Raw genomic sequence first — 57504 nt, 5'->3', positions numbered from 1 at the left:
GACGAACAGCACGACGAAGTAGGTCGCGAGCACGCTGTTGATTTCGAACTGGCTGAGTCCGCGCGAATGCAGGAATATCGGATAGACCCCGAACAGGAATCCGCCGGCGAATGAGTACATCCCCCACACCGTGTAATAGCGGCGGATGACGTCGTTGATTGTCGGTACCTTGATTGCGTCCACTGCGTACATTTCCACACCATCTGCCACGCCAGAAAAGGAAAAGGCCCCGGGGCTCTGCAGCACCCGAGGCCTTTTGAGCCAAGTATCGATGTCCGTCTCAATTCAGGAGGACAACCACCACAGTTGAATTGGGGACAAGACGCACCTCGGTACCTGACATAGCGAGCAGAATAGACGCAGATCGCGATGTCAGTCAACAGCGAATAAGGCCGCCGAATCGACTTCGCCGCGCAGCGGCTGTTCTGCCGGGCGCGCATCGCGTAGGATTCAGATTCCGCATCGCGTAAGATCAATCAAATCCGGCGCCGCGTGCCGCGCTAACGACTGCGATTAGATGCCCACTTCGAAGCCCGACAATTATCTCGACTTCCCTGCCGATATCACTGGCCCCGGCCTGCTGACCCGCGCGTGGCGGTTCGGGAATGTCGTCTGGCTCGCCGCGCGCGTTTACCTCGGCTACAAGAGCGTGCAGCTCTGGACGCGATTCATCAGCGACCGCAACAAGGCCGAACTTTATCGACGCCAGGATCTGCGCGCCGCGCGCGCTCTCTATAGCACCGCGATTCAGCTGGAAGGCCTGCTGATCAAGGCGTCGCAGTTCATCGCGACTCGCGCCGACGTGCTGCCCGACGAATGGGTCTCGACGCTGTCCGGCCTGCACGATCGCGTTCCGCCGCGCCCGCTTGCGATGATCCACGATCAGATCGAGCGCGAGCTTGAACGTCCACTCGGCGACGTGTACGCCGAGTTCGACGCGGCGCCGATTGCCTCCGCCTCGCTCGCGCAGGTGCATCGCGCGCGCCTGCACGACGGCCGCGAATGCGCAGTCAAAGTCCAGTATCCCGGAATCGACGGAATCGTGCGCGCCGATCTCAAAAACATGACCACCGTGCTCCGCTGGCTCGCGATGCTCGAGCACGACTTCGACTACCGCATCCTGATGCGCGAGATGCTCAAGTACATCCCGATGGAACTCGACTTCGAGCATGAGGCCGACAATTCCCAGACGATGCGCCGCAACTTCGCGCACAACCCCGACGTCATCATCCCCGAGGTGTATCGCGAGTTCACCACCCGCCGCGTGCTGACGATGGAACTGGTGAGCGGCATCAAGGTGACCGACGTCGAAGGTCTCGAGCGCGCGGGAATCAACAAGCACGTCGTCGCGCAAAAGCTGGTCGAGAATTTTTGCGAGCAGGTGCTGCGCGACGGTTTCTTCCACGCCGACCCGCATCCGGGCAACATCCTGATTCAGCCGGGCCCGAAGATCGTGCTGCTGGATTTCGGCCTGGCGAAGGATTTCCCGCCATTATTTCGCGATGGAATCGTCCGCCTGACGTTTGCGATCCTCACTTCTGATCGCGCCGGGATTGTCCGCAGCTTCGGCGAGCTTGGCTTCCGCACGCGCAACGGCTCGCCCGACACCCTGCTCGCGCTATCGGATCTTTTTCTCGGCAACACAATCAAATCGAAGAAGGCATACGCCGACAAGGAACTCATCGAACAATTCTCCGAGGAGTTTCCGCGCACGCTCCGCGCCAATCCGGTCGTCGAAGTGCCCGCCGACGTATTGCTCGTCAGCCGCATGATGGGTCTGCTGAGCGGGCTTGGTAAATCACTCGATTCGCAAGTAGATCTGTTCACCACGATCATGCCGTATGCTCAGCGACTGATGATCCCGTTGATTCCGCAGCCCGCGCCGGCTGGCGAATAGGTGCGAATAGAATGTCCAGCCGACACGAACAATTGGTGGCGATAGCAGCCGAACTCGCGGCCGATTTCGCCTCGCGCGCCGCCGAGCATGATCGCGATAATTCGTTCCCGGCCGAGAATGTTCAAAAAATGAAGGACGCCGGCTACACCGCGCTCCTCATTCCCGAAAAGAACGGCGGCCTCGGCGGCGACCTCGAAGACTTCGCGCTTTGCCAGGAGCAACTCGCGCAGGGATGCGCCGCGACCACCATCGCAATCAACATGCATCTGTTCGGCCTCGGCAGCATGGTCGAACGCGCCACTGGGCGCCCCGAGGAATCGTTTTTCTTCGACGCTATCGGGCGCGCCAAACAAATTCTCGGCGGCGGCATCAGCGAACCCGAAACCGGCGGCGATTGGGGTCACTTCGCGACCCGCGCGCGGCGCGACGGCGCCACTTACATCCTGAACGGCCACAAGACCTTCACCAGCCTCTCGCCCGTCATCGATCTGTTCATGGTGATGGCGACGATCGAAGACAGTAATCCAATCTCGGCGGCGACATTTGTCGTCCCGCGCGGCACGCCCGGCCTCGAATTGATCGAGACCTGGGACGCGATGGGCATGCGCGCGACCGCCAGCCACGACCTCGTCATCAAAGATGTTCGCGTGCCCACGATCGCGATGGCCGAGCAACGGCCGGTCGGTCCCGTCAATGAGCACGCGATCTCGCTGTTCTCATGGTTCGGAATTTCCGTTGCCGCGACCTACACCGGTATCGCGATCGCGGCGCTGAAGTTCACCAAGGAATTTGCCGATCGATTGAAGCCGTTCGCGATGCCGCGCCCGATCAAATATCTACCCGGCGTCCAGTTCGCGATTGCCGAGGCTGAAGCTCTAATCGCGCAGTCGCGCGCGCTCTATCTGGGGGTCGCCCGCGACTACATCCACGATCGCGCGTCGTTCAAGGGCGAAGCCGGACTCGCGCGGGTCGTGATGCCGAAATACGTCGCCACGAACAATGCGATCCGCGCCGTCGATTACTGCATGGAAGTCGTCGGCGCGCACGGGATGCTCAAGAAATTTCCGATGGAGCGCTATTTCCGCGATGTCCGCGCCGGCGTGAATCATCCGCTCTCGAACGCCCGCGCCCGCGAACTGCTCGGCAAGGTCGCGATGGGAATCGGCCTCGCCGAATCCCCCCGCTGGTAGCCGCCACCAGCTATCCAATTGTTCGACTCCCTTCCGCATTCTGAGCGGAGGCTGCCTTCCGATACCTCGCCCGCTTCGTTGCGGAGGAGGTAGCCGAGGCGCGGAGCGACGAGGCTGGTGAGGGTGCCGAGACGCCTGACAGATCAACCAAGCGTTGCCGAATCCGTCAGCCACCGCGCTAGGCGGTGTCGTCGTCGGCGTCGGTCGAGCCGGACTTGCGATACGCGTTGCGCTCGTCGTCGAAGGCGCGCTGGGTTTTCGCCTCGCGTTCCTGATCCTGCTGGCAATCGCGGCAGAGCCGCGTGAACGGCATCGCACTCAAGCGCTCTTCCGCGATCTCAAGCCCGCACGATTCGCACACGCCGTACGAATTGTCGGCTATCCGCGCGAGCGCATCTTCGACCTGCTTCAGCTTCACGCGCTCGCGATCCGACAGGATAAAACTGATTTCGCGATCGCGCTCCTCCGACGCGAGGTCGTATGAATCGCGGCCTTCGTCCACGTTGCCTTCGCGTTCGGTGCGCAATACCGAATCGAATTCGTCGAGCAGCTTGTTCTTGGTTTCCAACAGACGCTCGCGCAGGTTGGCGAGGAATCTCTTTCGACGCGCGGCGGCCGCTTTCTTTGGCATCTCGGTCTGCTCCCTTTCCCGCCTATGCAGCCACGCCCACGATCGTGGCTTGCAAGTCATAGCTGAGCGCCTTGTCGATGCGCGCGCGGACAAACTCTCCCGGCTCGGCCTCGCCCGCGAGAAACACGCTGCCGTCGATTTCCGGCGCCTGCCCTCTGCTCCGGCCGCGCAAGCGCGTGCCGCGTCCGGGCATCGGTCCTTCGACCAGCACTTCGACTTCGCCGCCGACGAAGCTCCGATTTTTCGTGAGCGAAATCTCCGATTGGATCGCCATCAGTTCGGAGCGCCGCGCGCGCTTGACGCGCTCCGGCACCTGGTCCGGCAAATCGTATGCGGCGGTGTTTTCCTCGCGCGAGTAGGTGAACACGCCGACGCGATCGAAGGTTTCCTCGCGCACGAAGTCGACCAGCCGCGCGAATGCCGCGTCGGTCTCGCCGGGGAATCCCACGATAAACGACGTCCGGAGCACTACGCCGGGAATCCGCGCGCGAATACGGTCCAGCAGCTTGCGCAGCGCCGCGCCGGACCGCTCGCGGCGCATCGCACGCAGCATCGCGTCGTCGGCGTGCTGCAGCGGCATGTCGATATACTTGAGCACCTTCGGCAAGCTCGCGATCGCGTCGAGCAATTCGTCGGTAACGAAATTCGGATAACAGTAGAGCAGCCGAATCCAGCGCAAATCTTCGATTTCCGACAATTCCTCGAGCAGCGCAGCAAGACTCGACGCGGGCTGGAGGTCGCGTCCGTACGCGGTCAGATCCTGCGCGATCAGATTCAGTTCGCGGACGCCGCCACGCACCAGCATACGCGCTTCGGTGACGAGATCGGCGGCCGGCCGGCTCTCATGCAAGCCGCGAATTTTCGGGATGATGCAGAACGCGCACTTATGATTGCACCCTTCGGAAATCTTCAAGTAAGACGTGAAGAAATCTCCGGTCTTGATTCGCGCCACCTGCGCGCTCGGCAGCAGATGAGCCGCGCCGGCATACGGTATCGGCCGCATCTCGGGCGATTCGGTCCGTCGCAGCAACTCCGGCAGCTCGAGAAAATTGCCCGTGCCGACGAACACGTCCACCTCGGGCATCGAATCGGCAAGCTCGATTGCGTAGCGTTGCGACAGGCATCCCGCGACCACCAGCCGCTTGCCGGCTCCGCGATGCTTGACCTCCGCCGCTTCGAGAATCGCGTCGATCGACTCCTTCTTCGCCGCCTCGATAAACGCGCACGTGTTCACCACCAGCACCTGCGCCTCGTCCGGGTCGAGCGTGATCTCGAAACCCGCCGACGTCAGCGCGCCAAGCATCAGCTCGCTGTCGGCGAGATTCTTGGGACATCCAAGCGTCAGGAGATGAATTTTTTCCATGATGCGTCGAAAATTATGGGGCCACTAACGCTACCCGCATGTGCCGATCGAGGCAATCGCGCGAAGGAAAAATGAACTAGTCGTCGTTATCCGGGGCATCCGGCGCAGTTGACGAAGGCGCCGTCACGATATCCGCGCCGGCCGGCGCCTTGAACGCAAACTGATCCTCGGAGATTCGCACGTTGCTGCGGATATCGCTGAACCTGACTGCGGTCACGTCGCCGAGTTGATCGGTGAGAGTCAGCGTCACCAGATCGTAGCTCTTGGGATCGAGTCCGATTTCGATTCGGTATCCGCCCGCCTTCGCGTTGAGCTTCAGATGAATCAAATCGCCGGGCTTCGGCGGCGACGCAAACTCCGCGCTGAAATCGTGATCGATATTGCCCATCCCCAGCAGGAACGAGGTCGCGCTGCTCGATTTGAGCGCGCTCTTGAGCGGCGTCTGCACCACCTGGTTCAGGTCCGGGTCGTAGCTGAACAGCATCTCGCCATCGCTCACGATCGTTTGCTTCTCGGGCTCGATGAAATCCCAGCGCATCCGGCCCGGCTTGCGAAACGACACGGCGCCGGCGCGGTTGCGCTTCGGCGCGCCGACGGTCGCGATCTCCTCGTTGAACTTCGCGGAGAACGAGTTGGTATCGCGATAATGCTTTTGTAATCGATCGAGCACCTGCCGCAGTTCGTGGCTGACCGGCGTCTTCATCGCGACGGTTCCGTCCGCGCGCGCGCTGCCCATTGCGACCATCAGCACCATCGCCGCTTCGAACACGCCCCACTTCAGCGCATTAATCTTCATCGCAGTCAGTCGTTGCACCCTACTCTCTGTTGATTGGACGAAGCCGGTCGCCGGCGCTTCAATGCCCACTTAGTTCGCGCTGCGCTTGCGGACTTCGCGCGGCTTCGCGCCATCCGCCGGCATCACGATTCCCTCGCGCTCCATCTGCTCGACCATCCGCGCCGCCCGATTGTAGCCGATTCTGAGCCGCCGCTGGATCATCGAGATCGACGCCTGATCGCTCTCGAGCACGATCCGCACGGCTTCGTCGTAGTTCTGGTCCTGAAAATCGCCGCCGCCGCCCGCCGCGTCGTCTTCGCCCGGCCGCCGGGTATCGAGAATCTCCATCCGGTACTCGGGCGCGCCCTGCTCGCGCAAAAAATCGGTGAGCTTGCGAATCTCATGCTCGCCGACGAACGGCCCGTGCAGACGCCTGAGCTTCGCGCTCCCGGGCGGCATGAACAGCATATCACCCGCGCCTAACAGCCGTTCGGCGCCGATCGAATCGAGAATCGTGCGCGAATCCACGCGCGACGTCACCTGCAGCGAAATTCGCGCCGGCAGGTTCGCCTTGATCAGTCCCGTGATCACATCGACCGACGGCCGCTGCGTCGCCAGGATTAGATGAATTCCCGCGGCGCGGGCCTTCTGCGCGAGCCGCGTGATATCGCGCTCGACCGTTTTGCCTTCGCTCAGCAGCAAGTCCGCCAACTCGTCAATCACGATCACAATCTTCGGCAGCTTGCGATGCTCGATCGCTCCCACCGCCGGCTGATTCGGATCGTCCGACGCGGGAATACTCTGTCCCGCCAGCTTGAGTTGCGCGATCGGCGCGCCCGACGCGAGCGCCTGGTTGTAGCCGTCGATATTGCGCACGCCAAGCTCGCGCATCCTGAAGTAGCGGCTCTCCATCTCCTGCGTCGCCCACAACAGCGCCGACGCCGCCTTCTGCGGATCGACCACCACCGGCACCAGCAGATGCGGAATGTTCTCATACACGGAAAGTTCGAGCATCTTCGGATCGACCAGGATGAGCCGCACGTCGTCGGCGGTCGCGTTGAACAGGATCGATGCAATCATCGTGTGAATCGATACCGACTTGCCAGTGCCCGTCGCGCCCGCGATCAGCAGATGAGGCATCTTGGCGAGATCCGCCGCCACCGGCCGCCCTGCGATATCCTTGCCGAGCGCGATCGTGAGCTGGCTCTGCGCCGCCGTGAATTCCTCGGCCTCGAGAATTTCGCGCAGATAAACGCGTTCCCGTTTTCGATTCGGCACTTCGATTCCGACCACCGCTTCGCCCGGCACCGGCGCCTGGATTCTCACCGCGGCGGCTCTGAGAGCCATCGAGAGATCGTCGGCGAGATTTACGATCTGGCTCACCTTGATTCCCGACCCCGGCTCGAATTTGTACATCGTGACGACCGGTCCGGGCTGCACCTCGACCACGCGCCCCTCGACGCCGAAGTCCGCCAGCTTCTGCTCGAGCACGCGCGCGCTCCGCTCAAGCTGGCCTTGATCGACTTGCGCATGCTCGGCGGGCGGCAGATCCAGCAGCGATTGCGGCGGAATTTTGTACGCCCCCTTCTGGCGCGGCTTCGACGCCTGTGCACGATCGCGCTTGTCACGCGCCGCCGCGATATCCCGCAGGTCGAGCAGCTTGACCTTGAGCGGCGTCGGCCGCTCGTCGAAGCCATTGCGGTACTCGTCGCCGGGACCGAGCGAAATCGGATCGCGCGTGCGATCGCCGTCGGTCAACTCGAAAACCTCGCGCCGCGAATTTGCGCGGATGCGTTTCGTGACGCCCGCAGCCAATTCGGTCGGCGCACGCTTGAACATCAGCGCGAGCCCGCAAATTACCGCGAGCGCCACTGCGATCGATCCGCCGGCGACATTCAGCGAATCGTTAAGCGCCGTCGCGAGCTTGACGCCGAGCAATCCGCCGATTCGCAGGTTGTGCAGATTCCAGAGCGCGCCCGCCGTCGCGATCGCGACAATCAGAATCGCGCCGCCGCCAATTTCCCGCGCAATTGTGCCAGCCGCCGCGCCGCTCCACACTCTTGCCGCGAGCCACGCGATCAAAATCATGATCGCATAGGCCTCGTAACCCGCGATTTCGCCGAGCGCCGCCGCGATCGACGCACCCACCGGACCGCCGAGATTTGGCGCGCGCCCGAGATCGACGCTCACCAGGCTGACCGTCCCGAAGGTTGCAAACGCGAGCATCGCGAGCGCGGATAGCTCGCGCGGGATTCTGTAATCCGCCGGTACCGGAGTCTCAACCACCTCAATCGGCGGCGCGGCGGATGGCGGCGAATCGACCGGGGTCTTTTCCTTGCGCGCGATGGCGATCAGACCTCCGTCACGTACGGAATCACCAGCGGCCGCTTGCCCAGCTCGTCGCTGAAGTAGTTGCGTATCGCGCGCACGATTTCCTCTTTCACGCGCGACTCGTTCGCGCGAAATGGACCGCCGATTGCCCCCAGGCGCCGCCGCACTTCGTCGGTCGCGCGACGCATATGCTCCGAAGTTCCGTTGCCGCTGACCAGTCCGCGCGACACCAGATCGGGCCCCATCAGGATGCGGCCGGTTTGCGCCGAGACCACCAGGATCGCGGTCACAGTGCCGTCGCGCGCAAGCATCCGCCGTTCGCCAAGCAAACTCATGTCGCCCGCATCGACGCCTTCTACGATCACGCGGCCCGCATCGACTCTCGCGCCGCGGCGCGCGCCGGTTCCGTTCAGCACAATCGAATCGCCGTCTTCGAGCAGGAAACAATTCTGCTCCGGAATCCCGGCCGCGATCGCCAGCGACACGTGGCGGCTCAGATGCCGATACTCGCCATGAATCGGAATGAAATTTTTCGGCCGCGTCAGCGTAATCAGCTCGGCGAGTTCGTCCTGGCTCGCGTGTCCCGAAACGTGCACCGGCGCGACCGCGTCGTAAACCACTTCCGCGCCTTGCCGATAAAGGCGATTCACCAGCGTGTTGATCGTGCGCTCGTTGCCCGGGATAAATCGCGACGACAGCACGACTACGTCGCCGTGCTCGATCCGAACCCGCGGATGAGAATCCGCGCCGAGCTTCGCCAGCGCCGACATCGGCTCGCCCTGGCTGCCGCTCGCGAGGTAGCTCAGCCGATGCGGTTCGAGAAATTCCGCTTCGTCCGGCGTGACGAACATCCCGGGCGGGAAATTCAGTTGACCGATCTCCATCCCGAGCCGCACGCTTTCCGCGATTCGCCGCCCGAGCGGCGCCACGCGACGCCCGAACTCGCGTGACACCTCGACCACCTGGCGTATCCGATGCAGATGCGACGAAAACGCCGACAGAAAAAATCGCCCGCGCGCCCGCGACGTGAGCTCGCGCAGAATCGGTTTTAGCGAACTCTCCGATCCCGATCGCCCCGGCCGCTCGACGTTGGTCGAGTCCGACATCAGGAGCGCCACGCCCTCCGCGCCAAGTTGCGCGAAACGCTCGCGATCGAACATCTCGCCATCGACCGGCGCGTCGTCGATCTTGAAATCGCCGCTATGAATTATGATTCCCGCCGGAGTGCGAATCGCGAGCGCGATCGAATTCGGCGTCGAGTGCGTAACCCTGATCGCCTCGATCGTAAACGGCCCCGCCGCGAAAACGTCGCGCGGCGCGATCGTCCGCAGATCGATCTTCTCGTCGAGTTCCGATTCCGCGAGCCGCCGCCGCGTGAATGCGAGCGTGACGTCGGTGCCGTAAACCGGCACATTGAAGCGGCGAAGCAGATGCGCCAGCGCGCCGATATGATCCTCGTGCGCGTGCGTCAGCACCACCGCCTCGATCGTCAGATGACTCTGCTCGAGCCACGTCATCCGCGGAACGTACGCGCCGATTCCAAGCGCCGGCTCGTCGGGGAACATCATCCCGCAGTCGATCACGATTGCACGCCCGGCGCATTCCACCGCCATCAGGTTGAGACCGATCTCGCCCAACCCGCCGAGGGCAACTATTCTCACTGGGGCCGTAGCAGTGCCTGCCGCCATCACCCTGTCCTGACCTCCCCGCACCCACGCGAATTATATAGTGGTAAAAACCTTCGTGAAAGCTGACTTGCGCACGATTCGCGCGTGTGGACAGGCTTTCGCCTAGCGGCTTGCGTTGGATTAGGATGGAGATTAGCGTTTTCTGATAAGAGGTGGTGAGCGATGGCGGCGTCAGTAAATAAAGTTATCCTGATCGGCAATCTCGGGCGCGACCCCGAAACGCGATACACGAATTCGGGCAGTTCGGTGACGAATTTTTCGATCGCGACCAAGGAATCGTATGCCGACAAATCCGGCGCCCGCCAGGACCGCACCGATTGGCACAACATCATCGTCTGGGGCAAGCAAGGCGAGATGTGCGCCCAATATCTGAAGAAAGGCAGCCCGGTGTACATCGAAGGCCGCATCTCCTATCGCGAATACGAGGCCAAGGACGGCAGCGGCAAGCGCAAGGTCACCGAGATCGTTGCGATGCGCGTGCAGTTTCTGAGTTCGCGCGGTCCGGCGGCGGGTGATGACGCGGGCGACTTCGGCGGAGGCCGTGCGCGCGGCGCCAGCGTCGGCGCAGGCGCGGGCGGCGGTCACGACGAAACGGCGCCGATGGACGACGAAGACATCCCCTTCTAGGCATCGCGGCAGCAGCGGAAGCAGAACCAGAGCCAGACATTTTTGAAACCCCTCACGGGTTTCAAGCTTCCTGGGGTGACGCGAAGCCGACTTCGGGCCACAGGGCCGAATCGCAATAAAAGCAGATGCGCGCTCAGCGCTGTTAGAAAAATTAGCCAGGAAGGTAGTTTCTAAGTAGGCTCCCGGTTGACCTCTGAGCGCCAATCAGGGCCGTGTCTACACGGCTATGGGGGACAAAGGCTGTGAAATCCCTGTGCCTCGGTTTTTTATTCGCTCGATGCGAGGCGATTATGGTGCCGGAGCGCTCAAGGCGGGGGCGAGGGGGCCAACTCTTGCTACGATCCGCCGGGGGTTCCTCAACATCTGGCTTGCAGCCCTCTGGACCAAGGCGCCGTCTACTCGCGGCGCCCTGATCACCACTCGCGGGGTCAATCCCCGGTTATGTCACCGCTATTTCCCGAGATTGCATTGACCCAGGTTCCGTTAAGGCCCCCGTGGTAGGTCCAGCCCCACCAAGCAAGGTCAAAGTCGGTGGTCGAACTGAAATATAAGGTCGTCCAATCCACATAGCCTGGACAGACGCCGCTCGTGTCACACATGTAGTCGATCGTGCCGATACTTCCTTTCGTCGGCTGAGTCGGCGTGCCAAGCAGTGTACCGGTAAAAATCGTGGACAGATAGCCGCCCTCGAAAGTTCCCACCACGTCGGTCCCGATAAGGCCGGTACTCTGCGGGCTGTCGCCCGCAATTGTCGTGAAACTGCCATGGAACGCAAGGTTTCACCTCCGTTCATATCCTCCTCTCTGTCAGTTTAGTTGAAATCAATTTCCTTACCGCTTGGTATATGTCCCGTTGAGCGGGCGAACTGGTGCCGCCGAACATCGCAGCCGCCTGTGCTTGCGCGTTCGAACGAGAGAACTGACAATGCCTATGCTCGGTGAATTGGCTACCGATTTCAGTCGAGTGCTTACGACCTTGCCGTTGTCCCCAATTACAAAGCTGCTGCCACCGGTGGAGTCTCCACATCCGGCTGAGGTGACTGAGAGACTACTCATCCCCCGTCCCGTCCAACACCCTCCCTCCAGGTTTGGTGCTCAGCGCAGAAGGAATGAAAAATGATCGTCGGCGATGGCTGATTCGCTATCGTCGCTATCGCGGTACGAGGCTGGCGTCAAGGGTGCTGACTGGCGGTAATAGTGACTGTCAGTTTTTTCGCCCGCTTTATAGACCCCGCTCAACCGCCCGCTGGGGCCACCGGGAATCACCAGTTGAGTGCAAATCGGTGTGCCACTGATGCCCGGATTTCAGCCGGCAGCAAATTGGGAGACGTGCCTGTCGGATCGCATCGATAGCGGCGCAAGTTACTTCGTTGGATGAAGCTGCATTGTTAGTATCCAACTAGATTGCGCGCCTAACTATCCCCGGTAAGTTTCCCTCGCGAAGAAGCTAGTCGGAATTAGGGAAGCGCCTATCTGTTTCGAGGGCGACGATTTTCGACTGATAGGAACCTAGGACAACGACCCGCGAGGAGGCTTCATGTCACCAGTGGTATTGATTCTGATCTTGTTGTTGCTATTTGGCGGCGGCGGCGGTTACTACGCATACGGACCTGTGGGAGGATTGAGCATCGGCGGAATACTCTTGATCGTCTTGATCGTGATGCTGTTAAGCAGGCGATAGGTAAGAGCGGGAGCATCCTGAGTGCGCTGGCATCGCGTTATCCTGAGCGACGGCTATCCTCTCCGTCATCTTGAGTGGAGGCTGCCGGAGTCGAAAGATCATGGATTGTTTCTGTGGTACGCGATCCAGCACCCTCACCTACCCTCCGCAGAGCGGCGGGCCTCCTCTGCCGTAAAATAACGGGCGAGGGAATAAGACGGCAGCCATCGCTCAGGATGACGGACGCGCGTCGGTTCCGACCGGCACGACCGATGCGCTGACGTTGAGCGCGTTGAAAGATGCGGTCCCGACCCATTCACTCATCCGACGCCAGCACACTCGACATCAGTGGGGAAAGTCGAGGCGGACGGCGACGGCGGTTTTGCGCGATGCGTAGCGGCTCAGCAGACGGACAACGCCGGGCGTGACTTCGCGGATCGCCTCGGCGCGGAAGCCGACCGACTCGGGTCCGCGCGTGGCCATCATGCCGAGCATCGAGAGCCGCATCAATGCGGCGACCGCCTGGCAGTAGCGAAATCGCTGGAGCTCGAGCGGCGCCATCGCGTGGTACAGCGGCAGATACATCGCGGCGAAGTTCGCGCGGAGCCCGTTGCCGACGATGTTGTCGCGCATCCATCGCGGATGCTCCATCGCGGACGTGGCAAGGATCACGGCCGTCGTAGCGGCGTCGAGATGGCGGTCGCCGACGTCGGTGTTGACCCAATCGATCACGCCGGTGACGCGCGTATTTTTCACCATCACGTTTTGCGGATGATAATCCATATGCACCAGCGTGGGTTTGCTGGCGCGGAACACATGGGCGCGTTCGGTCACAGTTCGCAGCGCGTCGCGCAGACCGGGCAGCGGTCCTTCCTCGACGCGCTCGACGATTATCGCGAGCATCCGATCGAGTAGCGGAACCTCCGCGGCCGGCGATTCGGTGGCGTGGTGCGGAGCGAACGCGTGCGGGATGTCGCGCAGGCCGACGCTGCCCGGGTCGAGCCGATGCAATCGGGCCTGCGCGCGCACGAACGCGAAGAAGCCGAGCGAAAATGTTTTGAACGCCTGCGGGAAGCTTTTGATCGCGAAGAGCGGACCGCCTGCGAGCCGCTGCATGATCATGAAGGGTGCGCCGAGCACCTCGCGATCCGGTTCGAAGGCGTACGGTGTTGGTACCGAGTAGCCGGCGCGCGACAGGCGGTCGATCGTGGTGAATTCGCGCGCGCCTTTCGCGTCGGCGGCGGAGCCCTGGTAGAAGCGGACCACGATCGGCTCCGCGATGGGAAGCGACGGTATCGATTGCGACTCCGCGGCGAGCCGGAATTCGAGGATCGTCGTCTCCCATCCGCTGGCGAGCACGCGCAGTTGCTCGGCCGGCGCCGAGAGATAGGCGCCGAGCCGCCGTTGAATCTCGGAAGAATCAAACACGCTGGTCAGTTCGATTCGGCTAGCGGCGCATCAGGCGATCCAGGAAGTGCTGATCGTCGGGCGCGGCGCTGGGCCGGGCGCCCGGTTCCTGCTGCGAATCCGTTTCGGGCATCGGCAACGTCCTCAGCGTTTCGTTGGGCATCGTCTCGCCATTTTTCTGGAACTTGCGCTGGACGATCGACGAAATCAGCGTGCCCTTGCGATCGCCGAGATCAATCGCGACCTCGACCGAGAGTCCGAGCCGGAGCGGCTTGTCCGGCAGCGGCTGCGATTCGAACACGATCTTGACCGGCACCCGCTGCACGACTTTGACCCAGTTGCCGGTGGCGTTTTCCGGCGGCAGCAGCGAGAACGCCGCGCCGGTGCCCATGCTGATCGAATCGACGTGGCCGTGATAGACGTAGCCGGGATAGATGTCGGCCTCGACTTCCGCCGGCTGCCCGACGCGCACCTCGGTCAGTTGCGTCTCCTTGAAATTGGCGGTGACGTAGAGCTTGCCGAGCGGCACCACCGCGAGCAAAGGCTCGCCGACCTGCACGCGATGGCCGACATGGACGCTCTTGTGCGTTACGATTCCGGCGAATGGCGCGGTGATTTTCGTGTACGCGTGATCGAGCTTGGCAGCTTCGAGCGCGGCCTGCGCCTGCCGCACGATCGGGCGATCGTAGCGCGAGTGATCGGCCCGTTCCGAGCCGAGAGCCGCTTTGGCTTGCGCCAGTTGATGCTGCGCGAGAGCCTGATCGGCGCTCGCGATGCGTAGTCCGGTGCTGGCCTGATCGTATTGGGCGCTCGAGACGACCCCCTGGTCTCTCAGCGATTTGGCGCGGTCGAAATCGATCTTGGCCTGATGGAACTGCGAGCCGGCGAGCGAGACGCCGGCCTCGGCGGCTTTGACCTGCGCAAGCAGTTCCTCCACCGATTGCTTGGCGCGATCGAGTTGCGCCTGCGCCTGGTCGACGCGGACCTCGAAGTCGCGCGGGTCGAGCGTCAGCAGGAGGTCGCCTTCCTTAACGGTCCAGTTGTCCTGCACATAGACGTTGGTGACGGTGCCGGCCACGCGCGACGAAACCAGCGCGACGGTGCCGTCGACGTAGGCGTCGTCGGTCGAGACGTGATTACCGAAGTAGCGAAAATAGCGATAAGCGGGTATCGCGGCCAACGCCACCATCACAATCACCACTATCCACACGGCCCGGCGCAAGATTGATCTCATAAGGCAAATTCAGCGGCGGGACAGCGTGATCCATCCCTCTCGAAGCATTGGTTAATTTTCAATTGAGGAAGTATGACGAATGCCGCGGGCTGTCAAACCTGGCGGGCGTGGGACGACTGATTGGACTGACTCTATCACGCCAATTCGTACAAGATACCAGTTGCCACCCTCGCCGGTAGCTACTTTGCGGTCTCATCAGGATAGACGGTAGAAGCCGGGGTCGCGGATGAGCACGGTCAGCCGACCGGAGTTCAGATGAAGGCGAAGATTCTGGATCGGCGCTGAAGACACCTAGCAGAACGTTGGTATCGATGGCAGCGATCACAGCCGGCGGCGAAGCTGTGTTATGACAGCATCGGTGTGGATCCTTGTGCCGAGGTGTCCTTGGACTTCACCCACCTGATCGGAACTGCCAATTTTTACTGCGATCAGACGCCCGCGTTCCTCGCTGAATTTCAGCACCGTGCCGGGCTTCACTCCAAGGCTTTCGCGCAGCCGCTTGGGAATGGTGACCCGACCGCCTGCAGCGACGCGGGCCTTCATACTTTTCATGCTGGAATTATCGGGCAACACGATGCAAATCTCAAATTGGCCAATCGAATCAGAGAAGAAGGCCATTCATGTAGAAACCAGTAGCGCCCGGCGAGGATCAAGCAGACAGATGATCACGGTTGCTGGATGACGACGTGCGGCGCGCCGGTGGCGGTCGCGACCAACTCTCCGTTCAGGAACATCGAGATTTCGAACGCGCCGAAATTTTGAATTTGATCGAAGGTCCCGGTCACGGTGCCGTTGGGCGAATCGAACAGGAACAGGGCCGGCGCGCGATCGTCGACCACGAAGCCCTTGTGCAGGTCTTCGATCAGCGCCGAGAATCGCTCGCCGGCGGGACCGCTCACAAAAATTCTGAGATCGGGATTCGCAGCCGGCGCGATCGAGCGGGGTTTGCCCGATTGCACCGAGACGACGCCGAACGGTTGCGTGGTCGAGGCGACGTCGATCACTTTCGCGCCGTTGATCAGTTGCACGCTCAGGATGCCGTTGTCGCTGCTCTGCTTGGTGGCGACCATCCGGTCGGGAGTGAGATTGTTCACGATCGCGACGTCCATCGGAACGTTGCCGGAGATCTGCCACGAGGAGGTCTTGTTGCTGACCACCGCGCTGAACGCTTCGCCCTCGGTGCCGAGGATTTTGAACGACGCGACCGGCGCCACTTTGGGGGTTTTGCCGACCGCACCGGAGAATCCGCCGAGACTGTTATTGCAGGCGCCGCTCGATGCCAGAATGGCGGCGAGTGCGAAAATCAAGCTTGCGCGCGCCGATTTGCGAACGACTCGATTAAGCATCACTTCGACAACTGCTTGCCGACGTTGTGGCAAACTCCGGGGCACGAACCGTCGGGATGCGCGCAGGTGCTGGGGCATGAGATGCTCGGCGTCGGCGAGCCCGTGGGACTGGCGGCGATCGTCGGCGGCGGCGGAATCGCGATGCTTGCAGTGTGACCGGTGGCGGCCGAGGTCGGCGCGGAAATCGGCACCGTGCCGGGCGTCGGCGTTTGAAGCTCGAAGGGCTCGAGCACGTAGCTATCGGCGGGCGCGCAGAACGAATATTTGTTCGTCGATGGACTGTTGGGTGCGACGTTCTGCACCGGCGTCACCGAGATCTGGACGCCGTCCTTCGACAGGACAACCGACGTGCCGAGGTCGGCATTCGCGACGTTGCCGGTGACGCTGCCATGACCGATGCAATCGAGCGGTCCGATCGTGACGGGCGCCGACGTCTTGCACTGTTGCACTCCGGTGGGCGGACCCGGTTGCGGAACGCTGCTGACGACTTCGATCGTATGGCCCTGGTAAGGATCGGAAACCCCCTGAAACGTGTCGATCGAAGTCGCAAACAAATCGAAACTCGCTACTGATGTGGGCACATTCAGGTTGAATGGCGCGCTGTTGATCGGACCGCGCATCACCAGCGGCATCAGGAGCGCGCTCTCGATCTTGTTGGTGGCGTGATCCTCGGCGAAGACCTGGACGATCGTCGTCTCGCCGGTCGGCGGCGTCGAAATCGTCACGGTCCCGGAGATGATTGCCGAGGTGAGCAGGAAATCGCACGGGCCGTCCCCGTCGTCGATCGTGCAGGTGCCGCCTTTTTTGGTGGCGTCCGGGACTGCGGGCACGACTACCGAATCGTAACCGGGCATCGAGACCATCAGGGCGTAGGGTGGCGCGCTGGACGACAAAATCGGGATGCTGCTGAACTGGGACGGCGTCGAGACAGTGCCCGGCAGCGGAAAATTGCCGTTGGTATCGCTGTTGGCGGTCGCGACGACGACGCATTCGCCGGGGTTCGCGAAGCAATCCGCGTCGGAGTTGCTGTTGGGCGGTATCAGGACCTGCAGCGTCGCGCCGGTGAGCGGGTTCAGCGTGCAGTTATCCCGCAGTTGGCCGCTGATGGAGCCGACTTTCTGATCGCCCTTGACGACGAAATTGAACGTAGGCGTGCTGCCCGCGGTGATCGCAGGCGTGCGTGTGGCCGCGTAGGTGGCGGTTCCGCCGGCGACGGCCAAGTCATAGTAGCTGCCGAACGAGGCGCCGGCGGGGAGCCCGATCGCGTAGCAGGGCGCCTTGGGTCCGCCCTTGGGGCACTTGTTAAGCACGGGAACGCTGATGATCGTGCTGCCGGTACCGACCTGCTGGACGTTCACGGCGAGCTGACGAATCTTTTTCTTCTTGCCGGTGCTGGTCGAGGTGCCGGTGTCAACGGTACCCGAGAGGGTCGCGAGCGTCTGACTCGGGTCGGGCGAACTCATCGCGATATTCACGAGATATGGATCGCCTGAGACCACCGGACTCTGGACGATCGTCAGTTGCAGTTTCAAAACGAGCAGCGCGAGGCCGTTTTTCTGCGGCGACACGCTGGTAATCGCCGCGGTGATCGGGGAGCCGGCGTTTTGCAGTTGAATCGGATAGTTGATGCATCCTTCGTTAGCGCCGGCATTCGGACAGTTCGGAATCAGAGTGCCCGGGTTGCTCGAGTCGAGCAGCAGTTCCGCGATCACGTAGTTGCCGCCGCGGACCGGGGCGCGATTGAAAAGCTCGGGAATGTTTTGAATCGTATTCAGATCGATCTGGAGATCGCCGGGTTTGCCGCCGGAACTGGCGATGCCCGAAGGGATGGGAATGGTCTGCCACTTGCGGTCGCCCTGGCCGGCGCTGGCGTTGGTGTTGATTCGCACTCCGGTAATGTTGAGGAGCGCGTTCTGAAATCCCGGCGGCGGAACCCCGACGAACCCGACCTCCACCGAACCCTTCTGGCCGATTTTGGCCTCGGCCACGGAGCCGCCGATGCCCATCACGATCGCCAAGGCCGCAAGGACAAGAGATGGAATCAGGCGACGGACAGTCCGATACGCACGTATTACTTTCACTCTGAATCCATGGGACCGAGAAATGGATAAGGGATTGGGATAACCTAACACGTGTGCGAACACAAGATAACCCGCGCGCGTCGAGGTGCGCGGCTCGAGGATGGTGCTTGACTGATCGGCCATCCGATCCGGAGAATCAGCGTTAGTTATGGATGCTTGCTATCGAATCGCACCTTCGGCATTGGCGGTGTTGTTGGTATTGCTTTGCCTTTCGCCGGGGAAATCGCGCGCGGCCGCCGACCTCAAAATCTCGATTGGAAATCCGCGGCTCGAACATTTCGATTCCGACGGCGGCGTGCAACTCGATTTCGGTCTGACCGATCCGAACGGCAATCCGGTCGGCAATCTGCGACCCGACAATGTCAAGGTTTACGAGGACGGCAAGCTCGCCAAGATTCTCGATTTCCGCGGCGTTGGGCAGGGCCGTCCGGTCGATATCGTGTTCGTGATGGACGTGACCGAATCGATGCAGCCGTACGTCGACGCGGTCAAGCAGAACGTGATTGCGTTCGCGCACGATTTGCACGCGAACAGCCGCGACTACCGGCTCGGACTGGTCACGTTCGAGGACTACGTCATCTCGAAGGAAGCTGATTGCAACTGCGCGTATCGCGACAAGTTCACCTCCGACGTGAAGACGTTCACCGACTGGGTAGGCAGCCTGCACGCGGGCGGCGGCGGCGACATCCCGGAGGATGAGCTCGACGCGCTGGCGTATGCGTCGAAGTTTCCATTCCGGCCGGAAGCCGAGGGCATCATCATATTGGTGACGGACGCGCCGCCGCATCACGCCGGCGATGGATCGGCCAACACGGCCCACGACCAGTCGTACTGGGATCATCACGCACACGGCGCCGACGTGACGAATCTGACCGGGACCGAAGTCGCGGCGATGCTGAAGAAAAACGGGCTCACGCTGTACGCCGTGGTGCCGCCGCCATTTATCGCGCCGGAGTACCAGGAGATCGTCGATGCGACGCATGGGCGTTCGTACAATATCGTCACGGAGCAAGGGCGGTTTCCGTCGCTGGTGCGGGAGATCGGTCATTCGATTGCGACTGAGTATTCGCTGACGTATCGCACGCCGCGGCCGATCGAAGACGGGACCAATCGCTCGGTCGAATTGAAGATCGATTACAACGGCCAGAACGGCGCAGCGGAGACTTCCTACCAGGTGCGCGGACTCGGCGGGGCGGCGATCAACATTCCCGATGATTCGGGCGCGACGACCGAGAACGGCGCCGGCACAGGTCTCCGGCAGTTATCGTTCAACTGGTGGAATCTCGCGGTGCCGCTGATCGCGATGCTCGGGCTGTTCGGGCTGTCGCGGATGCGCTTCGGAGTTTCGGCGGAAGAATTGAAGGCAATCGTCGCGGCGCAGGGACGGCCGTCGATACCGAGGCCGGCGGCAGGACCGGCGCCGCGGCCGATATCGCGAGCGTCGGCGCCGATACCGCCGCAATCATCGCCGGCGACCGCGCCGCGCGGAGCAGGCGTGACGCGCGGCGCGCGCCTGGTCGCGGTCGATCACATCGATCCGGTGCCGGCGGAATACACGTTGATGAAGGACGAAATATCAATTGGGCGCGGCGAGGAGAACGACGTCGTGATTCCGCATGCGAGCGTCTCGCGCCAGCATGCGCGCCTGATGCGCCGCGACGGCGGTTTCGAACTGATGGATTTGAACTCGACCAACGGCAGTTTCGTCGGCGAGCGTCAGGTGCAGGGGTCGGCATTCGTCAGCGCGGGAACCCAACTGCGCCTCGGCGATATCAAGTTCGTGCTCCAGCTATAGGCGGTCACTCGCCGCGATCCTCGATTTGCGTTCACGCGGCCGTGGCGCGGCGCGCGGATGGCTCGAACATTCGGCCGCGCGTCCAGAGCGCGACATCGACCAGCGCGATCATCACCGGCACTTCGATCAATGGACCAATCACGGCGGCAAAAGCTGCGCCGCTATCGATCCCGAAGGTCGCGACCGCGACCGCGATCGCCAGCTCGAAATTGTTCGAGGCCGCGGTGAACGAGAGCGTCGCGGTTTGCGGATAGTTCGCGCCCGCGCGGCGGCTGAGTGCAAACGACAGCGCGAACATAATCGCGAAGTAGAGCAGCAGCGGAATCGCGATGCGCACGACGTCGAGCGGCAGGCGGACGATCGCCGCGCCCTTGATCGAGAACATCACGACGATCGTGAACAGCAGGAAAATCAACGTGAGCGGGCTGATCTTCGGCACGAACACCTGCCGGTACCACAGTTTGCCTTTCAAGCTGGTCAGCGTTTTCCAGGTGATGAATCCGGCGACGAACGGGATGCCGAGATAGATCCCTACGCTGGCGGCGATTTCTCCGATCGTGACGTGAACGATGGTGGCGCTGAGCCCGAGCCATCGCGGCAGAACAGTCAGAAAAACGAACGCATAGATCGAAAAGAACAACACCTGAAAGATCGAGTTGAAGGCGACCAGGCCGGCGCAATAGTCGGCGTCGCCGTCCGCGAGATCGTTCCACACGATAACCATCGCGATGCATCGCGCAAGGCCGATCAGGATGAGGCCAACCATGTACTCGGGGCGATCGCGGAGAAAAATGATCGCGAGCGCGAACATCAGGATCGGCCCGATGATCCAATTCTGGAGGAGCGACAGGCCGAGGATTTTGAAATTGCGGAACACGTCGCCGAGTTCGTCGTAGTTCACCTTGGCGAGCGGCGGATACATCATGAGGATCAAGCCGATCGCGATCGGCAGCGAGGTGGCGCCGACGCTCATGCGATCGAAGCCGGCCTTGATACCGGGGAACAGGTTGCCGAGCGCGACGCCGGCGGCCATTGCGAGAAAAATCCAGAGCGTGAGGTAGCGATCGAGAAAAGAGAGCCTGCGCAGTACAGGCATTGGGGTCGCGGTCATGGTCGCGCTCATAGTTGCTCCTGTCGAAGACTAGAGTCGGAATCGCGTCTAGCGGGAATCAGCGTTCATCGCGCGGCACGATCTTGCCGATTTCGTGCACACGCTTTTCGAGCGTGAATTGATCGAGCGATTCGATTGGCAGGCTCACGAAGATTTTTATTCGATTCTCGAGTTCGCGATAGATTCGAAAAAAGAATTTGCGCGTCGCCTCCGCCGGTCCAGCGAACGCGGCCGGGTCGGCTGCGCCCCAGTGCGCGGTGATCGGCTGTCCGGGCCAGACCGGACAGACTTCGCCCGCAACCTGGTCGCATACGGTGAAGACGAAATCGAGCTGCGGGCCGTCGGCGCGCGCGAACTCGTCCCAGCTTTTGCTGCGCAAAGCGGAGGTGTCGTAGTTCAGTTCGTTCAGCAGATCGAGGGTCATCGGATGGATTTCGCCCTTGGGATGACTGCCGGCGCTGAAGCCGTTGAATTTGCTTTTGCCCCATCGTCGGATCGCGCATTCGGCCATGATGCTGCGCGCGGAATTGCCGGTGCATAGAAAGAGTACGTTGAATTCGCGCCGCGCCATCAGGCGCCTCCGTGTTTGCGCGTCTTGCGCGCTGCTGCGGATGGAACTTTGACTGCCGCGAGCGGGACGAACGAATTCGGGGCGCACAGTTCGGGGCGTCCTTCGCAGCAATTGCTGGTGAGGTAGGCGAGCAGTTCATTCATCGCCTTGAAATTTGCGCGGTAGATGATCGAGCGGCTTTCGCGGCGCGAAGTCACGAGGCCCGCGAATCTGAGCTGGTTCAGGTGGAACGAGAGCGTGGGCGGCGGCTGGCGGAGGCGCTCACCGATCTCGCCGGCCGGCAATCCGGCCGGGCCCTTTTGCACCAGCAGGCGAAAGATCTCGAGCCGCGTGTCCTGCGCGAGCGCGCCGAGCGCGGCGACGACGCTTGACTTCTTCATAGTTTTAGATTTATAGAACTATCATAACGTAATGTCAAACGGTGAGGAGGTTTTTCCGATGAAACGGTTTCACGTGCACGTTGCGGTCGAGAACCTGGGCGACAGCATCATTTTCTATTCGGACCTGTTCGGCGCGAAACCGGCGGTCGAGCGCGCAGACTACGCGAAGTGGATGCTCGAGGATCCGCGGCTCAACTTTGCGATCTCGTCGCGCGGTCACAAGCCCGGCATCAATCATCTGGGCTTTCAGGCCGACGACGAGCTGGAACTGGCGCAACTGGGCGAGCGCGCCGACCACGCGTCCGGCTCGAAAGTGCTGGCGGAGAAGGAAGTCGCGTGCTGCTACGCGAAAGGGAACAAGTACTGGGTCGTCGATCCGCAAGGCCTCGCGTGGGAGCATTTTCATACCTTGGGTGAAATACCAATCTTCGGCGAAGAGACGACGATGAAGGAACTCGCGGCCAAGCAGGCCTGCTGCATCCCGCTTCATGAAAGCAAGACCCCAACCGAAGAGGCGTCGAAAGGTGCGTGCTGCGTACCGAACGCCGCGGCCGATGCGGCTCAGGCGCAGAAGTCGAGTTGCTGCTGAAGCAGGCTTGCATGCGCCGCGCACGCGTCACAGTATCGGAACGAAGCGAGCGGGTTAATCACCAAACAAGCAGGAGGTCGCAGACGCAGCCATGGCGGAGCAACTGAATACGATCGAACTGATGGAAACGTGCAATGCCGTGCGGCGCCTGAAGCCGGACGCGGTGCCGCAGGAACTGCTCGAGCGGGTCGTCTATGCGGCGACGCGGGCGCCGAGTCCGGGCAACAGCCAGGGCTGGGATTTCGTGATCGTGCGCGATGCGGGCCTCAAGAAAAAAATCCGCGACCTGATTGCGCCGCCGATCGAGGCGATGTTCGCGGCGATTACGACCGAATCGAAGATGCATCGCATGCTCGACGATGCGAAATTCCTGGTGCAATCGCTGGACACGGTGCCAGCGTTGATTTTCGTGTGCGGGCCGGTGTGCTATCCGCCGCAAGCGCCGCAGGAATCGTTCGTCTGGTCGACGCTATATCCGGCGACGCAGAACCTGCTGGTGGCGGCGCGATCGCTCGGACTGGGGACCACGATGACGACGTTTCAGATGGTCGCGGAGAAGCAAATCCGTGAGCTGCTCGGGATGCCGCAGGACATCAAGTTTGCCGCGATGGTGCCGATCGGATGGCCGGCGCGTCCGTTCGAGCGTGTGAAGCGCAAGCCGATGAGCAAGGTGATTCATTGGGACAAGTGGAGCGCGAAGTCCTGACGACGCACGCTGAGGGTAAAAAATTAGCGGGGCGCTGCATCGAGCAGCGCCCCGCGACGCATCCACCGGAGTTAATCAGAGCGGGCAGGGGGGTCCGCCGGCGGAGGCGTGGGGAAACTTGCGCTAGTGGCCGGAGTTCTGCAAGGCCTGTGGCGAGAAGAACGCGTTGTCCACGGTGCCCATGTCGATATACCAGCATTCGCGATCGGGCGCGGTCGCGCCGGGCATATAGACGACCGAACTGAAGCCGGTCTGAAGATCGTAATCGACGAGGCCGAGCTGGAACATCCGCTTGTAGGGATAGATCGCGATCTTCGCGTCGGGCACCGGGCGGTCGCGATAGGTATGGAACGTCGTGAGCGTCTTCCACAGTTTGCCTTCGCGATCGTACTGATCGGAGGCGGTGATGAACCATCCTTCCGAGTCGATGTAGAGCACCCGTTTTGGAATGGTGGCATCGACACCTGGCTTGATGTCGGCCTCGATCACATAGACGTGACGCAGTTCCCAATTCTCGGGGCAGATGGTTTTGCCGCCGTCGGTGGGGCACTGCACTTCGGGCGAATGCTCGGCATGAACCGATGCGAGCATCTCCCTCTCGCCGAGGAACTTGTAGCTGTAGTCCTCGATCTTGGCGGAGAAGCCGAAGTAAGAGTCAGGGTCGAGGGTGCTGGCGAAGGCCGAGCCGCCGCCGCCTGAACTGAAGCCGGCGGATGCTTGTCCGCCGCCGCCACCGGCGCCGGCAAAGCCGGGCAGCGCGCCGATCGCGTCGGAGAGCGCGGCCGCCGATTGACGGCGCAATCGGCGCGACGAGGGATTGAACACCCAGACATTGTCCTCGATCTTGGGATCGATGTGGCGAAAGCGCAGCAGGCCGTAACCGCGCAGGCCCGACGGTTCGAGGAAAGGATAATAGCCGAAGCGGTAACGCACGCCGCTCTGCGCGGCGTCGGGATCGGTCGGCACCGGCGGTACCTCGATGCGTCCGATATTGTTGTAGAAGGCGAAGTGGCCGACGGTGAAAAAGCTGAGCGGCGCTCCGGCGGCATTTTTGTCGAAGCTCGCGACTTCAGGAAAGCGCATGTCGATATCGTCGCTGTAGAGCGGGCGATAGCTGAAATTCCACATCACCTTGGTCGCCATCTGCGGATCGTTGGGATCGAGCAGCGGGAACGGCTGGCCGGAGACGTAATTCTTCAGCTCGCCATTGGCATCCAATTTCACCTGCGGCGAATATTTCTCGGTCGCGGTCTTGAACGGCGGCGGCCAATCGAGCTTGCTGGTCGCGATGACCTTCATCGTCATCCCGTTCTGCACGAGGACGTAGTTGCCGGGGCTGACGAGATTCTGCACCTTGGCGGCATTGTCCTTGGTGATGAAGTCGCCCGGTTTGACCTGCGCGCGCACGGGGGCCGCAGCAAAACTCAGTAACGCCAGCGCGGTCGCGAAAATCGCAACGAATCGAGTCATCATATTGCCTACCAGCCTATGAGTTTACGGTGACTCGAACAACTTGTAGATGGCCAATCGGTCGCGGCGCACAGATGATCGGTCGATATTGAGCGCCGGTCGGCGAAGCAATGAGTGCAGCTCAAATTCGGCAACGCGATTTCACTGGCGCGATCGTCAGCCGCTCGACAGGCTGCCACTCGGCACACAGAAGTCGCCGCTCAAGCGGCGCTAGCGGCCATTCATCCGAAATAGCTGGCGTCGTAGCGAAACTGCGTGGACAGATAGCTCTGACCGCTGCTAATTGTCGTCTCTCGGCTCGAACGATCGATGCATGAGGCACAGGCAAAAAACCAGTTACGCAAAATCCGCGCGCTGATCGTCGAGGACGAAGCGCCGGCCCGCTCGCGCATCATCAGGTTTCTCAAGGCACACAACGATGTCGAAATCGTGGGCGAGGCCGCGACCGGATACGAGGCGATCGCGCTAATCGAGCGCACCAGCCCGAACCTGCTCGTGCTCGATATCAAGCTGCCCGACATCAGCGGCCTCGAAGTTTTGAAGAGTCTCGGCGATCGGCCGCACGTGATTTTTTCGACGGCGTACGATTCGTATGCGATCGAGGCGTTCGAGGTCGAGGCGGTGGATTTTCTGCTGAAGCCGTACGAGCAGCGGCGGGTCGATACCGCGCTGGAGCGGGTGCGGGCAAAAATCCAGAGCGAACAGCCGCCGCTCAATCTCGAGGATCTGCTGCGCAGGATTGGCGGCGGCGGCAGCAGCGCGCATCGAATCGCGCTGCACGATCGGGAGCATATCGTGCTGGCGAGCGCGGGCGAGATTTTTTATTTCATCGCGGAGGGCGACGACGTGTACGCGCGGCTGCGCAGCCGGCGGCTCGCGGTGCGGCGGTCGCTGCGCGAACTCGAGCAATTGATGGAGCCGCGGCGATTTTTTCGCGCCAATCGATCGACCCTGGTTAATCTCGATTTGGTGCGCGAGATTCATCCGTGGTTCGGCGGCCGCTTCGTGGTGCGCTTCAGCCAGCTCGAGCCGAGCGAACAGATCGAAGTCAGCCGCCGGCAAGCCAGGCTGCTGAGCGAGATGCTGAGCTAGGGCGCAATTACCGATGAAGGATCTCAACGCCAGGCCCGCATCGAATCGCATCCTGCTGTATCTACAAATCGTATTTGCGCTGGTCGCGGGGATGCTCAACGTCCCGCTCGATTTGCTGGGCGCGTGGCTGATCGGCAAGGCGGCGCCGGCTACGGTGCCGTACACCAAGTTTCACCTGATCAACGCTGCGGTGTTCGCGGCGATCACGTTCTCTGCGTGGCGATGGATCATGCCGCGGCTGCGCGGGGTGTTGCTGCTGCGGCTGCTGGTCCAGCTAATGCTGGGGATCGTGCTGTTCGGCTACGGGATGCTGGCCTCGTTTTATATCTGGCTGTATCTCGGCGACGTGCAGCCGGACGTTGCGAGCCAGTTCGCCCACTCGCCGATGATCGTGAACGTGATCGTCATCTGCGGCGCGACGCTGTACATGATCCTCGGCGGACTGTCGCTCGACAGCGCGAGCCAGGAGCAGCTCCGGCTCCGGGAACTGGCGCTGACCGCGCAGCTCGAGGCGTTGCGCAGCCAGCTCAATCATCATTTTCTCTTCAACTCGCTCAACGTGATCGCGGAAGCTGCCGCGGTTCAGCCCGAGCGCGCGGAAAAATTGATCCTGCAATTGGCGGGCGTGCTGCGCTACTCGCTGGGCGCGAGCCGCGCGCGGATGGCGCCGCTCAGCGAGGAGCTGGCCGCGGTGGCGTCGTATCTCGAGCTCGAGAAGGCGCGCTCGGGGAATCGAATCAGCGTGCATACGGATATCGCGCCCGACGTCGGCGAGATTCACGTGCCGCCGCTGTTGATTCAGCCGCTGGTTGAAAACGCCGTGGGCCATGGACTGCTCAACGGAACCTGCGCGGGGACGATTTCGATCGCGGCGTGGCGCAAGAACGATTCACTCTGCATCAGGGTGGAAGACGACGGCGTCGGGATCGATCGAATCCGCAACAGCCGCAAACCGGGCGAGGGCGTCGGACTATCGAATCTGCGCGAACGGCTGCGCGCCTTCTATGGAGAGAACGCGACCTTTTCGTTGCACGCTGGCGCGGGCGGCGGGACCGCGGCCGAGGTATCGCTCTCGCTGGCCGATCGCGCCGATGCGGCGAGAGCGCAGCATGGATTCATCTGGCGCGGCTTCTTCTACTATTTCGGCAGCGCGCTGTCGGTGCTGGCCTTTGCGCTTGGCCTCGAAGTACTGAACCTCGGCTTCATCCCGTCGCTGTTGCTCGGACAGGCGACCGAGGTGATCTATCTTTTTGCCGCGAGCGCCGCCGGCGAGACCAAGACGTTCGACATCGCAGTATTGGTGTTCCTGTTCGGCGGACAGGTCGCGGCGCTTTCCGGGATGATCGACGAGTTCGTGAGTCACGCGACGGCGTGGCTGTATGCGTCGGGCGCGGCGGTCGCGGTGCTGCCGCAACTCTTCGGCGGTGAGCCATTCACGACCTACTGGATGCAGCGCGCGTATCCGGCCTGGCTGCAGAAGAGCGGCGCCTTCGCCCGCGCGACGAAAGCAGTCGCGGCCACCTGGGGAATCACGTTTGCGATGCTCGCGGCGGCATCGTTCCTGTGGCAGTCGAGCGCAGTTGCGATTTGGCCGATGTACCTGATCGTTGCGATGATTGGACCTCTGAGCAGCGCGTTTCCGGCCGCTTTTATTTATCGGATGGGACTCGCGACGATTCCGGCCGAGACATTCGTGATGGGGTTGCCGTTTCTGTTCAGGAAGAATGGCGCGGGCTCTCACGCGCTTTCGGCGCAGTTCGTGGTGTCGGGCGAACCCGGCAGCTATTACATCGAGATCAAGGACGGCAGATGCATCAGCGGACAGGGCAATCTGGCGGAGCCGGATTTGACGATCTATTGCGGCGCGGAAAGTTGGACCCTGGTCGCGCGGGGAGAGCTCAGTCCCGAACGCGCAGTTGAAGAGGGGCTCCTGCGGGTGAGAGGCAGCCGGCAGGATTTCGTCGATTTTTTCGGATGCTTCCGCCACCTCGCGCGAGACGAGGCCTCGACCCCGCCGAATTCATCGGCACATTTTCAGGCGCGCATCAGGGACATGTCGCGAGCGGATTCAATCGCGAGCCGCGACGGCGAGGAACGCAGTCTGGCATAGCGGCGTACTCACGCGCGCGAGCCTCCGGTCCGATTGGCCTGACCAAGCTACGCTCGCAAAAAATGTAGTTTGCCTGGCGATGGACGCGGCACCTATGATTTGAGGCAGGAGCCATCGGAGCGGCATTATGAGGATCCCAGCATCAAAGAATTTTCTCGCCGCGATCGTGGTGACGTGCGCGATCGTGCTCGCGTCCGCGGCGCAAGCGCAATTCGGCATGATGGGGATGCCGCTGCCGACGACGGTAATCGTCGAGAAGCCGGGGCCTGGCGAAATCTACGGCAACAAGCAGGTCGTCACGATGGGTGTCGGCGCCAAGATCTACAAGTTCATCCTGAAGGACGCCTACGTGGACGATCCGAACAATCGGATTCGATGGCCCGACGTTTGGCAACTCGTCCGCCAGTACCGTCCCAACTTCAAGGTCACTGGCGTGGATGCCAACGTCTTCGATAAAATCGAACCCGGACAGACGATGACGATTCACGGGATGTTCGCTGCGCTAGGCCAGAACTTCGAGGTGACGTCGTCGGAGCTTGGCGGCGGTGTTTTCGCTCCGCCATCGCACTACTGAGGTTTATGAATTTCAGCAGCGAGCGAACGCGGCAAGCGTTGTCATTCTGATCGCAGGAGACGCACAGGCTAAAGCCTGTGCCACGGGGAACCCTAAACCACGTGGGACACAGCAAAGGATCCGGGATTCCTCGCTTGTCTTAGAGTTGGCGCGAATTTGCCTCGCCCGCTTCGTTGCGGGAGAGGCCGCCGAAGCGCGTTAGCGACAAGGCGGGTGAGGGTGCAGTCGGCGCGTGAACAAAAGCCCCGAAAAAGATCCGGGATTCTTCGTTACGCTCAGAATGACAAAGAGTTTGACGCAGAGGTTGTGCGATCGCTCAAGCGTGTCGAACAACCGCGATGCTTAATCGGAGCCGGGATTCCTCGCGCGGCAGCCACGCGCGGGAATGACAGAAGGTCGCCCGGTCCTCGGCGGGCGCAAGTATGAAGCGAGGCGCGGATTAGGGCATCGATTGGGTGATGCGGTCCGCGAGCATGATCGCGACGAGTTCGCGGCTCCGAAAATCAAAAATCTGCTGCAAGCTCCGCGCGACGAACAATCGATGCGCGAATTCGCCGAGCGGCCCGAGCGGCATCGCATACTCGACGCGATCCTTTATTTCCGTCGTGCCGTTGCCGGCGTCCCTGAACGTGTGGGTATGACGCCAGAATCGGTACGGACCTTTGTCCTGCACGTCAACGAATCGATGCGGCGGTTCGACCGCCTCGATCCGCGTGCACCAATGGACTGGCACGCCGCACAGCCTGATCTGATAGTCGATGATTGTGCCCGTCTGCATCACCTCGGGCGGCGTCGATAGAAATTTGAAGTTCAGAAATCGCGGCGTCAGTCGTTCCAGATTGCGCGCATCGGAGAAGAAGCGAAACGTCTCGTCGAGCGGGAGCGGGATGATCTGAGCGCGCTCGAGAATCCGGATTTTCATCGAGCAAGCTTAGCTGACTGATCCAGGCGAGCATCGCGGGGCATAAGTTGTGCCGCTATCGGCGCTTGGTGTACCTTGGAAGGCTCAATTCGGCCATGGAAGCCGGTCAAATAATGAAAAAACTGACGGGAGCACAAATCGTTATCGAGAGCTTGATCGCCGAAGGCGTGGACACCATCTTCGGCTATCCCGGCGGTGCGATCCTGCCGACCTACGACGCGCTGCTGGACTCGCCGATCAAGCACGTACTGGTCCGCCACGAGCAAGGCGCGACGCACATGGCCGAGGGCTATGCGCGCGTCAGCGGACGGCCGGGAGTCGTGATCGTGACGTCGGGGCCGGGCGCGACCAACGCGGTCACGGGGATCGCCGACGCGTACATGGATTCGACGCCGATGGTCGTACTGTCGGGACAGGTCTCGACCGCGATGATCGGCAACGACGCATTTCAGGAAGTCGATTTCGTCGGCATCACGCGGCCCTGCACCAAGCACAATTTCCTCGTGAAGAACGTCAAGGACGTCGCACGAATTATCAAGGAAGCATTTTATATCGCCGGCACCGGGCGGCCCGGGCCGGTGGTGGTGGATTTGCCGAAGGACGTGCAGATGGCGGAGCACGTCTTCAAGTATCCCGACAAGATCGAGTTGCGCGGCTACAAGCCGACGATTCGCGGCAATCCGCGGCAGATCGAGCGCGCGATCGAAGCGATCGAAAAAAGTTCGACTCCCTTATTTTATGTGGGCGGCGGCGTGCAATGGTCCGGCGCGGCGCCCGAACTGCGCGAACTGATTCACGGACTCGGGATTCCCGTCACCGAAACGCTGATGGGACTCGGATCGTATCCGGCGTCGGATTCGCTGCGGCTCGGGATGCTCGGGATGCACGGTTCGTATGGCACCAACACCGCGGTGTGCAACACCGATTGCCTGATCGCGGTCGGCGCGCGCTTCGACGATCGCGTGACCGGAAAAATCTCCGAGTTCGCGCCCAAGGCCGAAACCATCATTCATATCGACATCGATCCGTCGTCGATTTCGAAGAATGTGCGGGTCGATATTCCGATCGTCGGCGATATCAAGTCGGTGCTCGGCGATATGCTCTCCTTGATCAAGAATCGGGAGAGTATCGCGCGGCGGCGGGTGGCGTGGTCGAAATGGCATCAGCAGATTCTCCAGTGGAAGAAGGAGAAACCACTCTACGAGAATGGCAAACATGGCGAGGACGTGTCGCCGCATGACGTGATCGCCGAGATGCATAACATCACGAAGGGCGACTGCATTGTCGCGACCGACGTGGGGCAGCATCAGATGTGGGTGGCGCAGATGTTCCCGTTCGAGCATCCGCGCTCGTGGCTGACCTCGGGCGGACTCGGCACGATGGGCTACGGGCTGCCGGCGGGAATCGGTGCGACCTTCGCGGCGCCGGACAAGAAGGTGGTCGTGGTGTCGGGCGACGGCTCGATCCAGATGAACATCCAGGAACTCGGCACCGCGGTGCAGTACGGCGTCGATATCAAGGTGATCATCCTGAACAATTATGTCCTGGGGATGGTGCGCCAGTGGCAGGAGAAGTTCTACGCCGAGCGCTATTCCTACTCCACGATGTCGGTGCCGAACTTCGTCAAACTCGCGGATGCATACGGCGCGCACGGCTTTCGTGTCGAGAAGTCGAAGGACCTCGTCGCCACGATGAGGGAAGCGTTCGCGACGCCGGGGCCGGTGCTGATCGACGTCGTGATCCCGAAGGAAGAAGCGGTGATGCCGATGATTCCGCCGGGCGGCGCGATGTCCGAGATGCTGTTCGCGTAGCCGCACACGGAATCCAATGATCTCACGAGCGGCGGTGCGGGATAGCGCATCGCCGCTTTTCTTTTTGCGCGCTTGCGAACTTTGCGATCGCTCGTTTAGTGTCGCCATGTAAGCATCATCTAAGCGGCAGGAGGCTCAGCGATGGCGGCGCGAGTACCGTATTTGAATCTTGAGGATTTGGCCGAGGGCGACCGCGAAATTTTCGAGAACCTGGCGCGCGAGCGCGGCGGCGTCGTGGGCAATATCTTCCGCACGCTGGCGCATACGCCGAACCTGCTGCGGCGCTTCCTTGCGCTCGGCGGCGAACTCCGGAACGGCACCGAGCTCGATCCGAAGTTGCGCGAGTTGGCGCTGCTCACGGTCGGACGGCTGGCTGATGCGCAGTACGAATTTGTGCATCATTGGAATCTCGCGCGCCGAGTTGGTGTTGCGCGCGAAAAACTCGAGGCGCTCGCCGACTTCGAGAAATCGCCGCTCTTCAGCGATGAAGAACGCGCCGTGATGCGCTATGCGGTCGAGGCGACGAGCAACGTTCGCGTCACCGATCAAACCTGGAATGCGCTCAAAAATTTTCTCGATACGCGCCGCCTGATGGAACTCGTGCAGAACGTAGCCTTCTACAACATGGTGGTGCGAGTGCTGGTGCCGTGCGGCGTCGAGCTCGAGCCGGGCACGACCAAGACCTGAGAGATTTTCGTGGAGTTGAAGCGCGTCTGCGTGTTTTGCGGATCGAGTCCGGGCCGCACACCGGAATACATCGATGCGGCGGTGAATCTTGGGCGTGCGATGGCCGCGCGCGGGATTGGCCTCGTGTACGGCGGCGCGAGCGTGGGCCTGATGGGTGCTATCGCCGACGCGGTGCTGCAGGCTGGTGGCGACGTGGTCGGCGTGATTCCGGAGTCGCTGGTGAAGTACGAAGTGGCGCATCGCGGATTGCCCGATCTGCGCGTCGTGCGCTCGATGCATGAGCGCAAGGCGGCGATGGCCGATCTGGCCGACGGGTTCATCGCGATGCCCGGTGCGCTCGGCACGCTCGACGAATTCTTCGAAGTGCTCACGTGGTCGCAACTCGGCGAGCATACGAAGCCCTGCGGATTGCTCAACGTCGGCGGCTATTACACACAAATGCTCGCGTTCCTCGATCACGCCGTCGATGAACGATTTCTTCGCAGTCAGCATCGCGGGATGCTGCTGGTCGAGACTGAGCCGATCGCGATGCTTGATCGCTTGGCGGCTTATCGACCGCCTAAGATTGAGAAATGGATCGATCGATCGGCGACCTGAATCGCGTGACGCGTTCGCATCATCAGGAAGTTTTCGAGCGCGGGATCGAGCTTTTCAACGAAGGCCGATTCTTCGAATGCCACGAAGTGTGGGAAGAAATCTGGCTGCGCGCGGAAGGTGACGAGAAGCTCTTTCTGCAGGGAATGATTCAGGCGGCGGTCGCTATCCTGCACGCGCAGAGGGGGAATCTCGACGGCGCGCGAAGTCTGTACGCGAAATCATCCGCGAAGATCGACTCGATGCCGGTGGTGCATCGCGGAATCGCGCTGGGTGAATTGCGCGATGAGTTGAGGCGATTCTTCGAGGCGGTGATGGGCGGCGGCGCGATTCCGACGGCGCCGAAAATCAATCGCGTCGCGTAGGATCCAAGATCTTTTTCTCCGACGCGCGATGCAGCACCCTTGTATCTCGAAGAGTGCTGCGCAAGATAGAAGGCGGCGCGGCAGATCGCAGCACCCTGGGTCGGCGGAGGCCGCGGGTGAGCAGGAATCGGCGCGCCGCAAATTTAGCCGGACGACAGTCCGAACAGTCGCAGGAGCCGCCTTTATGCGGCGAGCTCGGAATGTGCAAGGCGGGACTCGGCCGGCGCCGGCGGAGGCGACGAGGGAAGCACCGAAGGTGTACGCGGGAGTAGACGTAGCGAAAGAAGGACTGGAGCTGGCGGTGCGGCCGAGCGGCGAGCGCTTGAGCCTCGCCAATGATCGGCGCGGAGTGGCGGCGCCGACCCGGCGGCGGGCCGGGCTGCCGGTGCTGGTGGTCAACCCGCGCTGGGTGCGGGACTACGCGCGCAGTATCGGGCAGCTGGCCAAGACCGACCGGCTCGACGCGCGGCTGTTGGCGCAGTATGCCGAGCACGCCGACCTCGACCAGGCGATCAAAAGTTCACCGATCTGGAGCGATAAGCGCGCGCTGTTGCGCAGCGTGCCCAGGGGTGGGGCCGGTGCTGTGCAGCGCACTGCTCGCGCGGCTGCCGGAGTTGGGCCGGCTCAATCGCGCCGAAGTCGCCAAGCTGGTGGGGATGGCGCCGCTCAACCACGATAGCGGCAAGCTGCGCGGCAATCCTCTCCGCCAGTCTGCTATCGCCCGCGATCAACGCGCTCTGCTGCTAATCTAGCGGCGGGCTCATCATCCTCGTCCGCATCTCCCGCGTGCCTTCGCTGCGATTCCGCGAAGCTCACGCGCGGCTCGCCGTGGCGCGCCAGATCGAACGGGACGATCGGTCTCAGTCCCGCGCGCATGTCGACCGCCGGGAACAGCTTGCGATTGCCCTCGATCTCGTCCATCGCCCAGTCGCACCATCGGATGTTCTCCTTCATCCAATCGATCCCGCGCTTCAGCGTGAACCACGAGAACATCGCATTGACGTTGCTATGAGCCTTGTTGCCGGAAAAGTAGTCGCGCTCCAGCTCGAGATAAACTTTCAGGTAGCGCTCCCATCCCTCGCGTTCTTCCGTAAGCATCTCGATTGCGCCGTCGGCTCCGAGATGCCCCAGGAACCGGCATCTGAGCAGCGGCGGATGCTTCAGCGCGACGCCCTCGAACGGACTCCCAAGCCATCCGACCAGCACCCGCTCACCCGCCGGCGTGATCGTGTAGAGCCGCTTGTTCGGCCGATCGGTCTGGATCACGTCGCGCTTGGCGATCAGGCCCAACTGCACCATCCGCTCGAGCGTCGGATAAATCTGCCCCTGATGCGCGTGCCAGTAATGCGTCATCGACAGGTCGAACACCTTCATGATGTCGTAGCCGCTGATTCCGGGCATCTCGGCGATCAATCCGAGCAGCGCGTGCTCAAGCGTGGTCTTCTTGCGCGGCGGCGGACGCGTGAAGCCGCGTTTTTCGATCTCGCCGCTCCGCGCGCCCCGCTTGATTGACTTGCGCGCCCGCGATACGCGCGCTTTTTTCGTCGCCCTTTTCACACCTATCCCCTGGTAACCGCCCTCGCCTTCGCTCGATTCGCGATCAGCCCCGCACTTCCACCGCAGGCACCCAGTTGCCGTGAAAGCCCCACGGCACGCGATGCTGCAATTTCACCCGCGCCACCGGCTTGCCGGTGAAGTTCTGCGCGTCGAGTACGATCATCTCGCTGCGATTCAGCGCCGAGTCGTACCACACCGCGAGCACCCAGCCGTCGTCCTCGGCCGACTTGGCGTCGCGCGGCACGAACACCGGCTCGCCCGGTGCGAAGTTCGCCCCGAGCGTATGCTGCTCCAGCTTGCCGGTCTGATAGTCGCGCTTCAGCAGCGCCTGGAAGCCCGGTTCGTTGGTGCGCTCGTCGGCGTTGCCGCCGGCGAAGTATCCATAGCGATGCTTCCTTCCCGCGAGGCGTTCATCGAGCCGCGGAAACTCGCCCGACACTTCATCGATCTGATTTTGCCGAATCGATCCGTCCTTCAGGTTGAGATTCCATCGCCACGGCATCGGCGGATTCCCGCCGAACGACGTACCCGTCATGTCGAGCGCCTTCATGCGGCATCCATCGACGACCAGCGAGCCGTTTTCCTCGTACGCATTCAGAAAATGAAACACGAAGAACGCTTCGTCCTCGAACCATTTCACGTCGCCCGTATGCCGATTCATCGCGCCGATCCTGGTGCCATGCTGCGGCTCCCAAATCAGCAGCGGCTTGCCCTGCCCGGCGTTCTCGATATGAAACACCGACGGACAGACAAAGAAGATCGCGTAGTTATCGGTGGTGATAAAATCGTGCATCATCACCGGAATTTTCGATTCGATCGCGCGCGTCTCGAGCAGCTTGCCGTCGCGGCCCGCGCGATACCACGTCACGTATGGCGGAAACGGCTGATAGCCGAAGAACAGCAGATCGCCGTTTGCCGGATCGAACTTCGGATGCGCCGTCACCGGCCCCGAAATTTTCCCGCCGAAGTCATAGAGGCCGATCGTTTCTAGCGTCTCGGGCTTAAGCTCGTGCGGCAGGCCCGCCTCCCAGAGCGCGAGCAAGCGATTGTTGAAGCCGATGATATTGGTGTTCGCCGCGTTCTTGAACGGCGGCACATCGGGCGACATTTCGCGCGGCTGCTCGATAAGTCCGCCGAAGAGCGCCCGCCCGGCTTTCATCTCGGCCTTCAGCCCGTCGGTGCGCACGTAGCGATTGCGATACGCGGCGCGTCCGTCGCGCAGGATGAACGCATGCACCATCCCGTCGCCGTCGAACCAGTGATAGCGCCCGGCCGGCATGAAATGCGGATTCGGCCCGATTCGATACAGCGCGCCGTTTAGCTCGCGCGGCAACTCGCCCTCGATTTCCAAATCGTAGGCCTCGCCCTCTTCGCGCCACGGCGCATAGTTGCCGTTCAGAAATGGATTGTCGGAATCGTACATGGGGGTGACCTCCTATTCGTAACCAGACTATTCCATTCCAGAATAGGAGGTCAAGTTCCCCGCGCCGCCGCCGCCGATGCAATCGAGCGGCTGCGTTAGTGAGATACCGTGTGCATTTGGTATATCGAGCACAGTCCAGGTGATAGCTTGCCTGCGTCCCTAAAGTCCGGAGATTCCACTGAACAGGCAAGTCAGATTTCGATTGACCCTGCTGCTTGCGGTAATCGCGATCGCAATAGCTTTCACCGCGTCCGCAGTGGTCAACGACACGACCGCCGATCGCGTACTCGGACAACCTGATTTCACGCATAACGCTCCAAACTATCCTGACGCGATTGGCCTCAACGGGCCTCAGGCGGTAGCGCTAGACACCAGCGTCACGCCGAACCGCGCTTATGTCGCCGATTCCGCTAACAACCGAGTACTTGGCTACAGCGATGTCACGAAGCTCGCCAACGGATCCGCGGCAGATATTGTAATCGGCCAACCCAATTTCTACACACCGAATCCAAATCCGCCCCCTGTCTCTGCATCGACTTTATGGAATCCAACGACATTGGCGGTTGATGGCGCGGGGAACCTGTACATAGTCGACTCGGGTAACCACAGAATGCTCGAGTATGATTCCCCGTTCACGACGGATAGTGTGGCGGATCGAGTTTTCGGGGCTTCCGATTTTGTGACATCTGGCCAGTGTACGGTGACGGAGCTTTGTTTTCCTTTCGGCGTCGCTGTGAACACCGCCGGAAATCTCTACGTTTCGGATCAAGACAATCGCGTTCTCGAATTCGACAATCCTTTAGTCAGTAAGCAGCCGACAAGAGTATTCGGCCAGCCGGACTTTTTCTCCGGCGACCCTAATCATGGAGGATTGAGCGCCTCGAGTATGAGCGGTCCAAGCTACCTCGCTCTGGATTCCTCGGGAGATCTTTTTGTGGCCGACACTGGCAACAACCGGGTGCTGGAATTCGATTCGCCTCTCACGAGCGCGGTGGCCGATCGGGTATTCGGCCAGAATGGGACCTTCACAACAAACGGATGTGCCGGGCCAGATGTCGGTAGCACGTGCGCGCCCGCGGGCGTTGCGGTCGATTCGAGCGGAAATCTCTGGGTATCAAATCAGAACCGCGTCATGGAGTTCGAAGCACCATTCGGCGCGAATACTTTGGCGAGCTTTGTGCTCGGACAGGGCGGCAGCTTTACTAATACAACCTGTAACGCGGGAGGAATTTCAGCTGGCAGCCTGTGCACACCGTCAGGCATAGCTTTTGACGGCAATGACGATCCGTACGTCGTGGACTCTACCAACAATCGGGTTCTTGCTTACACTGCACCCGCCACAAATGGCGCGGACGCGGACCTTGTACTAGGTCAGGCGGATTTTACCCACGACACGACAGACAATTTCAACGGGCAGAAATTGTATTCATCTCAAGGCATCGCGCTGGACATGAGCATCACACCCAATCGACTTTACATAGCAGACTCGATAAACAACCGAGTTCTCGGCTACAGCGACGCTTCAGCGTTCGCAAATGGGACCGCGGCAGATTTGGTGTTGGGACAACCGGATTTGCTGAGCAATGCGTCGGGTAGTGGACTATCAAATCTTAATCATCCCACCGTTGTAGGTGTGGATCCCGCCGGCAACGTCTATGTCGGGGACTCCGGGAACCAACGACTGCTGCGCTTCGACTCGCCCTATACGACTGATCGAGTGGCTGACTGGGTGTTCCGCGACAGCACGTTTCCCGGCATGCAACAACAAAGCGGTATCGCTTTTGACCCTGCAGGAAATCTCTGGTTTACGAACGCGAATACTAGCCTCGTTTTTGAGTTCAACGCTCCGGTTACAAAGACTGCCCCAGATTTAAAGTTTGGGGTATACGGCGCCGCTGGCGTGGCGGTCGACATGTTTGGCAATCTGTATGTTTCGAGTCCACAAACAAACGTTTTCGAGTTTGACGATCCGCTTCATACCGGCGTTGTGCCGGACCGCGTCTATGGCACCTTCGCAACCAACTGCAGCCCGGCCAGTCAAACGACCTTATGCGGCCCGAGTGGTCTGGCGACCGATAAATTCGGACGGCTTTTCATTACGGATAGACGTAACAACCGCGTACTGGAACTCGATGCTCCGCTGTCGAGCCGACAGCCAACGACTGTTTTTGGACAATCTGACTTCTTCAAACAGGGTTGCAATAGGGGCGGCGTTGCCCCTTCCGCGGACAGCTTATGCCTCCCCTTTTCCGTAGCACTCGACTCTCAGGGCAACGTCCACATTGCGGATTCCCGTAACAATCGCGTGCTTAAGTATGACGAAAGCTCGCCGAGCGGGGTCAGGTTATCTCCATCCTCAAAGAACTTCGGCAGTATCGCGCTGGGTTCGACAGCGAAGCAGTCGTTTGTAATTAAGAATTTCCAGGCGGTGCCGCTAAACATTTCGAATATCTCGGTCAGCGGCGGCGACTACTCGCAAACCAACACTTGCGGAAGCCAGATAGCCCCGCTTGCAGGTTGCTCGATTGACGTGACCTTCACGCCGACGGTGGGTGGCGTCAGGACCGGGACTCTCTCCGTTACCGACGATGCGTCCGGCAGCCCTCAAACGGCTTCGCTCACGGGAACCGGCGTGCCAGCGATCGGGGTTTCACCAACCAGCCTCAGCTTCGGCAACCAGCAGGTAGGAACATTGAGCGCACCGCAGAATGTGACGGTAACCAGTAACTCCACCGCCACGATCACTATCTCCGGTATTTCGACCACTTCCGACTATACTCAAACCAGTACCTGTGGTGCCTCGTTGAGCCCGGGTGCAAACTGTGTGGTTCAGGTCAGATTCTCACCTTCTGGCACGGGCAGTATTCCCGGGACACTATCAATCAGTTTCGCTGCGCCGGGCAGTCCAGCGACCGTGAGTCTCTCTGGTAAGGGAGTAACTGCGACGCCGACGCCGACTTCGAGTCGAACGCCGACCCGCACCGCAACCCGAACCGCTACGGCTACCAGGACGCCATCGCGAACCCCGACTCAGACCAGAACGGCAACCAGGACAGCATCGCGAACAGCAACTAGAACCGCTACCAGGACGCCGACTCGAACGCCCTCTCCCACCGCGACGCCGACTCCTATAGGTCCGCTAAGTGCATCGCCATCAGTGCTTAAGTTCAAGACGAAAGTAGGAGCGACCAGCAAGATCAAGTTCGTCAAAATCAAAAATCCGAAAAGCAACTCCGGCGATGCTTCCATCTTCAGCTTCGCTACGGAAAAGAACTCCGAGTTCAAGGTCAATGGCAGCTCGACTACCTGCAGGAAGGCGTTGCCCAAAGGCAAGACTTGCAAGATCGGCGTTACCTTCACGCCCGCTTCCATCGGCACGCAGACCGACACGCTCGATATCATCAACAATGCGAGCAACTCGCCGCAGCACGTTACGCTGACCGGAGTCGGAAAATAGCGAACGTCGCGGCGCGTCGATGGGCTCGGGCCGCCGTCCAGTGCAAGCGAGCGGCTGCGTTGCGCGCGGCGATTCCAGCACCTACGATCATGATTGCGATGATGATCGATTGCGTCATTTTTGCGGCCGGGATTCTCGCGTGGACGATGCTCGAGTACGTCATCCACGGCGTGATGGGCCATGCGCATCGGACGTTCGTCACGCCGATGCATCAGGTGCATCATCGCGATCCGCGCGCGGTGTTTGCGCTGGGCGCGTGGATTCCAACGCTCGCAGTGCTGCTGGGTGGGCTCTATCTGTTCGGTGCGACGCGCGGAATGATTTTCCTGGGAGGAATCGCCGCGGGCTTTGCGTGCTACGAATTGATCCACTACCGGATTCATTTCTCGAAACCGATCGGCAGTGTCGAGAGTCGGCTGAGGGCGCGCCATCTGGCGCATCACTTTCACAAGCCCGGCCAGATTTTCGGCGTGACGACGCCGCTTTGGGACTATGTGGTCGGCAGCGAGCCGGCACCCGCCGAGATGCGAGCGCTCAGCGAGGCCGGCGCGCGGATTGCGCCGCTCGACGGACCGAGCAATTTCGGGCGGATGATTAGTGCGGCGCGCGCTTCCATCCGCGGCCGAATCACTGCATCCTGATTAGTCGTCACAGGTTGAATCGCACATCAATTCGATGCATTCGCGCTTCGCGCCGCCGCGAAGTGATTGCTCAAGAAGAGTGAAAGGGAGGTCGCGATGGACGCCAAGTATGCAATCGATCTCGAGCACGTAGTTCGTATTTACAAGCGCGACGAGTTCGAAGTGCGCGCGCTCGACGATGTTACGATCCAGATTCCGGCCGGCCGCTTCGTCGCGATCATGGGTCCGTCCGGCTCCGGCAAGACCACGATGCTCAACCTGATCGCGGGTATCGACCACGCCACCACCGGCCGGGTTGCGGTCGGCGGCGAGGAAATCACCGGCATGAAGGAGCGCGACCTCGCCGGCTGGCGCGCGCGCCATATCGGGCTGGTGTTCCAGTTCTACAACCTGATTCCGGTGCTGACCGCGTTCGAGAACGTCGAGTTGCCGCTGCTGCTGACGAATCTCAGCAAGGCGGATCGGCGCTCGCATGTCGAGACGGCGCTCCGCGTGGTCGGATTGTCGGACCGGATGGATCACTATCCGCGCCAGCTATCCGGCGGACAGGAACAACGGGTGGCGATCGCGCGCGCGATCGTCGCCGATCCGACGATTATCGTCGCCGACGAACCGACCGGCGATCTCGATGCGAAATCGGCGGAGGAAATCTTAAGCCTGCTGGTGGACCTGAATCGGCAGTTCAGCAAGACGATCGTGATGGTCACGCACGATCCGCGCGCCGAGCGCTACGTCGATACGGTCTATCGCCTCGACAAGGGCCTGCTGGTCGGCACCGAGCCGGGCAAGCGCGCTGAGCCGGCCGCGGCTGCGGCGACCAGCGCCTGACGCGCGCGGCTTCGGGCAGCGGAGCGCGGTCAATCCGAGGCGTTGAAGATACGCTCGATCGTCGCAGTCGCGCGCGAGGTCGCTTTCGCGACCGCGATCAAATCGCCGTCGCGCGAGATCACTTTGAATCGCGGCGCGAACGCCGAATTCAGCGAATCGAGCGCGCTCGAATCGCCATTGCGGAGCCGATTTTCGATGACTTCATCGACGCTGACTTCCGGTATCGCCGGAAGAGCGTCGCGCAGGCTGATCGCGCGAATCGAGGCGTCATCGGAATCCATCGCGGCGAGCACGTCAGGCAACGGCGACGCGTCGTCAATCGAGAATGAACCGTTGCGCGTGCGCCGCAACTCCTCCAGATGCGCAACCGTGCCGAGCGCGAGCCCGATATCGCGCGCCAGCGAGCGCGCGTAGGTGCCGGGCGAGCATCGCGCGACGAATCGAATCGCGTCGGCTCCTTCAAGCGTCAGTTCGAGCCGCTTGATCTCGACCCGCCGTTTTTCCGGCGGCTCGACCGCGTCGCCGCGCCGCGCCATCCGATAGAGCGGCACCCCGGCGCGCTTGATTGCCGAGAATATCGGCGGTACCTGCTCGATCGGTCCGCGGAACTGTGCCGCGACGTCGTCGAGCAGCTCGATCGATATCTGCGGCACTGCCAGGGTGCGGACGACCTCGCCGTCACGATCGAGCGTGTCGGTCTCGACGCCGAGCCGGATTAACCCGGCGTATGTTTTGTCGCCACCATCGATAAACGGCGCGAGCTTGGTCGCTTCGCCGATCATGATTGGCAAGAGTCCGGTGGCGAACGGATCGAGTGTGCCGAGATGGCCCACGCGCGCCGGCTTGACGCGCGCCTTGACGCGGCGGACGACTTCGGCGGACGAAATCCCGGCCGGCTTATCGATGAGCATAATCGCATCCATGGGGATTTTTGAATCTTACACGAGATAGGCGTCCAAAGATGCGATCATGACAGCCTTACGTTCGGTTCGACGGCCCGAACCGCCGAAGGATCACCGTCACTTCTTACTCGATGCGCCTGCGGCGGAGTGAATATCCGGCAGAAGCCAGCCTCGCCACTTTGTCACCCTGAGCCGCAGCCTGAGCGGAGGCGAACGGGTCCCGGATCTTCTGCTGTGATGAGCGATCCCGCACCCTCACCTGCCTCGTCGCGTTCCGCGACCTCGGCGCCCTCTCCCGTAAAATAACGGGCGAGGTATAAGGAGGTATAAGACGGAAGCCGTCCGCGCAGCATGACGGAAAGTTTAGCCTCCGCTCGGGGAGTGGAATGGAGCGGCCTCGTCCCGGATGTGCGCGCTTATGGCGGAGTATCGTGGGGGCGGCTATCGTCGGCGGAGCGATGGCGCGGTTAAGAAAAGGCGCGCGCATCTGGGGACATCCCCAGGCGCGCGAGATCGGCGAACGGATGATGCTCCAGTCCGACCCCAACCTCTTCGCGATCGATCCGCCCGCGATTTTCGGCCGCCGCGCGCCGATCGAAATCGAGATCGGCGCCGGCAAGGGCGAATTCATCATCGAGCGCGCCGCCGAGTTTCCAGAGCGCGATTTTATCGCGGTCGAACTGTCGGGCACGATCGCGCGAGTGCTGGCCGTGCGATGCGGCCGCGCGGGGATCGACAATCTGCGCGTCGCGCGGATGGACGCGCGCACGCTGGTCAACCTGATGCTCGAGACCTCGAGCGTGAGCGCGTTCCACATTTATTTTCCTGATCCGTGGCCGAAGGAGCGCCACGTGAAGCATCGGCTGTTCACGCCGACGCTGGCGGCGAACATTTATCGAACGCTCGAGCCCGGCGCGATTGCGTATGTGGCGACCGACGTGCGCGATTATGCGTCCGAGATTTTCCCGCTGATGGACGCGGCGGGATTGATCCGGGCCGCGGAAGCGGCGCCCGGCGCGGAGCGGACGGGCTTCGCGCGCAAGTATGTCGCGGCCGGCAAGCCGATTTTTGCCGCATCATTTCGGAAACCGCGTTGAGCGATTTTCATCCTAGATTATCCTAGATGTGCGCCACTCAACCCGAATTGGGCGACAAGCAGCAGGAAAGAACTCGCGAGAGCGCGGTTTTTCAATGTCCCGGCCATCGATTCTCCACAGCGGCGCATCCGCGGCTTGCATTGCATTGCCCGACATCGTTGTCTAACCTTTCCCACGTCATTCAAATGAAGCGCGCTTTGTTGATATTGGTGGCTTTTTCTCTGCTGCTCGTGGCCGCGTGCAGTCTCCGCAAGAAACCGACCGGCGAGGACTATTACGCGCAGGGCCAGATGATGTTCGCCGAGAAGGAATACAAATCGGCGATCGAGAATTACCAGAAGCTGATCGACGAATACCCCTTCAGCCCGTATGCCGAGGATGCCGAGATGAGGATCGGGCTCGCGCACTACGAGGAAAAAGAATACGCGGAGGCGATCGGCTCGCTCGACGACTTCCAGCGCATGCATCCCACCAGCAAGAACCTCGAGCTGGTCACCTACTACATCGGGATGAGCTACTACGATCAGATGGGCCGCGAGGACCAGGATCAGACCAAGACCCAGCAGGCGCTGAAGCGGTTCCATGAATTGGAGCAGCGTTTTCCCGAGGGCAGTTTCGCCGAGCTTGCCCACGAGCATATCGTCGTATGCCGCGAGATGCTGGCGCGGAACTACCTGGTCGTCGGCAATTACTATTACAAGCGCGCCAACTTCCGCGCGGCGGAATCGCGCTTTGCCGAGTTGATGCAAAAATATCCGGACAGTCCGGTCGCGCCCGACGCGCTCTACGAACTCGGCATCTCGCTCAAGAAAGAGGGCAAGAAATACTCGGCGGCACAAGCGTTCGCGGCGCTCGACAAGCATTTTCCCGATAGCAACTACGCGAAGAAGGGGCGCGCCGAACTCGCCAAGCTGCATCAGCCGGTCGATACGGAAGAAGACCCGCTGCCGCTGGTGCTGGCAGAGACAGGTTACCCCGGTGACGGAACCGTGACGCCGGACAAGGTCGTGGTGCGGCAGCGCGACGAGGGCGGCCGGATGAGGGATGGAGCGGCATCGTCGTCGTCCTATGGCGCCGACGGATTGCCGAACCTCGGTTCGGCGGCAGCGCCCGCTCCCAAGGCGGCCAAATCCGGCGCGGCGACGGATATCGCATCGGCGGCGCAGGCGCAGGTCGGAGCGATGACTGCGGCGCCGGCGCCGGCGACAAGTGTCGCGGCGAACGCGCAAGCGCAGGCGGCTGCGATGTTTGGCGCGGCTGCTCCCGCGGCGTCCGGGGCTCCCGTGATGGCGTCTGCTGCCGCGCCGGAGGCATCCGCTCCTTCATTGCATGAGATGCAGCCAGCGGACGCGCCCAAGCGCGCCGATCCTCCGCTATCGGTATCGCAATCGCCGGCGACCGGTCCCGCGACGCTGAAGACGATTCGATTGTCGGCGAACGACCCGCCGCTGACGGTCGTGCTGGATTTGACTGGTCCGGTGCAATTCGAAAAGCATCTCGATAGCAGTTCGAGCGGCTCGACGGCAACGGTTGTGCTGAAGGACGTCACGCCCGATGCGAGCCTGCAGACGCATCTGGTGTTCGACAAATCGATCTTCAAGGATTGCGACGTTTCGAGCAGTTCGTCGGCGACGACGATCACGCTGAACATGTCGCCAGTCGAGCACTTCGCGGTAATCCCGCTCGAGCAGCCGTCGCGATTGCTGATGACATTTACGCCGCTCGCGGCGGGCGAAAAGACCAGCTCCGCCCGCTAATTTTTTCAGGCCGACGCTCCGTTGTCGCGCCGCGAGGCGAGCGGGTTATACCGAACCCGCCCCCAATCAATTAAATACTTCGTCGAATTTGATCCCGAGAAATTCGAGCACCACTTCGGCGTAAACCCTTAGTCCCCAGTGGAAGCCGGCGATCGGCAGCCGCTCGTCATTGCCGTGATAGAGCGAGCCGAACGGCATGTGCGGCTCGAGCTTCACCGGCGAAAATCCATAACACGCCGCACCGAGCTTCGAGTAAAACTTGTTGTCGGTCGCGCCGGGGATCATCCAGGCGATCGCGCGCGCGCCGGGGTCGGCGGCCTCGACGCGGCGCTGAATCAACTTGAACAGCGGCGTGTCGGGACTGGTTTCCGCTGGCGGCGCGGTCTTGAGCAGTTCGAAACTGGGCTCGGGCCCGACGATCTCGCGCAGTTCGGCCATGAAGCTCTCGGGATCTTCGCCGGGCAGCGTGCGGCCGTCGAGCACGATCGTCGCTTCGCCGGGAATCACGTTGTCCTTGTAGCCCGCGCGCAGAATCGTCGGCGAGACCGTGTTCGCGAGCATCGGCTGGAACAGCGTGCCCGCCGATTCGAGCGGGATGCCTATCTCGTCGAGCATCTGGCGCATGAAGGGCGAGACCTTTTTGCGCATCGGGGTGCGCACGATTTTCGTGATCAGCTCCGAGATGCGCGCGATCGCGGTATCCTGCCGCGGCATCGAGCCGTGCCCCGGCGGCGCCGTGACCTTCATCTTGATCGTGACGAAGCCCTTTTCCGCCACCTGGATCGGATAGAAGCGCCGGCTGCCGAGATGGACCGTGAAGCCGCCCACTTCGTTGAGCACGTAGTCGGCGCGCACCAACTCGGGATGCCGCTCGACGAGGAACTTCGCGCCGAGATCGGAGCCGGCCTCCTCGTCGGCGACCGCCGCCATGATCACGCCGCGATCGGGAGTGACGCCCGCGCGCTTCATCGCGGTCATCACCGCGAGGTCCATCGCGCACTTCGACTTCATGTCGATCGAGCCGCGGCCCCAGACACAGCCGTCGAAAATCTCGCCGCTGAACGGCTCGCGCGTCCATCCTGAGCGCTCGACCGGCACCACGTCGGTATGCGACGAGAGCAGCAGCGCGCCCTTCGACGCGTCCCTGCCGGCGATTCGCGCGACCAGGTTGGCGCGAGTAGGCCCGCCTTCACGAATCACGGAACTGATCTGATTCGCGCCCAGCGCCTCGGCGAGGTAATCGGCGGCGATTCGCTCGTTACCCGGCGGATTGGTGGTATCGAGCCTGATCAAATCCTGCAGGCGTTGAAGCGCTTCGGACTGGAGCGTCTGCCACGAGACCTTCATCGATCACCCCTTTCGCGTCGAAAAACTGATGGCTTTATAAAGCTACATTCTGTCATGGCACCAATCCAGTCGTTTAGACATCGATTATCATGGCAAGGCCGACGCGAATAAAGACTTCCGCGCCAAGCAAGCGAGTCCAGGTATTGTCGAAAAGAATCAGCACGATTTCTCCGATGGTATTTGCTAATGCCAAATTCCAGTCCATAATGGCGGCATGATCGCCAAACTGAAGATGGATAAACTAGGCAGAATTGTGCTTCCGAAGCCGCTGCGTGACAAACTGCAGCTCGCCGCGGGCGACCAATTGGAACTGGAGAGCCTGAACGACTGCATTACTCTGCGGCCCTTACGCGGCACAGCAGAGCTCCGAAAAAAGCGCGGGGTCTGGGTCTTCCACTGCGGCGAACCGCTGTCGGCCTCGACTGTTCGGGAAACACTCGAACAGGTGCGAAGCGAACGCAATGATCGAAACCTCCGGCCAGGCCGGTGAGGGCGTTCTTCGACACCTCAGTGCTGATTCCGGTCTTTCTCGAGGATCATGAGCATCATGAGCGCAGTCTGAACGCGTTTGTCGAAGCCGACAAGAAACGGGATTGCTGCGCCGCTCATAGTCTGGCCGAAGTGTACGCGACGATGACCCGTCTGCCCGGGCGGCATCGTTTGAGTGGCGAGCAGGTGCTGCTCTTCCTGGAAAACATTCGAGAGCGCCTGAAGCTCATCTCGCTCACGGGCGACGAATACCACGCTGCGATCAAGGAGGCCGGCGCCGCGGGGGTAATTGGCGGCACAATCTATGACGCACTGATTGCCCAGTGCGCCCTGAAGGCGGGAGCAGAGGCGGTCTATACCTGGAATACCAGGCACTTCGAACAATTCGGCCCCGCGATCGTCGAGCGCCTACGGATGCTCTGAAGCGGGCCGAGGACCACCGGGATGAAAATCGAATATATCGAGCGGATGTTGGTTGCGGTACGCGACCTTGAGGCGTCGCGCGAGAATTGGCGGCGGGCAGGATTCGGCGTCGCGCCGGGGACGTTCGAGGGCGGCAGACTGAGTATCGCGCGGCTCGCGGCGGGCGCAATCGAAATCGATCTGTGCGCGGCGGCGGACTCAAACAGCCGCGGACCGTTGAACGATCATTTGCGCGAGGCGGCGGAACGCGGCGGCGGAATTATCGGATGGATCTGGGGCGCCAGCGATCGCGGAGAATCGGCGTCGATACGCGGCAATGCGATCGCGTTGCCGGGATGGTCGGAAGCGACCGTCGATGCCGAATTGCTGGCGTCGTCGCTGCCCGGGGTGATCACCGGCGCTACCGGCGCGCGGCTCGGCCTCGAATCGCGAGCGCAACGTCTCAGAGCGATCTGCGGCGCCAATCAGAATACCGTCGAGTATCTCGAGCATCTCGTCGTAATGACGCCGGTGCTCGAAGACGCAATCGCTGCGAATGAGGCCGTCGGAGTGCCCTGCAAGCGTATCCGCGAGGCCGGCCACGGCGTGCGGCAGGCGTTCTTCAAGCTGGAGCAGACAGTGATCGAGGTGGTGGCGCCGACGCGGAATCGCCCCGGATGCTGGGGCGTTGCGCTGATGTGCGCCGACATCGCGCGCGCGGTCGCGGTCGCGCGCGACAACGGCCTCGAGGCGACGTCGCCGAAGCAGGCAATCCAGGGCGGGCAGATTGCACGGATTGTCGCGCCGCTCGACGGTGTGGCGATTGCCTACATGCAGGCGGGTCCGCGCATCGACGACTGAGGTCCGGCGCCCTGCTCTATTCGTGGCGACTGTAATCGAATCGAACCGGTTAGGACGCGCCGACTGATTCATCGCGGGGCCAATAACGGTGAAATCCAACCGGGTCAGCGCAGCCGCGCTCTAACCGTCAATTTCAACGCCTTGCTAATGCGGCCGGACGGAAGCGGGCGGCAACTGGACGGCGACCGCGTCAAGCCGTCTCCAATTCATCTCAGGACCCGGCGCAAAGGTGTTGGTCGCCGGATCGTAGAGCTCCGTCGAAGACAGCTTGAGGAAGATGCCTCCGCCATTTTTGTCCACGTCCTCATTCTAGCCGCCGGCGATCAGAATCTTGCCCGCATTTTTTCCCGACAGAATTACCGTCGCGGTATGTCCGAAGCGGCGGGTGTTCATTGCCGGGCCGGGCGCAATGGTGTTGGTGTCGGGATCGTAGAGCTCGGTCGAAGCCAGATCGCCACCGTCGGCGCTCATACCGCCGGCGAACAAGATCTTCCCTCCGTTCTGCCCCGAGGCTCCCTGCTCTCCTTCCAAGTGTCGCCGCCACGCAACATAACGAAACAGTCCGGCGGCTTGATATCGTGGCCCACCTGAGTCAGCTGACTATTTTTCCAAGGTCGCAAACGCGCGTGCGCGATCGATCGTCGGGGCGAATACCTCCTGCGCTTCGGTAACGCCGCGCAGATTGTGCAGGCCAAGGCTCTCGAGATGCTCCGCCGGCGAGCATGCCGCAAAACTGGCCGAGGTGACGACCGCGCGACCGAGCTCGTAGCCGAGTTTTTCGAGCCGCGCCGCGTGATTCACCGCGGGCCCGATCACGGTGAAATCGAGCCGCGTGCGCGATCCGATATTGCCGTAGGTTACTTCGCCCAGATGAAGCGCGAGGCCGTAGTGAATTTCCGCCTCGCCCGCGGCGCGGCGTTCGAGATTCAGCTTCGCGATTCGCTCGGCGGCCGAATGCGCGGCACGGAGCGCGGCGCTGCATCGATCGGCGGGGTCCTCGGTCGCACCCAGCTCGAAGATCGCAAGCATCGCATCGCCCATGAATTTCAGCGCCTCGCCGCCCTCCTCGGTCACGACGTTCACCATCGTTTCGAAGTAATCGTTGAGCAGCGCGAGCAGGCGCTCGCGCGGCATCGAATCGGCGAGCGTGGTGAAGCCGCGCAAATCGCAAAACCAGATGACGGCGCGAATCGCGTCGCCGCTGCCGCGCGTGATCGCGCCGCGAAGAACGCGCTCGCCGGTGCGATGGCCGACGTAGGTATCCATCAGATGGCGCGCGATTCGGCGCGTCGCCTGCAACTCGACGATAATCGCGAGCGCGTTTGCGACGTTGGCGAGTCCCGCCATTTCCGCTTCGGTGAAACCGCCCGGATGGTCGGTAAGCCAGGTGATCGCGTTGACGTCGCCGCTCGAACAGAGCATCGGCATCGCAACGTAATCGGTGCCGGCCTGCTGCCTGAATTCTTCGAGCACCGGGTAATCGATCGGACAGGCCGGGTCGCACAACTTGCGGCGGATCGCGATACCGGTGCGCTGGACTTCGGCGATCGGGCTGGTCGAAAACGCGGGATCGCGTTCGAAGGCGTGGGTGGCCGTCATGCGTTTGGCGCCCGGTTCGTCGCGCCGCCAGATATAAGCGGTCGCCGCGATCTGCGGATGCAGCGTCGCGACGGAGCACAACGCGCGCCACAGCGGGATTCCCGCCGCCGCGATCCGCCGGCACATCTCGTCGCCGAACTCGCGCATCCGCGTCACGTGGCGGCCGTCGCGCATCATCCATTCGACGACGCGCGCCGCGCCTTCGTGATACAGATTCGCTTCGCCGCTCATCGTGGAAGATTCCGCCGCCGCGATTCTATCCGGTCACCATCGCGCTCAGGCCGGGTCGGCGAGCTTCAGCAGTTGCTTGCCGAAGTTCGCTCCGGTGAACAGGCGGATGATCGTCTTGGGCGCGTTCTCGAGTCCGTTCGCCAAATCGATCTTGTTCTTCAGCTTGCCTTCCGCGTACCACTTCGACATCTCGGCGATTGCTTGCGGAAAATGCTGCGCGAAGTGGAATACCAGGAATCCTTCCATCCGCGCGCCGTGGAAAATCAGGTTGAAATAGTTTTTCGGCGGATGCGCCGCGACGCCCTGCGCCTCGTTGTATTGCGAGATCGCGCCGCACAGCACCACCCGCGCGCGATCGGCCAGCCGCGCGAGGCAATGGTCGAGAATCTCGCCGCCGACGTTGTCGAAGTACACGTCGATTCCCTTCGGGCAATGCTTCGAGAGCGCCGCGCCGACCGGCTCGTTCTTGTAATCGATTGCGCCGTCGAAGCCGGCCTCCTTCGTGAGCCACGCGCACTTCTCGGGTCCGCCCGCGATTCCGATCACGCGGCATCCCTTGATTTTCGCGATCATGCCCGCCACCGAACCAGTCGCGCCTGCCGCCCCCGACACGACGAAGGTGTCGCCCGCCTTGACCTGGCCGACGTCGATCGTGCCGACCCATGCGGTCAACCCCGTGGTGCCGAGCAGCGAGAGCGCGAGCAGCGGATCGGTGCCGGCGGGCAGCTTCTGCAGGCCCATCAGACCGCCGCCGGCGCTAATCGTGTAGTCCTCCCAGCCGAAGAGACCTTGCACGAGGTCGCCCTTCGCGAAGCCCGATTTTTTCGACTCGACCACCTGCCCCACTGCGCCGGCTTTCATCGTTTCGCCGAGCGGAATCGCGGGCATGTAGGTATCCATCGACATCCATCCGCGCTGGGTTGGGTCGAACGAAAACGCAAGATTGCGAAGCAGCACTTCGCCGTCCTTGAGCGCCGGCGTGGTCGCTTCGTTCCAGCGGAAATCGCTTTCCTTGATCAATCCTTGCGGGCGTGAAGCCAGCAGCCACTGGCGATTTTTCAATTCTGCCATCGATGGGTTCCTCGATTTGGGGATCTACTCGTGTTTCGCATGTATCCGATACGCACGCCGCAGACAAGCAAGGATTTTCGTTCGCTGGTGATCTCCATCGCCCCTTACTAACAGCGCGTAGCGCGCATCCTTAATGGGACGGGAAGCCCGAAACCCGTAAGGGGCTTCGGAAAATTTCTTTCTGGCTCTGGCGCGCTAGCCGAGTTGGCGCTGCGGCGGCAGCTCCGCGATCGCGACCCGGCGGCGGCGCTGAAACGCGAGCCGCCTGATTGCGCGGCGCGCCTCGTTGCGGCTGGCGTACACCTGCGAGCATCCCGCCTTCAGCAGCGCCGCAGGATCGGTCAGAGCCGCGCGTCCGCCCGCGATTATAGTCAGATGCGGCGAATCGGCTCGCATCGCCTTGACCAGCTCAACCGCGGCGGGCATGCAATCATTGATCGTGCACGAGAGGCATACCACTTCGGGCGCGAACCGCTTCACGAAATCGCGGACTTCGTCCGCGGTCTTGTTCTCGCCGACGAAGCTCGCAGCGGCGCCATCGATTCGGAGCAACTCCAACAGGATATGAAGTCCCATCGAGTGCGACTCACTGGGCGCGCATATGCCGAGCATCCTGACCCGGCCGCGCATGCGCGGCTTAGCGTAGCGATTACCCAGCTCCACGATCAGCTCGCGGGTGGTATCGACGATAAACTGCTGGTTCGCCTCGCTGATATGATCCTGCTCGCGTTCCTCGCCCATCATGATGAGCGCGGGCGCGATAACGTCGTCGAACATCGGCTCGAGCCCGTGCTCATCGCAGTAACGAATCGCGATCGAGTGCGCGCTGCTCTGATCCAGCTCGAGCAGGCTCCGGTAGTAGTCGTGGTAGTCCTCGAGGGTGCTGTCGGCGCCGAGCAGAATCGAGAGGAAGCCGAGCTGCGGGATATAGTCGCCCGCCACTTTCAGGCACGCCGTCAAGGGCGTTGCGAGCAACAGCCCGGTCGGCCCCCAGAGCCACGTCCAGTACATCACGGATATCAGCAGCGCGACCGGCGATACGCCGATTCCGCGGCCGATCAGGACAGGCTCGATCAACCATGCGGCGCACTGATCGATGATCAGGAACGAGCCCAGCACTTCGAGCGATTTGCCCCAGCCGGGGAAGACCGCGAAGGCGACGATCGTCGGCAAAATCGCGGACGTCATCGCGCCGATATACGGAATGAATCGGAGCACGAAGGCGAGCGCGCCCCAGAACGCCGGATTGGGCAAGCCGAGCATCCAGACGACCAGTCCGGCCGCGATACCGAAGCTCAGATTGATCATTGAGAAGAGCAGCAGGTAGCGGCCGACCGCCTCGCCGGCTGCTTCGATCGCCTGCGACGCGACCGCGATTCGCGCGCGGGTCGCGAGCCGCACGATTCGATCGCGCAATTCGTAGCGGCCATAGAGCAGAAAAAACAGCAGGACGGTCACCAGCACCATCTCCGCAATCGCCGACAGCAGCGGAATGATCGGCTTCAGCGCGGCGGTAACCGGCGCGGGGGTTGCCTGCGCGACGATCACCGGCGGCTTGCGCGCCTTGGGCGCCGGACTCGATCGTTCGACCTGGCGCTGAACTTCCTCGATCGACTGCTCGATTCGCTGCACCCACGGCGGGGTGATCGATTGAAGGCCGGACAGCTTGTTCGCGATATTGGTCGGGTAGCCGGCGACCTCGACCGCCACCGCGCTGAGTTCGATCGTCATGAAATAACCGAGTGCGCCGACCACGCCGACTGCGGCGATCACGACCATCGCAGCGCCGGCGAGGCGGCCGACAAAGCGCTCGAGGCGGGTCGCAATCGGACTGAAGATCACCGCCAGCACCACGGCCACGGCGATCGGCAGCAGGATTTCGCGCGCAAAATACAGGACCGCGGTCGCCACGATTACCGTTACCCACGTGCGCGTGGGCCGCGCGGAATCGTCGGAATCGTCGCGGTCGTGTGCGGTCGGGTTCGGACGGATGGTTGCTTCTGGCATTGATTTCAAGGGCGCTCAAAAGGCTGCAAGTACCCTAAAACCATCATCCGTTACTTTTCCGATTCGGAGCAAACACCGCCCGGAATCGGATAGCTACTTGATTATTCAGAACTGGCGTGGGCCGAAGAATACGGCATTGATACCGCGCTTCGAGGCGGCCACCGCGTCAGGCGATTTCGCCGCCATCGTGAGCGCGAGTTCGCGCGCCGCGGGCATCAGTTCGTCCGGCTTGACGACACGATTGATAACTCCCATCGCAAACAGTTCGCTTGCCGAATAATGCCGGCACATCAGGATCGCTTCCTTCGCGCGCCACGGACCGAGCCGCGCGGAAAGCACGTTGGCCGGAGCGCCGCGAAACGGCACGTTCAGATCGACTTCGGGCACCCAGAACTCGGCCGCTTCGACCGCGATCGCAAAATCGAACGCCAGCGCAAACGACCATCCGCCGCCGACCGCGTAGCCATTGATCGCGCCGATCGTGATTTGATCGAGATTTGCGAGCACATCGAATGCGCGCCCAATCAGGCGCGGCCATCGCCGCCCAAACTCGCCCATCCGACGGCGTTGGTCGGCCGCGCCGGCGTCGCTCTTGAACATCGCGGAGTCAGCGCCCGCGCAAAACGCGCTCCCGGCGCCAGTCACGATCAGTACGCGGCAATCGCGGTCGTCGCGCACGGCGTGTAGATGCCGTTCGAACTCGAGGATTATCCCGGCGTCGAGGCAGTTGCGCCGCTCGGGCCGGTTGAAGGTGATCGTCGTGATCGAGGCGTCCTTCTCGACGATAAAATTCGGCGCCGCCATAGATTCAGTTGCCTAACCGGCTCGCGATAACCGGCAGCCCCTCGCTCGGCGCGAACGCGATACTGCGGCGGAGCGGGCGCGCGACGTATCCGGGCACCGGCTTCAAATTCACCTTGGATAAAATGTCGGCGATCACGACTTTCATCTGGTAGCTGGCGAATGCCGCACCGAGGCATCGCCGGGTGCCGCCGCCAAACGGCAGGAACGCGTACGGGCTCGGGCGCGCGTCGATGAAGCGATCGGGATTGAACTGATCCGGATTCGGCCACAGCTCCGGCCGCCGATGAACCAGGTAGATGCACGGCGCGATCATGACGCCGGCCGGCAAATCGCGTCCCGCGATTTTCATCGGCGCCTTGAGCGCGCGTCCGAAGTTCGGAATCACCGGATCGAGGCGCATCGTTTCGTTGATGACGGCCTCGAGATACTTGAGCGAACCGACGTGTTGCGAACTAATCGGCGCGCCGTCGAGCACGCTCAAGACTTCGGCGCGCGCGCGTTCCATCACGTCGGGCCGCGTGACGAGGCGATTGATGATCCACGCCATCGTGGCGGCAGTGGTTTCGTGCCCGGCGAGCATCAGCGTGAGCATCTCATCGCGCAGCACGCGATCGCTCATCGGTTCGCCATTTTCGTCGCGCGCCTCGAGCAGCATCGAGAGGATATCCTCGCGGCCGTTCACTCCTTCGGCGCGGCGATACTTGAACTCGGCATAGAGAATCGCGTCCACTTGCCGCTGCAAGCGGACAGCCTTGCCCCACGGACTCCACGGGCCGAGATCGACGCGCATCGCAGACATGGCGAAGAGCGTGCCCGCGCGCCCGGTGTAAATCTCGAACAGGCGCGTGACCAAATCGCGCAACTCGGAACCGCGCCCGCCCTCGTCTATACCGAACACGGTGCGCATGATCACGTCGAAGGTGATACTCCGCATCCACGGATGAATCGCGAACGGCTTGTCGATCGGGAACTTGGCGATCGCCTTGTCCGCCGCCGAGCACATCGTGTCGGCATAGGAGCGCATCCGCTCGCCGTGAAAAGCGGGCAGCAACAATCGCCGCTCGTGCAGATGCGCCGCGCCGTCGAGGAACAGCGACGACTTCTCGCCCATGAACGCGCCGAGCGGACGGTTGGCCTCGCCGGCGTGCAGCAGCTCGGGATCGCCAAGGAAGACCTCGCGCACCGCCGCCGGATCGCTGGTGAAGATGAACGGCGATACGCCCGGCACGCGGACCGTGAACCATTCGCCGTAGCGGCGGGAGCAGTTGTCGAGGAAGCGAAAGGGGTTGCGAACGAAGTCGAACGTAGCGATAAAGCCGGGGCCCGGCGGCAGTTCGCTTCGGGATGATAGCGAGGCGGTAGCTTCGGCGGCTGACGGCATGGCCGAGTGATACTACCGAGCGCGCATCGAGACAATCTCCGCCTCGGCCAAGATCCGCGCTTTGCGCGCGCCTCGGGTCAGATCGCCGGCGGGCAAAATGTGGCGCGAGCATCGATAGGCGCCCAGCGAAATAGAAAAAGGGCCGCTCTTTCGAGCGGCCCTTCCTTTCGAGCTGACTCTAGTATCGGTTAGTTGCCGACTCTGACGCCTCTGCTGCCCCAACTTGCTGATGGAGCGTCCTCATTGAGAATCCAGAAGATGCCGTTACCTCCGGCAAACTGCCAATCAAGCGACACTGTCGAATAGTCACCCCATCGCTGCATGCCAAACCTGGAATCGAAGCTTCCGGTCAGGCACGCGGGACTGGTGAATGCAGGGGTCGCCCGCACACTAATCGTATTGAGAGCAGTGGTCGACACCCTGCCACCAAACATGACCATCAGCTTCAAGCCGTGGTCTGGATCGGTCGCGCTCCAGTTCACAATAACACTCGAATTCACGCCGGAAATGGAGGGGTTAAAGTCGAATGAGGTGGAAGACTTGAAGAACTGCGCACTCTGCACCAGCGCATTGGTGCCGGCGTTAACCTGGTAGAACTTGGGTTTCGCAAATCCGCCAACCGAACGGGTATGTACGTTCCAGACGTTATTGCCGACTTGGAAACTCGCGTTCTGAAACCGTCCGTCGAGAGTGTCCAGACGATCCGCCGCGACATTGCACGGAGACGGCTGCGTGGCTGGTGGCGGCGGCGTCGTATAGCTCGCTACCGTGATGCTGATTGGCCCGGTGAAGTTGTTCGGGCGCCGGCTGCTGCTGCTCATCGTGTACTTGTGAAGAGCAGTTTTCCCTGACCCTACGGGAGCTGCAAGGAAGTAGTCATTCGGGTTCTGGTCAAAATTCTGAAGGATCGGGGGAGCTAGGGTGCCGGAAGCTGCCGAAGCAAAAAAGATGCTGAAGCTGAAGCCAAGACCATTGTAAATCCTCTGCTTGGCGATCGAATGCACCATGTTGGCGAAAAAGCTAGAGGGAGTGAACATGTTCGCGGTGAGTAGAATCGCATCCTGATCCATGCCGAGTTGCGGATAGTCATAGAACAGACCCGACGGATTGGTGCTGATGAAGACCGGGTACACAAAGAAGGAGCCAGAACCGACCACCCCGGTTTTTACAGCCGCATACGGGGTCTTCGACACCGCCAAATAGTACGATGGCTTGGCGCCGTTCGTTAGGCCGCTGAAATCATCGATCGTGATGATCCAACGATTGGCTGTCTGATCGTAGATGACTCGCGAGTCGCCAAGGGTATCCACACTGCCAGTGAAGGCGTTTTGCGAAGTCGTCCGCAGAAGTGCCGGCGTGCCGCTGCTCACCTTACTGAAGACGTCGATCGAGGAGTTGGTCGTCTCGACCAGTTCTGCCAATCCGGCAGCCATGTGCGTATCCGGCGGCACGAAACTCTTGCCATTTTCACCCTGCACGGAGCCGGCAAAATTGACTCCCTTGGTCACCGGAACGTACGCTCCGCTTGGTCCCGAGGAACCCGGACCCTTCGAACCAACAGGCTCGGCGCTCCAAGCTTTCAGCGATTTGTATTCGCTAAGCGGTATCGTCGGTGCATTGATAATTGCGCCATCTACAACGCTTGAACTCGCTGTAAGTCCCGAATCGCGCGCCATGTCCTCGGCCGTTCGTAATGCGGCGGGCCCGGCAGAGACAGTTCCGCTGGACGGAATCGCGGGCCCGTTGACGTCGATCGCCGCCACTTCACGGGGCATCAGAGCCGATTGAGCAACTACGATCGCAAACGCGAGCGCAAGCGTGGCTGACGACGCGAGTATTATACCGCGGCCTATTCGCCAAAAATCTGTTCGTCTTCTTCCTGTCATCTTCATAAGTTCCTCCGAACCTCCCAGATAGCGCGGGAGCCCCACAAGCATCTACCGAAGAGGCGCTGTTGCGCGATCAAAATTGAAAAGAGACTCAACTCCCGCTCTGAGTCTCATCAGACTAAGCTTGGCCGTTCGCACGAGTAAAGGATTTGGCAGAGATATGTTAATAATTCCAACGAGTCATAAAGCTTGTTAAAAGTCTTTAACCTTGCAATTTGTCTTGCAACCATGTTCCTGCTCCCTAAGGTTCCGTGCGGCACGTTAAATCTACACACCAGAACCGCCCTGATGATGCAAAATTGACCGAGGCGGACCCACTCGGAGTTCATCCCGGAGCCTGGCGTCGAGGCCATTGTGCGCGAGAATCTTTAGGTAGATGATTCAACGCGTGCAACGGAACCAGAAAATCCCGGTAACAGCACGGGAATCAAACGGGCAAGCGCGCCGGCTGGTGTAGATTCTTGCGTTACGGTTTCGTCATTGACCAGGATCTTTGTATCGGATGCCACGCCTGCACGGTCGCCTGCAAGGAAGAGCAGAACGTTCCGTTGGGTGTTTTCCGCACCTGGGTCAAATACATCGAGAAAGGTGAATTTCCCGACGTTAACCGGCATTTCGGCGTGATGCGCTGCAACCATTGCGACGACGCGCCGTGCGTCGAGATTTGTCCGACCCGCTCGCTCTATACTCGCGCCGACGGAATTGTGGATTTCGATCCGAATCTATGTATCGGATGCAAATCTTGCATGCAGGCG

At 61.6% G+C, this 57504-nt stretch carries 52 protein-coding genes and 1 pseudogene (1 of these 53 only partly in view); 25 read left to right on the top strand and 28 right to left on the bottom strand.

Annotated features, from left to right (window positions below; translation table 11 throughout):
* A protein-coding gene (locus tag Q7S58_RS19250; RefSeq protein ID WP_304829871.1) for an MFS transporter crosses the window boundary here: on the bottom strand, positions 1-183 show its start. 1065 nt of this gene lie to the left of the window's left edge; only the first 183 of its 1248 coding nucleotides appear in the window; the start codon lies at positions 181-183; its stop codon lies beyond the left edge, outside the window.
* 334 nt (positions 184-517) lie between these two features.
* Between Q7S58_RS19250 and Q7S58_RS19245 the strand changes: the two genes are divergently transcribed.
* Together Q7S58_RS19245 and Q7S58_RS19240 are read left to right on the top strand one after the other, a co-directional pair.
* Positions 518-1897 (top strand): AarF/ABC1/UbiB kinase family protein, encoded by a 1380-nt coding sequence (locus Q7S58_RS19245; RefSeq protein ID WP_304829868.1) that lies wholly within the window; start codon positions 518-520, stop codon positions 1895-1897.
* 11 nt (positions 1898-1908) lie between these two features.
* Complete coding sequence (locus Q7S58_RS19240; protein WP_304829865.1) at positions 1909-3087, top strand: acyl-CoA dehydrogenase family protein; 1179 nt, start codon at positions 1909-1911, stop codon at positions 3085-3087.
* 178 nt (positions 3088-3265) lie between these two features.
* On the opposite strand, the gene Q7S58_RS19235 is transcribed toward Q7S58_RS19240, so the two are convergent.
* The 5 genes from Q7S58_RS19235 to Q7S58_RS19215 form a co-directional block, all read right to left on the bottom strand.
* Positions 3266-3718 carry a TraR/DksA family transcriptional regulator gene (locus Q7S58_RS19235; protein WP_304829862.1) on the bottom strand — a complete coding sequence of 151 codons (453 nt, stop codon included), beginning with the start codon at positions 3716-3718 and terminating at the stop codon, positions 3266-3268.
* Between the two features lie 22 nt (positions 3719-3740).
* Positions 3741-5081, bottom strand: a complete 1341-nt coding sequence (gene rimO, locus Q7S58_RS19230) for a 30S ribosomal protein S12 methylthiotransferase RimO (protein ID WP_304829859.1) — start codon at positions 5079-5081, stop codon at positions 3741-3743.
* A gap of 76 nt (positions 5082-5157) precedes the next feature.
* Positions 5158-5877 (bottom strand): outer membrane lipoprotein carrier protein LolA, encoded by a 720-nt coding sequence (locus Q7S58_RS19225; protein ID WP_304829856.1) that lies wholly within the window; start codon positions 5875-5877, stop codon positions 5158-5160.
* A gap of 69 nt (positions 5878-5946) precedes the next feature.
* Positions 5947-8142, bottom strand: a complete 2196-nt coding sequence (locus Q7S58_RS19220) for a DNA translocase FtsK 4TM domain-containing protein (protein WP_304829853.1) — start codon at positions 8140-8142, stop codon at positions 5947-5949.
* Positions 8143-8207: 65 nt separating this feature from the next.
* Entirely contained in the window at positions 8208-9848 is a 1641-nt protein-coding gene (locus Q7S58_RS19215) for a ribonuclease J (protein ID WP_304829849.1), read from the bottom strand.
* Between the two features lie 189 nt (positions 9849-10037).
* Here Q7S58_RS19215 and Q7S58_RS19210 point away from each other — a divergent pair, with 189 nt between their 5' ends.
* Positions 10038-10502: a single-stranded DNA-binding protein gene (locus Q7S58_RS19210; RefSeq protein ID WP_304829846.1), complete on the top strand. Its 465-nt coding sequence runs from the start codon at positions 10038-10040 to the stop codon at positions 10500-10502.
* Between the two features lie 1536 nt (positions 10503-12038).
* Entirely contained in the window at positions 12039-12182 is a 144-nt protein-coding gene (locus tag Q7S58_RS19205) for a hypothetical protein (RefSeq protein ID WP_304829843.1), read from the top strand.
* 324 nt (positions 12183-12506) lie between these two features.
* Here Q7S58_RS19205 and Q7S58_RS19200 read toward each other — a convergent pair whose 3' ends face one another.
* From Q7S58_RS19200 to Q7S58_RS19180, 5 genes are all read right to left on the bottom strand, one after another.
* Entirely contained in the window at positions 12507-13589 is a 1083-nt protein-coding gene (locus Q7S58_RS19200) for a phosphotransferase (RefSeq protein WP_304829840.1), read from the bottom strand.
* Positions 13590-13608: 19 nt separating this feature from the next.
* Positions 13609-14790 carry an HlyD family secretion protein gene (locus Q7S58_RS19195; RefSeq protein WP_304829837.1) on the bottom strand — a complete coding sequence of 394 codons (1182 nt, stop codon included), beginning with the start codon at positions 14788-14790 and terminating at the stop codon, positions 13609-13611.
* 333 nt (positions 14791-15123) lie between these two features.
* Positions 15124-15420, bottom strand: a complete 297-nt coding sequence (locus Q7S58_RS19190; RefSeq protein WP_304829833.1) for an AbrB/MazE/SpoVT family DNA-binding domain-containing protein — start codon at positions 15418-15420, stop codon at positions 15124-15126.
* 47 nt (positions 15421-15467) lie between these two features.
* Entirely contained in the window at positions 15468-16148 is a 681-nt protein-coding gene (locus Q7S58_RS19185; protein ID WP_304829831.1) for a hypothetical protein, read from the bottom strand.
* Positions 16148-18154 carry a hypothetical protein gene (locus tag Q7S58_RS19180; RefSeq protein WP_304829827.1) on the bottom strand — a complete coding sequence of 669 codons (2007 nt, stop codon included), beginning with the start codon at positions 18152-18154 and terminating at the stop codon, positions 16148-16150. The genes Q7S58_RS19185 and Q7S58_RS19180 overlap by 1 nt, the downstream gene beginning before the upstream one ends.
* A 223-nt stretch (positions 18155-18377) precedes the next feature.
* Between Q7S58_RS19180 and Q7S58_RS19175 the strand changes: the two genes are divergently transcribed.
* Entirely contained in the window at positions 18378-20024 is a 1647-nt protein-coding gene (locus tag Q7S58_RS19175; protein ID WP_304829824.1) for an FHA domain-containing protein, read from the top strand.
* Between the two features lie 31 nt (positions 20025-20055).
* Here the strand turns inward: Q7S58_RS19175 and arsB are convergent, their stop codons facing one another.
* From arsB to Q7S58_RS19160, 3 genes are read right to left on the bottom strand one after another with little or no spacing between them, the layout of a single operon-like run.
* On the bottom strand, positions 20056-21135 hold the full coding sequence (arsB, locus tag Q7S58_RS19170; RefSeq protein ID WP_304829821.1) for an ACR3 family arsenite efflux transporter: 1080 nt from the start codon (positions 21133-21135) through the stop codon (positions 20056-20058).
* Positions 21136-21193: 58 nt separating this feature from the next.
* Positions 21194-21706, bottom strand: a complete 513-nt coding sequence (locus Q7S58_RS19165; protein ID WP_304829818.1) for an arsenate reductase ArsC — start codon at positions 21704-21706, stop codon at positions 21194-21196.
* Complete coding sequence (locus tag Q7S58_RS19160; RefSeq protein WP_304829816.1) at positions 21706-22086, bottom strand: helix-turn-helix transcriptional regulator; 381 nt, start codon at positions 22084-22086, stop codon at positions 21706-21708. Before Q7S58_RS19160 ends, Q7S58_RS19165 begins: the two co-directional genes overlap by 1 nt.
* A gap of 58 nt (positions 22087-22144) precedes the next feature.
* Here Q7S58_RS19160 and Q7S58_RS19155 point away from each other — a divergent pair, with 58 nt between their 5' ends.
* Together Q7S58_RS19155 and Q7S58_RS19150 are read left to right on the top strand one after the other, a co-directional pair.
* A complete protein-coding gene (locus Q7S58_RS19155) occupies positions 22145-22675 on the top strand; it encodes an ArsI/CadI family heavy metal resistance metalloenzyme (RefSeq protein WP_304829813.1) in 531 nt (176 codons plus the stop codon).
* A 91-nt stretch (positions 22676-22766) separates the two neighbouring features.
* Entirely contained in the window at positions 22767-23381 is a 615-nt protein-coding gene (locus tag Q7S58_RS19150; protein ID WP_304829809.1) for a nitroreductase family protein, read from the top strand.
* A gap of 123 nt (positions 23382-23504) precedes the next feature.
* Here the strand turns inward: Q7S58_RS19150 and Q7S58_RS19145 are convergent, their stop codons facing one another.
* Complete coding sequence (locus Q7S58_RS19145) at positions 23505-24854, bottom strand: DUF1329 domain-containing protein (protein WP_304829806.1); 1350 nt, start codon at positions 24852-24854, stop codon at positions 23505-23507.
* A 306-nt stretch (positions 24855-25160) separates the two neighbouring features.
* Between Q7S58_RS19145 and Q7S58_RS19140 the strand changes: the two genes are divergently transcribed.
* From Q7S58_RS19140 to Q7S58_RS19130, 3 genes are all read left to right on the top strand, one after another.
* Positions 25161-25943 (top strand): LytTR family DNA-binding domain-containing protein, encoded by a 783-nt coding sequence (locus tag Q7S58_RS19140; protein ID WP_304829803.1) that lies wholly within the window; start codon positions 25161-25163, stop codon positions 25941-25943.
* Between the two features lie 13 nt (positions 25944-25956).
* Positions 25957-28053 carry a histidine kinase gene (locus Q7S58_RS19135; RefSeq protein WP_304829800.1) on the top strand — a complete coding sequence of 699 codons (2097 nt, stop codon included), beginning with the start codon at positions 25957-25959 and terminating at the stop codon, positions 28051-28053.
* A gap of 127 nt (positions 28054-28180) precedes the next feature.
* A complete protein-coding gene (locus Q7S58_RS19130; RefSeq protein ID WP_304829797.1) occupies positions 28181-28627 on the top strand; it encodes a hypothetical protein in 447 nt (148 codons plus the stop codon).
* Positions 28628-29066: 439 nt separating this feature from the next.
* Here the strand turns inward: Q7S58_RS19130 and Q7S58_RS19125 are convergent, their stop codons facing one another.
* Entirely contained in the window at positions 29067-29549 is a 483-nt protein-coding gene (locus tag Q7S58_RS19125) for an SRPBCC family protein (RefSeq protein WP_304829794.1), read from the bottom strand.
* A gap of 113 nt (positions 29550-29662) precedes the next feature.
* Between Q7S58_RS19125 and ilvB the strand changes: the two genes are divergently transcribed.
* The 6 genes and pseudogenes from ilvB to Q7S58_RS22330 all read left to right on the top strand — a co-directional run bounded on the left by ilvB (position 29663) and on the right by Q7S58_RS22330 (position 33758).
* Positions 29663-31360 carry a biosynthetic-type acetolactate synthase large subunit gene (ilvB, locus tag Q7S58_RS19120; RefSeq protein ID WP_304829791.1) on the top strand — a complete coding sequence of 566 codons (1698 nt, stop codon included), beginning with the start codon at positions 29663-29665 and terminating at the stop codon, positions 31358-31360.
* Between the two features lie 141 nt (positions 31361-31501).
* Entirely contained in the window at positions 31502-32047 is a 546-nt protein-coding gene (locus Q7S58_RS19115) for a carboxymuconolactone decarboxylase family protein (protein WP_304829787.1), read from the top strand.
* Between the two features lie 15 nt (positions 32048-32062).
* On the top strand, positions 32063-32644 hold the full coding sequence (locus Q7S58_RS19110) for a TIGR00730 family Rossman fold protein (RefSeq protein ID WP_370655553.1): 582 nt from the start codon (positions 32063-32065) through the stop codon (positions 32642-32644).
* On the top strand, positions 32620-33006 hold the full coding sequence (locus tag Q7S58_RS19105) for a DUF309 domain-containing protein (RefSeq protein WP_304829782.1): 387 nt from the start codon (positions 32620-32622) through the stop codon (positions 33004-33006). Before Q7S58_RS19110 ends, Q7S58_RS19105 begins: the two co-directional genes overlap by 25 nt.
* A 373-nt stretch (positions 33007-33379) precedes the next feature.
* Positions 33380-33484 (top strand): annotated as a pseudogene (locus Q7S58_RS22335) (IS110 family transposase); the annotation flags it as partial.
* 4 nt (positions 33485-33488) lie between these two features.
* Entirely contained in the window at positions 33489-33758 is a 270-nt protein-coding gene (locus tag Q7S58_RS22330; RefSeq protein WP_370655552.1) for a transposase, read from the top strand.
* Here the strand turns inward: Q7S58_RS22330 and Q7S58_RS19095 are convergent.
* Entirely contained in the window at positions 33721-34563 is an 843-nt protein-coding gene (locus Q7S58_RS19095; protein WP_304829776.1) for a PadR family transcriptional regulator, read from the bottom strand. The genes Q7S58_RS22330 and Q7S58_RS19095 overlap by 38 nt on opposite strands.
* Positions 34564-34606: 43 nt before the next feature.
* A complete protein-coding gene (locus Q7S58_RS19090; RefSeq protein WP_304829773.1) occupies positions 34607-35986 on the bottom strand; it encodes a carotenoid oxygenase family protein in 1380 nt (459 codons plus the stop codon).
* A gap of 202 nt (positions 35987-36188) precedes the next feature.
* Between Q7S58_RS19090 and Q7S58_RS19085 the strand changes: the two genes are divergently transcribed.
* The 3 genes from Q7S58_RS19085 (at position 36189) to Q7S58_RS19075 (ending at position 40912) form a co-directional block, all read left to right on the top strand.
* A complete protein-coding gene (locus Q7S58_RS19085; RefSeq protein WP_304829770.1) occupies positions 36189-39443 on the top strand; it encodes a choice-of-anchor D domain-containing protein in 3255 nt (1084 codons plus the stop codon).
* 59 nt (positions 39444-39502) lie between these two features.
* The gene (locus tag Q7S58_RS19080; protein ID WP_304829766.1) at positions 39503-40084 is read left to right on the top strand and encodes a sterol desaturase family protein; all 582 of its coding nucleotides are present in this window, start codon (positions 39503-39505) and stop codon (positions 40082-40084) included.
* 96 nt (positions 40085-40180) lie between these two features.
* Positions 40181-40912 carry an ABC transporter ATP-binding protein gene (locus Q7S58_RS19075; protein WP_304829763.1) on the top strand — a complete coding sequence of 244 codons (732 nt, stop codon included), beginning with the start codon at positions 40181-40183 and terminating at the stop codon, positions 40910-40912.
* Between the two features lie 29 nt (positions 40913-40941).
* On the opposite strand, the gene truB is transcribed toward Q7S58_RS19075, so the two are convergent.
* Entirely contained in the window at positions 40942-41823 is an 882-nt protein-coding gene (gene truB / locus Q7S58_RS19070) for a tRNA pseudouridine(55) synthase TruB (RefSeq protein WP_304829760.1), read from the bottom strand.
* A 422-nt stretch (positions 41824-42245) separates the two neighbouring features.
* On the opposite strand from truB, the gene Q7S58_RS19065 reads away from it, so the two are divergent.
* Entirely contained in the window at positions 42246-42911 is a 666-nt protein-coding gene (locus tag Q7S58_RS19065; protein WP_304829757.1) for a tRNA (guanosine(46)-N(7))-methyltransferase TrmB, read from the top strand.
* A gap of 185 nt (positions 42912-43096) precedes the next feature.
* On the top strand, positions 43097-44668 hold the full coding sequence (locus Q7S58_RS19060) for an outer membrane protein assembly factor BamD (RefSeq protein WP_304829754.1): 1572 nt from the start codon (positions 43097-43099) through the stop codon (positions 44666-44668).
* Between the two features lie 66 nt (positions 44669-44734).
* On the opposite strand, the gene Q7S58_RS19055 is transcribed toward Q7S58_RS19060, so the two are convergent.
* Both Q7S58_RS19055 and Q7S58_RS19050 read right to left on the bottom strand, forming a co-directional pair.
* Positions 44735-46015, bottom strand: a complete 1281-nt coding sequence (locus Q7S58_RS19055) for a M20/M25/M40 family metallo-hydrolase (RefSeq protein ID WP_304829751.1) — start codon at positions 46013-46015, stop codon at positions 44735-44737.
* A gap of 73 nt (positions 46016-46088) precedes the next feature.
* Positions 46089-46220 carry a hypothetical protein gene (locus Q7S58_RS19050; protein WP_304829748.1) on the bottom strand — a complete coding sequence of 44 codons (132 nt, stop codon included), beginning with the start codon at positions 46218-46220 and terminating at the stop codon, positions 46089-46091.
* 9 nt (positions 46221-46229) lie between these two features.
* Here Q7S58_RS19050 and Q7S58_RS19045 point away from each other — a divergent pair, with 9 nt between their 5' ends.
* The 3 genes from Q7S58_RS19045 to Q7S58_RS19035 are packed head-to-tail and all read left to right on the top strand — an operon-like array spanning position 46230 to position 47767.
* A complete protein-coding gene (locus Q7S58_RS19045; protein WP_304829745.1) occupies positions 46230-46505 on the top strand; it encodes an AbrB/MazE/SpoVT family DNA-binding domain-containing protein in 276 nt (91 codons plus the stop codon).
* On the top strand, positions 46502-46927 hold the full coding sequence (locus Q7S58_RS19040; protein WP_304829742.1) for a PIN domain-containing protein: 426 nt from the start codon (positions 46502-46504) through the stop codon (positions 46925-46927). The genes Q7S58_RS19045 and Q7S58_RS19040 overlap by 4 nt, the downstream gene beginning before the upstream one ends.
* A gap of 21 nt (positions 46928-46948) precedes the next feature.
* Positions 46949-47767, top strand: coding sequence for a hypothetical protein (locus Q7S58_RS19035; RefSeq protein ID WP_304829739.1), 819 nt, complete (start codon positions 46949-46951; stop codon positions 47765-47767).
* Positions 47768-48076: 309 nt separating this feature from the next.
* Here the strand turns inward: Q7S58_RS19035 and Q7S58_RS19030 are convergent, their stop codons facing one another.
* The 7 genes from Q7S58_RS19030 to Q7S58_RS19000 all read right to left on the bottom strand — a co-directional run bounded on the left by Q7S58_RS19030 (position 48077) and on the right by Q7S58_RS19000 (position 56635).
* A complete protein-coding gene (locus Q7S58_RS19030; RefSeq protein WP_304829736.1) occupies positions 48077-48253 on the bottom strand; it encodes a kelch repeat-containing protein in 177 nt (58 codons plus the stop codon).
* Between the two features lie 114 nt (positions 48254-48367).
* Positions 48368-49597 (bottom strand): adenylate/guanylate cyclase domain-containing protein, encoded by a 1230-nt coding sequence (locus tag Q7S58_RS19025; protein WP_304829733.1) that lies wholly within the window; start codon positions 49595-49597, stop codon positions 48368-48370.
* A gap of 45 nt (positions 49598-49642) precedes the next feature.
* Positions 49643-50668, bottom strand: a complete 1026-nt coding sequence (locus Q7S58_RS19020; RefSeq protein ID WP_304829730.1) for an NADP-dependent oxidoreductase — start codon at positions 50666-50668, stop codon at positions 49643-49645.
* Positions 50669-50863: 195 nt separating this feature from the next.
* On the bottom strand, positions 50864-52675 hold the full coding sequence (locus Q7S58_RS19015) for an AI-2E family transporter (RefSeq protein ID WP_304829727.1): 1812 nt from the start codon (positions 52673-52675) through the stop codon (positions 50864-50866).
* Positions 52676-52780: 105 nt separating this feature from the next.
* Complete coding sequence (locus Q7S58_RS19010; protein ID WP_304829723.1) at positions 52781-53479, bottom strand: enoyl-CoA hydratase/isomerase family protein; 699 nt, start codon at positions 53477-53479, stop codon at positions 52781-52783.
* Between the two features lie 4 nt (positions 53480-53483).
* Positions 53484-54860: a cytochrome P450 gene (locus Q7S58_RS19005; RefSeq protein WP_304829720.1), complete on the bottom strand. Its 1377-nt coding sequence runs from the start codon at positions 54858-54860 to the stop codon at positions 53484-53486.
* Between the two features lie 188 nt (positions 54861-55048).
* Positions 55049-56635, bottom strand: coding sequence for a hypothetical protein (locus tag Q7S58_RS19000; protein WP_304829717.1), 1587 nt, complete (start codon positions 56633-56635; stop codon positions 55049-55051).
* 575 nt (positions 56636-57210) lie between these two features.
* Here Q7S58_RS19000 and Q7S58_RS18995 point away from each other — a divergent pair.
* The coding region (locus tag Q7S58_RS18995; protein WP_304829714.1) for a 4Fe-4S binding protein at positions 57211-57504 on the top strand (294 nt) is incomplete at its 3' end.

The sequence above is a fragment of the Candidatus Binatus sp. genome (assembly GCF_030646925.1).
Classification (GTDB): Bacteria; Desulfobacterota; Binatia; order Binatales; family Binataceae; genus Binatus.
The sequence above is the reverse complement of the archived record's forward strand: the minus strand, read 5'-3'. Positions and strand labels throughout refer to the sequence as shown.

What these genes read in the sequence shown, in the direction of transcription:
- Q7S58_RS19205 (WP_304829843.1), top strand. Translation starts at nt 12,039, where the DNA reads ATGTCACCAGTGGTATTGATTCTGATCTTGTTGTTGCTATTTGGCGGC.
- ilvB (WP_304829791.1), top strand. Translation starts at nt 29,663, where the DNA reads ATGAAAAAACTGACGGGAGCACAAATCGTTATCGAGAGCTTGATCGCC.
- Q7S58_RS19240 (WP_304829865.1), top strand. Translation starts at nt 1,909, where the DNA reads ATGTCCAGCCGACACGAACAATTGGTGGCGATAGCAGCCGAACTCGCG.
- Q7S58_RS19245 (WP_304829868.1), top strand. Translation starts at nt 518, where the DNA reads ATGCCCACTTCGAAGCCCGACAATTATCTCGACTTCCCTGCCGATATC.
- Q7S58_RS19020 (WP_304829730.1), bottom strand. Translation starts at nt 50,668, where the DNA reads ATGGCAGAATTGAAAAATCGCCAGTGGCTGCTGGCTTCACGCCCGCAA.
- Q7S58_RS19005 (WP_304829720.1), bottom strand. Translation starts at nt 54,860, where the DNA reads ATGCCGTCAGCCGCCGAAGCTACCGCCTCGCTATCATCCCGAAGCGAA.
- Q7S58_RS19155 (WP_304829813.1), top strand. Translation starts at nt 22,145, where the DNA reads ATGAAACGGTTTCACGTGCACGTTGCGGTCGAGAACCTGGGCGACAGC.
- Q7S58_RS19050 (WP_304829748.1), bottom strand. Translation starts at nt 46,220, where the DNA reads ATGGACTGGAATTTGGCATTAGCAAATACCATCGGAGAAATCGTGCTG.
- Q7S58_RS19185 (WP_304829831.1), bottom strand. Translation starts at nt 16,148, where the DNA reads ATGCTTAATCGAGTCGTTCGCAAATCGGCGCGCGCAAGCTTGATTTTC.
- Q7S58_RS19210 (WP_304829846.1), top strand. Translation starts at nt 10,038, where the DNA reads ATGGCGGCGTCAGTAAATAAAGTTATCCTGATCGGCAATCTCGGGCGC.
- Q7S58_RS19135 (WP_304829800.1), top strand. Translation starts at nt 25,957, where the DNA reads ATGAAGGATCTCAACGCCAGGCCCGCATCGAATCGCATCCTGCTGTAT.
- Q7S58_RS19130 (WP_304829797.1), top strand. Translation starts at nt 28,181, where the DNA reads ATGAGGATCCCAGCATCAAAGAATTTTCTCGCCGCGATCGTGGTGACG.
- Q7S58_RS19015 (WP_304829727.1), bottom strand. Translation starts at nt 52,675, where the DNA reads ATGCCAGAAGCAACCATCCGTCCGAACCCGACCGCACACGACCGCGAC.
- Q7S58_RS19180 (WP_304829827.1), bottom strand. Translation starts at nt 18,154, where the DNA reads ATGGGCATCGGCGGCTCCGTGGCCGAGGCCAAAATCGGCCAGAAGGGT.
- Q7S58_RS19165 (WP_304829818.1), bottom strand. Translation starts at nt 21,706, where the DNA reads ATGGCGCGGCGCGAATTCAACGTACTCTTTCTATGCACCGGCAATTCC.
- arsB (WP_304829821.1), bottom strand. Translation starts at nt 21,135, where the DNA reads ATGACCGCGACCCCAATGCCTGTACTGCGCAGGCTCTCTTTTCTCGAT.
- rimO (WP_304829859.1), bottom strand. Translation starts at nt 5,081, where the DNA reads ATGGAAAAAATTCATCTCCTGACGCTTGGATGTCCCAAGAATCTCGCC.
- Q7S58_RS19175 (WP_304829824.1), top strand. Translation starts at nt 18,378, where the DNA reads ATGGATGCTTGCTATCGAATCGCACCTTCGGCATTGGCGGTGTTGTTG.
- Q7S58_RS19160 (WP_304829816.1), bottom strand. Translation starts at nt 22,086, where the DNA reads ATGAAGAAGTCAAGCGTCGTCGCCGCGCTCGGCGCGCTCGCGCAGGAC.
- Q7S58_RS19045 (WP_304829745.1), top strand. Translation starts at nt 46,230, where the DNA reads ATGATCGCCAAACTGAAGATGGATAAACTAGGCAGAATTGTGCTTCCG.
- Q7S58_RS19010 (WP_304829723.1), bottom strand. Translation starts at nt 53,479, where the DNA reads ATGGCGGCGCCGAATTTTATCGTCGAGAAGGACGCCTCGATCACGACG.
- Q7S58_RS19145 (WP_304829806.1), bottom strand. Translation starts at nt 24,854, where the DNA reads ATGATGACTCGATTCGTTGCGATTTTCGCGACCGCGCTGGCGTTACTG.
- Q7S58_RS19125 (WP_304829794.1), bottom strand. Translation starts at nt 29,549, where the DNA reads ATGAAAATCCGGATTCTCGAGCGCGCTCAGATCATCCCGCTCCCGCTC.
- Q7S58_RS19090 (WP_304829773.1), bottom strand. Translation starts at nt 35,986, where the DNA reads ATGTACGATTCCGACAATCCATTTCTGAACGGCAACTATGCGCCGTGG.
- Q7S58_RS19075 (WP_304829763.1), top strand. Translation starts at nt 40,181, where the DNA reads ATGGACGCCAAGTATGCAATCGATCTCGAGCACGTAGTTCGTATTTAC.
- Q7S58_RS19140 (WP_304829803.1), top strand. Translation starts at nt 25,161, where the DNA reads ATGCATGAGGCACAGGCAAAAAACCAGTTACGCAAAATCCGCGCGCTG.
- truB (WP_304829760.1), bottom strand. Translation starts at nt 41,823, where the DNA reads ATGCTCATCGATAAGCCGGCCGGGATTTCGTCCGCCGAAGTCGTCCGC.
- Q7S58_RS19115 (WP_304829787.1), top strand. Translation starts at nt 31,502, where the DNA reads ATGGCGGCGCGAGTACCGTATTTGAATCTTGAGGATTTGGCCGAGGGC.
- Q7S58_RS19035 (WP_304829739.1), top strand. Translation starts at nt 46,949, where the DNA reads ATGAAAATCGAATATATCGAGCGGATGTTGGTTGCGGTACGCGACCTT.
- Q7S58_RS19150 (WP_304829809.1), top strand. Translation starts at nt 22,767, where the DNA reads ATGGCGGAGCAACTGAATACGATCGAACTGATGGAAACGTGCAATGCC.
- Q7S58_RS19060 (WP_304829754.1), top strand. Translation starts at nt 43,097, where the DNA reads ATGAAGCGCGCTTTGTTGATATTGGTGGCTTTTTCTCTGCTGCTCGTG.
- Q7S58_RS19105 (WP_304829782.1), top strand. Translation starts at nt 32,620, where the DNA reads ATGGATCGATCGATCGGCGACCTGAATCGCGTGACGCGTTCGCATCAT.
- Q7S58_RS22330 (WP_370655552.1), top strand. Translation starts at nt 33,489, where the DNA reads ATGCCGAGCACGCCGACCTCGACCAGGCGATCAAAAGTTCACCGATCT.
- Q7S58_RS19055 (WP_304829751.1), bottom strand. Translation starts at nt 46,015, where the DNA reads ATGAAGGTCTCGTGGCAGACGCTCCAGTCCGAAGCGCTTCAACGCCTG.
- Q7S58_RS19000 (WP_304829717.1), bottom strand. Translation starts at nt 56,635, where the DNA reads ATGCCCCGTGAAGTGGCGGCGATCGACGTCAACGGGCCCGCGATTCCG.
- Q7S58_RS19235 (WP_304829862.1), bottom strand. Translation starts at nt 3,718, where the DNA reads ATGCCAAAGAAAGCGGCCGCCGCGCGTCGAAAGAGATTCCTCGCCAAC.
- Q7S58_RS19025 (WP_304829733.1), bottom strand. Translation starts at nt 49,597, where the DNA reads ATGAGCGGCGAAGCGAATCTGTATCACGAAGGCGCGGCGCGCGTCGTC.
- Q7S58_RS19225 (WP_304829856.1), bottom strand. Translation starts at nt 5,877, where the DNA reads ATGAAGATTAATGCGCTGAAGTGGGGCGTGTTCGAAGCGGCGATGGTG.
- Q7S58_RS19190 (WP_304829833.1), bottom strand. Translation starts at nt 15,420, where the DNA reads ATGGCCTTCTTCTCTGATTCGATTGGCCAATTTGAGATTTGCATCGTG.